Genomic DNA, 56,209 nt, shown 5'->3' with positions numbered 1-56,209 from the left:
TCCGTGGTGACGACGGTCAGTTCCGGGGTGTCGGCGGTCGCCTGCCGCCGCCGGGTGGCCGCGCGCAGCCTGGCCAGCAGTTCGTCCATGCTGAAGGGCTTGGTCACGTAGTCGTCGGCTCCGGCGTCCAGGGCCCGCACCTTGTCCTCGGACATGTGGCGTGCGGACAGGACGAGGATCGGCACCCGGCTCCAGCCCCGGATCATCCTGATCAGCTCGACGCCGTCCATGTCCGGCAGGCCGAGGTCCAGCACGATGACGTCCGGCTTGCAGGTCGCGGCGAGCCGGAGGGCGGATCCGGCGTCGGAAGCCTCCTCGACTTCGTAGCTGCGGGCCTGGAGGTTGATCTTGAGGGCGCGGACCAGCTGCACATCGTCTTCCACCACGAGCACCCGGGGCATGGGCTGTGCACTCTCTCCTTGGTTGTGGGCCAACCGGACACCGGTGGGGTGCGGAGGTTCCGTACCCCACCGGTGTCCGGTGTCCTGCAGCAGTTCCATCAGCCCTGGGTCAGGTTCCTGAGCGCCGTGTTCAGCTCGAGGACGTTCACCCTGGGCTCGCCCATGAAGCCGAGCAGCCGGCCGGTGGTGTGATCGGCGACGAGGTCCTCGACCTCCTTGACGTCGAGGTTGTTCTTCTCGGCGACCCGGTGGACCTGGAGTTCGGCGTACGCGGGTGAGATGTCGGGGTCCAGGCCGGAGCCGGACGAGGTGACGGCGTCGGCCGGCACGTCCGCGGGCTTCACCTTGTACGTGGGGGTGGAGTTGTCCTTGACCACGGCCGCCTTGGCATCGGTCACCCACTGGACCAGTTCCTTGTTGTCGCCGGAGCGGTTGGTGGCCCCGGAGAGGATCAGGGAGTACTGCGTGTTGACGCTGTTGCTGCCGAGGCCGTTGGAGGGCCGCGGCTGGAACCACTTCAGGTCCGGGGCGGGTGACTCCTCGCCGTCCTTCAGCGGGAGGTCGTACCGCTGGCCGATGAGGGAGGAGCCGACGACCCGGCCGCCGCTGTCCTTGATCTCGGAACCGTTGGCCTTGTCGTTGAACAGAGCCTGGGCGACACCGGTGACGGCGAGCGGGTAGAGGACCCCGCACACCAGGGTGAGGACGAGCAGGGCTCGCAGTCCGGCCCCGAGCACGCGTGCGGTGCTGCTGACGGAGTTGTTGGTCATGGCGGATCAGCCGATTCCGGGAAGGAGGGAGAGGAGCAGGTCGATGATCTTGATGCCGATGAACGGGGCGACGATGCCGCCGAGTCCGTAGATGCCCAGGTTGCGCCGCAGCATCCGGTCGGCACTGGCCGGCCGGTAGCGCACGCCCTTGAGGGCGAGGGGCACCAGCGCGACGATGATCAGTGCGTTGAAGATGACCGCGGAGAGGATCGCGGACTCGGGCGAGGTGAGGCCCATGACGTTGAGCTTGTCCAGCGACGGGTACGCCACGGCGAACATGGCGGGGATGATCGCGAAGTACTTCGCGACGTCGTTGGCGATGGAGAAGGTGGTCAGGGCTCCTCGGGTGATGAGGAGTTGTTTGCCGATCTCGACGATCTCGATGAGTTTGGTGGGGTTGGAGTCGAGGTCGACCATGTTCCCGGCCTCTTTGGCGGCCGAGGTTCCGGTGTTCATCGCGACGCCGACGTCGGCCTGGGCCAGGGCGGGTGCGTCGTTGGTGCCGTCGCCGGTCATCGCGACGAGCTTGCCCCCGGCCTGTTCCCGCTTGATGAGGGCCATCTTGTCCTCGGGCGTCGCCTCGGCCAGGAAGTCGTCGACCCCCGCCTCCTCGGCGATCGCCTTCGCGGTCAGCGGGTTGTCACCCGTGATCATGACCGTACGGATGCCCATGCGGCGCAGCTCGTCGAACCGCTCCCGCATGCCCTCCTTCACCACGTCCTTGAGGTGGACGACCCCGAGGACCCGAGCGCCGTCAGCGTCTTCCACAGCCACCAGCAGCGGCGTGCCACCAGCCTGGGAAATCCGGTCCGTGAGCGCTTGCGCGTCCTCGGAGACACTGCCGTTCCGCTCCTTCACCCAGGCGATGACGGAGCCGGTGGCGCCCTTGCGGACCTTCCGTCCGTCCAGGTCGACGCCCGACATCCGGGTCTGCGCGGTGAACTCCACCCACGCGGCGCCCGTCAGTTCCCCCTGGGTCCGCTCCCGCAGCCCGTACTTCTCCTTGGCGAGCACGACGATCGACCGGCCTTCCGGTGTCTCGTCGGCGAGCGAGGAGAGCTGCGCGGCGTCCGCGAGCGTGCCCTCGGTGACGCCCCTGACCGCGAGGAACTCGGCCGCCTGCCGGTTGCCCAGGGTGATGGTTCCGGTCTTGTCGAGCAGCAGGGTGGACACATCGCCCGCCGCCTCGACCGCGCGCCCCGACATGGCCAGGACGTTGCGCTGCACCAGGCGGTCCATGCCCGCGATGCCGATCGCGGACAGCAGGGCCCCGATCGTGGTGGGGATCAGGCACACCAGCAGTGCGGCGAGCACGATCAGCGACGTCTGGTCGTCAGCGCCCGCGTAGATCGCGAAGGGCTTCAGGGTGACGACGGCCAGCAGGAAGACGATCGTGAGGGACGCCAGCAGGATGTTCAGGGCGATCTCGTTGGGCGTCTTCTGCCGGGAGGCGCCCTCCACCAGGTTGATCATGCGGTCGATGAAGGTCTCGCCGGGCTTCGTCGTGATCTTGATGACGACGCGGTCGGACAGCACCTTCGTCCCGCCGGTGACGGCCGAGCGGTCGCCGCCGGACTCCCGGATGACCGGGGCGGACTCGCCGGTGATCGCGGACTCGTCGACGGAGGCGACGCCTTCCACGACGTCTCCGTCGCCGGGAATGGTGTCGCCCGCCTCGCAGACCACCAGGTCCCCGATGCGCAGGTCCGTCCCCGCGACCCGCTCCTCGTCTCCGCCGATGACCCGGCGGGCGACGGTGCCGGTCTTGGCCTTGCGCAGGGTGTCGGCCTGGGCCTTGCCCCGGCCTTCGGCGACCGCCTCGGCGAGGTTGGCGAAGACGGTGGTCAGCCAGAGCCAGGCGGTGATCGCCCAGCCGAACCAGTCGGTCGGGTCGGTGAGCGCCAGCACGGTGGTGACCACCGAGCCGACCAGGACGACGAACATCACCGGCGACTTGACCATCACGCGCGGATCGAGCTTGCGCAGCGCGTCCGGGAACGACTTCAGCAGTTGCCGGGGGTCGAACAGCCCGCTGCCGACCCGGTTGGCGGCCCCGTGGCCATCGGCCGGCGGTATGTCTCCGTGCGGAGCGCGAGTGGGGGTGACGGTGCTCATGAGGCGAGCCCTTCGGCAAGCGGACCCAGCGCCAGGGCCGGGAAGTAGGTGAGTCCGGTGATGATGAGGATCGTGCCGACGAGCAGCCCCGCGTAGAGGGGCTTGTCGGTGCGCAGAGTGCCCGCGGTCTCGGGCACCGGCTTCTGCTCGGCGAGCGAGCCGGCCAGGGCCAGGACGAACACCATCGGCAGGAACCGGCCGAGCAGCATCGCGATGCCGATGGTCGTGTTGAACCACTGGGTGTCGGCGTTGAGCCCGGCGAAGGCGGAGCCGTTGTTGTTGGCGCCGGAGGTGTAGGCGTACAGGATCTCGGAGAAGCCGTGCGCGCCCGAGTTGGTCATCGAGTCGGCAGGGGTCGGCAGGGCCATGGCGACGGCGGTGAAGCCGAGCACGAGGGCCGGGGTGACGAGGATGTAGCAGGCCGCGAGCTTGATCTGGCGGGTGCCGATCTTCTTGCCGAGGTACTCCGGGGTGCGTCCGACCATCAGCCCGGCGATGAACACCGCGATGATCGCCATGATCAGCATGCCGTAGAGGCCGGAGCCGACACCGCCGGGAGCGATCTCGCCGAGCTGCATGCCGAGCATGGTGATGCCGCCGCCGAAGCCGGTGTACGAGGAGTGGAAGGAGTTCACCGCGCCGGTCGAAGTCAGCGTCGTGGCGACCGCGAAGATCGACGAGCCGGCGATCCCGAAGCGGGTCTCCTTGCCCTCCATGGCCCCGCCGGCGATCTCGAAGGCCGGTCCGCGGTGGGCGAACTCGGTCCACATCATCAGCGCCGTGAAGCCGATCCAGATGACGGCCATCGCGCCGAGGATCGCGTACCCCTGCTTCAGCGATCCGACCATCCGGCCGAAGGTCCGCGTCAGCGCGAACGGGATCAGCAGGATGAGAAAGATCTCGAACAGGTTCGACAGGGGGTTGGGGTTCTCGAAGGGGTGGGCGGAGTTGGCGTTGAAGTAACCGCCGCCGTTGGTGCCCAGCTCCTTGATGACCTCCTGGGAGGCGACCCCGCCGCCGTTCCACTCCTGCGTACCGCCCATGAACTGTCCGACCTGGTGGATGCCGGAGAAGTTCTGGATCGCCCCGCAGGCGACCAGGATGATCGCGCCGATCACCGAGATCGGGATCAGGATGCGGACGGTCCCGCGCACCAGGTCGGCCCAGAAGTTGCCGAGCTCACCCGTACGCGACCGGGCGAAGCCCCGTACGAGTGCCACCGCCACGGCCATGCCGACCGCCGCGGACAGAAAGTTCTGCACCGCGAGGCCGCCGGTCTGCACGACGTGGCCCATGGCCTGTTCGCCGTAGTAGGACTGCCAGTTGGTGTTGGCGACGAAGGACGCGGCGGTATTGAACGCCTGGTCCGGGTCGATCGAGGAGAAGCCCAGCGAACCGGGCAGCGAGCCCTGCACCCGTTGCATCAGATACAGGAAGAGAACGCTCACCGCCGAGAAGGCGAGCACTCCACGCAGATAGGCGGGCCAGCGCATCTCGGCGGTCGGATTGGCGCCGATGGCCTTGTATATCCACTTCTCCGGGCGGTAGTTCTTCTCGGAGGAGTAGACCCTGGCCATGTAATCGCCCAGCGGGCGGTAGGCCAGGGCGAGGGCGGCGATCAGGGCTGTGAGCTGGAGCAGACCAGCGACCTGGGGACTCATTTCCGTACTCAGAACCTCTCCGGGTAAAGGAGAGCCAGAATGAGATATCCGAGCAGGGACACGGCCACGACGAGGCCGACGACGTTTTCGACGGTCACAGCTTGGTCACCCCCCGGGCGATGAGAGCCACCAGCGCGAATACCGCGATCGTGGTGGCGACGAAGGCCAGGTCGGCCATCGCGAGCTCCTGATTGACGTGAGGAATGGAATCGGCCGTTTGGCCAATACGAGCAAACCTCGACTTCATCCCGGCGATAAGCCACCTTGACGGGGTCCATACGAATACGGGGAGACCCTTGACGCCCGTCTTACGCGGCCGACCGGCCTGCGGCATGGCCGTTCGGCACGCGGCCCGGTCCGTTCTGGCGGCCGCGTGCCGAACGGGACAGCCCTCAGGCGCCGACGTCGCGCCGCCGGAGGTCCTCCTGTGTCTCGCGCCGTATCAGCAGGCGTGCCGTGCCGTCGTGCACCGCGACGACCGGCGGCCGGCCGACGAGGTTGTAGGCGGAGGCCATGGACACCTGGTACGCGCCCGCCACCGGCACCGCGAGCAGGTCGCCGGAGCGGACGTCACCGGGCAGGAAGACATCGTCCGCGAGGATGTCGCCGGCCTCGCAGTGCCGGCCCACCACCGTGGCCGCGACCGGCCCGGCGGTGGCCGCGCGGCCGATCAGGCGCGGCGCGTAGCGGGCCCCGTACAGGGCCGGTCGCGGGTTGTCGCTCATGCCCCCGTCGACGGCCACGAACATGTTCGGGCCGGTGTGCTTGACGGAGAGGACGCGGTAGAGCGCCACCCCGGCCGGGGCCGCGATCGCCCGCCCGGGTTCGATGGCCAGCCTCGGCACGGGCAGGCCCGCCGCCGCGCAACCGGTGGCGAGTTCCGCGCCCAGCCGGCGTGCGAGGGCCGTCAGGTCGAGGGCGGCCTCCCCGGGCCGGTAGGCGACTCCGTGCCCGCCCCCCATGTCGAGCTCGGAGAACGTGACGCCGTGGCTGTCCTTGACCCGGGCCATCAGTCCGACCATGCGCCGCACGGCCACCAGATACGGCTTGGCGTCAGTGATCTGGGAGCCGATGTGGCAGTGCAGGCCGGTCAGTTCGAGCTGCGGCTGGCCGAGCACCCGGGCGATGGCGTGCTGGGCGGATCCGTCGGTGAGGGACAGGCCGAACTTCTGGCCGTCGGTACCGGTACGGATCTTCTCGTGGCCGCCCGCCGACACACCGGGCACCACCCGCACCATGACCTTCTGCCGCCCGGCGGGTCCGGTCAGCGCGGCGATCCGGGCGACCTCCGACGGGCTGTCGATGACGATCCGCCCGACCCCGAGCCGTAGCGCCGTCTCGATGTCACGCGGTGTCTTCGCGTTGCCGTGCAGCACCATCCGCTCCGGTGGGAACCCGGCGGCGTGGGCGAGTTCGAGTTCGCCGACGGAGCAGACGTCCAGCCCCAGGCCCTCCTCGTCGATCCACCGTGCCATCGCCCGGGACAGGAACGCCTTGGCCGCGTACAGCACGTGGGCTTCGGGAAAGGCGGCCCGGTAGGTCCGGCAGCGTGACCGCACCTCGTCCTCGTCCAGGACGTACACCGGAGTGCCGAACCGGTCGGCGAGGTCGCCGAGCGGGACCCCTCCGATGCTCAGGTGGCCGTGCGGGAGCCGGGCGGTGGAGGCGGGGAAGACGGACAGATCGTCCAGTCCCGTCGGGGGCTCGGTGAGAAGCGGAGCTGACATGGCGGCGTCTCCTCGGGAGGCGTGGGACGAAGCGCGGTTCACAGGGCGCGGACGGGCTCTTCGGCCGTGCTTGCCCGCACGGCGGTGACGGCCGGGGCCGAGAGGACCGGGTCGACGACGAGCCGGTCGACGCCGAGCGGCTCCGTGAGGGAGCGCAGGGCGGACTCGGCGAGCCTGATCGCGGGCTGGCCGGCGCCGAGGGTCGCGGTCAGCAGGGCGAGGCCGGTGAAGCCGACGGCGGTGCGCTCGCCCAGCGGAGTGCGGAACATCCGCAGCGCGGGGCCGGCGGCTTCCGGCCGGACGGGCACGTACAGGAGCCCGGTCCGGGCCTGTTCATCGGGGTCGGGGTCGTCGTCGTACGAGAAGAGGCACATGGGGTTCCCTCCGGATGAAGCCGTGATACGGCCGTTGTCCGGCCGCATGACGCCGAAGCTATGCCCGCCCCGGTACGGGGAGCCCTCTCGCCTGACGCGATATTGACGGGCATCGACCGGTTCATACGGATCGCTGACGCTCAAGGCCCCTCGCCCGCCCTTCAATGGAACTCCGGAACAGGACGAGTCGGGAGGCCGGACGGTGCGGCAGAGAATCGTGGTCGGCGTGAGCGGCTCCCCGGGGAGCCTGGCAGCCCTGCACCGGGCCGCCGCCGAGGCCCGGGAACGCAACGCGGAGCTGTACGCCGTGCTGGCCTGGCAGCTGCCCGGCGGCGGGCTGGGCGGCCGTGCCACCTATGGCGCCGCGCTGCTCCGGGAGTGCCGGGAAGCCGCTGTCGAGGACCTGCGCACCCTTCTTGACGGTGCGTTCGCCGTCAGGAGGCCGGGCGTCGCCCTGTCCGGGCTCGCCGTGCGCGGCGAGCCCGGGGCGGTTCTCGTCGAGGCGGCCGGGTCGGCCGACGGCCTCCTGGTCGTGGGCACGGGCTCACGTCGCAGATGGCTGTCCGCCCTGCGTCCGTCGGTGGCCCGCTACTGCCTGGCGCACGCGGTCTGCCCCGTTCTCGCGGTCCCCCCGAACCCGCTCGAAGCCGAACTCGCCGCCGTGCAGAGCCATTCCTGGACCCTGCCGCCCATGACCGGGGAGCGGAAGCTCTGAGCGGTGCACGCCTCGACCGCCTCCCCGTGAGGTGCCGCTGGTCAGCCCCGGCCGCGGGCCCGTCGTGACATCACCGCGCGCAGGACCCGGCGGCCCTCCGTGGACAGGTCCAGTGCCTTGCGGAGTCCGGCGCCGCTGCCCGCCGTGCCGGTGGTCTCCGCCAGGATCTCCAGGATGCGGACCTGCCGTTCCAGCTCTCCGGCGACCAGCGGCCCCACGGCGGCCGGTTCACCGCTGCGGGCCGCCTTGAGCAGGTGCTCCTCGTCCGGCGGCGTGTCCCCGTCCGGGGCGTCGAGCCGCCCGTGGATCCGGAGCGCGACCAGCGAACAGGCGTCCGCCCACTCCCGCAGCGGTACGGCGGCGAAGTCGGAGGGGGCGGCGCCGAGCATCGTCCGCACGAGCGCGGCCGGGCCGTCGGTGACGGACGCGTGCTCCATCCCCGTCCGCACCGCCGCCAGCCGGATGGCCCAATCCTGTCCGTTCTCGCAGCTCGCCCAGAGCGGGCGCAGGGGCTCCGCCCCGGGCCCCGCGAGCAGCGGCAGGCACCGGTCCAGGCAGGCCAGCGCCCCGGCGGCCAGTGCGCGCTCATCAGCTCGTTCGATCAGTTCCAGCAGACTCATCGACGTCTCCCTCGGTCTACCGGATACTGCGCCGAATGGCCGAAAATCGTCACTATGGGGTGGTGGACCCCGGGGCCGCCCGCTCGGGGCCGGTCGCCGTCTGCCGGGTACCGGCCCGTTCCACCTGCATCCGGGTCACCGCGCGTACGAAGACGATGGCGAGCACCGCGGCCACGGCGTCCAGCGCGTCGGCGGCCGCGACGAGGGCCGCCGCGTCGGAGACCTGCTCCGGCTCCCGGGCCCGGTCCCACTGGCTCACGGCGATCCGGGAGACGAGGACGGAGACGACCCAGCCGCCCCACCACAGGTTCAGCACCGTCTTGGGAACCGTGCGCCAACCGCCGTCGGGGTGCAGCCCGACGCTCGCCTCCCAGATGCCGCTCGCGACGCGGTAGGGGAACCAGAGATTGGCGACCGGGACGAACCAGCCGCCCACCGCCCAGCCCGGCCCCATCCGCTGCACGCCGGACTCGAAGACCTCGGCGTTCCGGCGGGTCCGGTGGAACCAGATGATGAAGAGGACGCCGGTGGCCAGGAACGCCGCCGTCTGGGCCGCCCCGGCACGGTCGTACAGCTCCTGCGCCCGCAGGCCGGGCCCGGTGTAGATGTTGAGGGACTCGTCCGCCGCCAGCCCCTCCCACAGGCTGCGCAGGTGCAGACCGGCGCCGATGACGAACAGGTCGCTCGCGATGACGCAGCCCAGCAGGGCGATCACCGCGCGGGACAGGCCGACGGGCGAGCGCGGCCAGGTGCCGACGCCCCAGCCGCCGGGGCCGGGGCCGGAGCCGGGGCCTGGCCCGAGCCCGGTCCCGGGGACCGGGGCCGTCGCGCCGTCGGGCAGCGGGGGCCGGGTGCCCGAGCAGAAGGTGCACAGCCCGTCGTCGGTCACGGCCGTTCTGATACGGCAACGGGTGCAGAGCATGGACATGGAGAAGTCCCCCCAAGGACGGGCCGGCGGTATGCGACCTCACGTCCCTCCCCAGGAGCGCGCGGTCGGCGGACCGTAGCCCGTGGACAGCGGCGCTGTCCACGGGCTCACGCACCGCCGGGGGGCTCCCCCGGCCTCACCCCGCGCTGCCGGTCCGCTTCGCCAGTTCCTGGAACTGCGCCCAGCTCAGCGCGGGTTTCCGCGGGTCCCACAGTTTCTGCGAGGTCGCCACCAGCGGCATCCGGATGCCGTCCGCCACCTGCTGGGTGGTCTGCGCGTTCGGCAGGTCGCCCCAGACGGCGAACCGGCCGCCGAGGATCTGCGGCGAGTAGCGCTCCGCCACGGGTTCGGTGCCGCGCATGACCAGCGGGGTCCACTGCTCGTAGATCCGCTCACCGGTCGGGTAGACGAACTCGTTGGGCTCGCCGAGCACGTAGTAGAGGAACTCGTCGTTGAGGTTCAGCATCTTGAAGCCCGCGGCGAGGTACTCCTGCGGCGGGCGGGCGCCGATCTCCTTGCCGGTCCAGTACTCGATCTCGATGTTCTCGTCGGCCTTGACCTTCGTGTCCCGGAAGAGCCCGTCGTTCCAGGCCTTGGCGGTCCGGCCCTTCGGGACGACGACGGCCGCGCGGTCGTTCAGCCAGCCGGTGGCCAGGTCCTCGATCGTGGCTCCGGCGCCGTGCTTCTCCTCCGCCGCGCGCTGGAGCTGCGGATAGGAGGCGGCCGGGTTCTGGACCGTCAGCGCCTGGTACTCGTCGGCGCCCAGGTGCCAGAAGCGCCCGGGGAACAGCTCGGTGTACTCGTCGAGGAGTTCGTCGATCAGCTTGGCCGCGCCCGGCTTCGAGATGTCGATGGAGCCCTTCGACTCCACACCCGCGGTGTTGCGCAGCTGGAGGTCGGGGTGGGCGGCCAGCACCGCGCCGAGGTGTCCGGGCGAGTCGATCTCGGGGACGACCTCGATGTGCCGGCTGTTGGCGAGGGCGACGATGCGGCGGACCTCGTCCTGGGTGAGGGCCTCGTCGGAGACCACCTCGGGGTGGGTCTTCGACTCGATCCGGAAGGCCTGGTCGTCGGAGAAGTGCAGGCCGAGCTGGTTGAGCTTGAGGTCGCCCATCTCGCGTATGCGGTCCTCTATCCACTCCGCGCTGTAGTGCTTGCGCGCGATGTCGAGGTTGAGCCCGCGCTGCGGCCGGTCCGGGCGGTCGTTGACGACGCCCTCGGGGACCGTGCTGTCCGCCTTGAGCGACTGCTTCAGGGTGCGGGTGCCGTAGAAGACGCCCGACTCGTCGGGTCCGGCGATCCGCACCTTCCGGTCGCGCACGGTGAGCGTGTACGACTCGGTGGGGCCCGCGTCCTTGTCGCCGAGCGCCAGCTCGACGTCTCCCGCCCGGGCCGGCTCGGCGCCCCGGTAGCGGACCTTCAGCTCCTTGGCGAGCAGCTCCGCCTCGTCGGCGAGCACCTGGCTGCCCTTGGCGATGACGACGGTGCTGTCCTCGCCCGGCTGCCAGCCGGGCCCCCGGGCCGGGGTGTGCTCGCGCACCGCGGGGATCGTGCTCGGTGTGCTGGACATCGGGTAGCTGCGGGAGGGCGACGGGGCGACGGCCTCGGCGGAGGTGCCGGAGGGCGACGCCGTGTCGCCGGACGATCCGCCGCCGGACCCGTCCGGCCAGACGACGACGGTGAGGGCGACGGCGGCTGCGGCCGTGACAGCCGCGCCGGTGACGAGGGCACCACGCGTGGGCGACATCGGGCAGATTCCTCCGTTGAGGGGGCGGGGGCGGGTGAAACGAGTGAATAGCGAATAGAACGTGTGAATAGGGTGCAAGGTTGGCATTTTTGCCACGGCCTCGCCCATCGAGGGATCCGGGGACCCGAACAGAACCCCGGTCGACGCAGGTCAGACGTCCATCACACGTTCCGAAACTCTCCCGTTCGGGTGATTCTTCTGCGGTCCGCCGGACGGCCGCCGACCGATCTCGCTAGCGTTGCGGCACATTCGTCTCTCCCTTCACTCCGGCCCCCACGGAAGTCACTCCCCCGCCGGGCAACCTCGGTGCACCCTGGCCTGTCTTCCAGGGACAGAGGGTTCCTGTTCGGGGCCCCGGAGTCATAGCTGTCGTTGACACGAGGAGTCCACGCTGTCCAGGTCCAGCGAGTCCCCCGCCGGCCTGCCGAAGCGATCCGCGCCCCCGGCCGGCCACCCGGCCGTGCCCGCGCAGCCGCGCCACCCGGTTCCGGCCGACGGCCCGGGAGCGCCGCCGGTCGATCACGCCGTCGGCCTCGCCCATTTCAACAGCCTGCCCTTCGCCGCCGCCGAGGCGGCCTTCCTGGAGTGCTGCGGCAGTCTCCGCTGGGCCCACCGGATGGCCGCCCACCGCCCCTACCCGGATCTCGGCGCTCTACTGGCCGCGTCCGACGAGGCGGGCTACGACCTCGCGCCCCGGGACATCGCGGAGGCCCTGGCCTCGGAGCCGGCCCCCTGCCTGCACCACGACGCTCCCCGCGCCGCCCATCTGGCGCTGCGGGCCGCGCACGCGGCGTACGAGAGCCGGTTCGGCCACGCCTTCGTGATCTGCCTGGACGCCTTTCACCCCTCCCAGCACGTGGACCAGGTGCTGGCCGGGATCCGGGTCCGGCTGGCGCACGACCCGGACGAGGAGCGGGCGGTGACCGCCGAGGAGCTGCGGCGACTCGCCCGGAGCCGGATCGTCGAGCTGGTGACGCCGGACCCCCTGCGGTAAGGGTCGCTCTAGCCCGTACGTGCCTGTTTGATTGCCACTTTGATCACACCAGAGGCCCCGGCGCGAACGAACCGACAATGCGTCGCTACGATGGCCGGGGCCGGTGGACCGTACCCGGCCGGGTCAGACCGACAGTCAAGCCGGCCGACCCCAATCCCCGCTCCCGGAGGGTTCTTCCGTGCCGGCTGGAACGCTGTACCGCGGCCGGGAAGGCATGTGGTCCTGGGTGGCTCATCGAGTCACCGGTGTCCTCATTTTCTTCTTCCTGTTCGTACATGTCCTGGACACCGCTCTCGTCCGCGTCTCCCCCGAGGCCTACGACGATGTCGTGGCCACGTACAAGACGCCGATCGTCGCGCTCCTCGAATACGGCCTCGTGGCCGCGATTCTCTTCCACGCGCTGAACGGTCTCCGGATCATCGCCGTGGACTTCTGGGCCAAGGGCCCGCGACTCCAGAAGCAGATGCTCTGGACCGTGGTGGGCATCTGGATCGTGCTGATGGTCGGGGCCCTGTACCCCGTCCTCGGTCACGCCGTACGCGACGTCTTCGGGAGCTGAGGCCCATGTCCAGTGAGACTTCTTCCGCAGCCGCGATCGGCGACGTCGAAGGCGTGAGCCTGTACGACGTCGACCACCCGGCCCCGGTGATCGAGCCCCCGCGCAAGCGCACGGGCAAGACCCCCAAGGGTTCGCGCACCAACTTCGAGATGTACGCCTGGCTCTTCATGCGCCTGTCGGGCATCGTCCTGGTCGTCCTCGTCCTCGGCCACCTGCTGATCCAGCTGGTGCTCGACGGCGGCGTCTCCAAGATCGGCTTCGCCTTCGTGGCGGGCCGCTGGGCCTCGCCGTTCTGGCAGGCCTGGGACCTGATCATGTTGTGGCTCGCCATGCTCCACGGCGGCAACGGCCTGCGCACGGTCATCAACGACTACGCCGAACGGGACAACACCCGCTTCTGGCTGAAGATGCTCCTGTACACCGCCACGGTGTTCACCGTCCTGCTGGGCACGCTGGTGATCTTCACCTTCGACCCGAACATCCGCTAGGCGCCGGGACAGAGGGACCAGAGGAAACCATGCAGATCCACAAGTACGACACCGTCATCGTCGGCGCCGGCGGCGCCGGCATGCGCGCGGCCATCGAGTCGACCAAGCGCAGCCGTACCGCCGTGCTGACGAAGCTCTACCCCACCCGCTCCCACACGGGCGCGGCGCAGGGCGGCATGGCCGCCGCGCTCGCCAACGTGGAGGAGGACAACTGGGAGTGGCACACCTTCGACACGATCAAGGGCGGCGACTACCTGGTCGACCAGGACGCCGCCGAGATCCTCGCGAAGGAGGCCATCGACGCCGTCCTCGACCTGGAGAAGATGGGCCTGCCGTTCGGCCGCACTCCCGAGGGCAAGATCGACCAGCGCCGCTTCGGTGGTCACACCCGCAGCCACGGTGAGGCCCCGGTCCGTCGCGCCTGCTACTCGGGCGACCGCACCGGCCACATGATCCTCCAGACGCTGTACCAGAACTGCGTCAAGGAGGGCGTGGAGTTCTTCAACGAGTTCTACGTCCTGGACCAGCTGATCACCGAGGTCGACGGGGTCAAGAAGTCCTCCGGCGTCGTCGCGTACGAGCTGGCGACCGGCGAGATCCACGTCTTCCAGGCGAAGTCGGTCATCTACGCCTCCGGCGGCACCGGCAAGTTCTTCAAGGTGACGTCGAACGCCCACACCCTGACCGGTGACGGCCAGGCCGCCTGCTACCGGCGCGGTCTGCCGCTGGAGGACATGGAGTTCTTCCAGTTCCACCCGACGGGCATCTGGCGCATGGGCATCCTGCTGACGGAGGGCGCCCGCGGTGAGGGCGGCATCCTCCGCAACAAGGACGGCGAGCGCTTCATGGAGAAGTACGCGCCGGTCATGAAGGACCTCGCGTCCCGTGACGTCGTCTCGCGCTCCATCTACACGGAGATCCGTGAGGGCCGCGGCTGCGGTCCGGCCGGTGACCACGTGTACCTGGACCTGACGCACCTGCCGCCGGAGCAGCTGGACGCCAAGCTCCCGGACATCACCGAGTTCGCGCGGACGTACCTCGGCATCGAGCCCTACACGGACCCGATCCCGATCCAGCCGACCGCGCACTACGCCATGGGCGGCATCCCGACCAACGTCGAGGGCGAGGTGCTGGCCGACAACACCACCGTCGTCCCGGGCCTGTACGCCGCCGGCGAGGTCGCCTGCGTGTCGGTGCACGGCGCCAACCGCCTGGGCACCAACTCGCTGCTCGACATCAACGTCTTCGGCAAGCGCTCGGGCATCGCCGCCGCCGAGTACGCGGCGAAGACCGACTTCGTCGAGCTGCCCGAGAACCCCGCCCAGCTGGTCGCCGACCAGGTCGAGCGGCTGCGGAGCTCCACCGGCACCGAGCGCGTCGCGACCCTGCGCCTGGAGCTCCAGGAGTGCATGGACGCCAACGTGATGGTGTTCCGCACCGAGCAGACGATCAAGACGGCGGTCGACAAGATCGCCGAGCTGCGCGAGCGGTACCTCAACGTGTCCATCCAGGACAAGGGCAAGCGGTTCAACACCGACCTGCTGGAGGCCATCGAGCTGGGCAACCTGCTCGACCTGGCCGAGGTCATGGCGGTCTCCGCGCTCGCCCGCAAGGAGTCCCGCGGCGGTCACTACCGCGAGGACTTCCCGAACCGCGACGACGTCAACTTCATGCGCCACACCATGGCGTACCGCGAGGTGGCCGCCGACGGCGCCGAGTCGATCCGGCTCGACTACAAGCCGGTCGTGACGACCCGCTACCAGCCGATGGAGCGTAAGTACTGATGGCTACCCCGACCCTGGACAAGACCGACAAGGCCGAGGCCGGCTTCGCCGACTCGCCGTTCATCACGGCCACGTTCCGGATCCGCCGCTTCAACCCCGAGGTGTCGGACGAGGTCCAGTGGCAGGACTTCCAGATCGAGATCGACCCGAAGGAGCGTGTCCTCGACGCCCTTCACAAGATCAAGTGGGAGCTCGACGGAACCCTGACGTTCCGCCGTTCCTGCGCCCACGGCATCTGTGGTTCCGACGCGATGCGGATCAACGGCAAGAACAGGCTCGCCTGCAAGACGCTGATCAAGGACATCAACCCGGACAAGCCGATCACGGTGGAGGCCATCAAGGGCCTCACGGTCCTCAAGGACCTCGTGGTCGACATGGACCCGTTCTTCCAGGCGTACCACGACGTCATGCCCTTCCTCATCACCAAGGGGAACGAGCCGACCCGCGAGCGTCTGCAGTCCGCCGAGGACCGCGAGCGGTTCGACGACACCACCAAGTGCATCCTGTGCGCCGCGTGCACGTCCTCGTGCCCGGTGTTCTGGAACGACGGCCAGTACTTCGGCCCGGCGGCGATCGTCAACGCGCACCGCTTCATCTTCGACTCGCGCGACGAGGGCGGCGAGCAGCGCCTGGAGATCCTCAACGACCGTGACGGCGTGTGGCGTTGCCGCACCACGTTCAACTGCACGGACGCCTGCCCGCGTGGCATCGAGGTCACCAAGGCGATCCAGGAGGTGAAGCGCGCGCTCATCACGCGTCGCTTCTGACCTTCCCGTAACACCTGTTACGTCGACGGGCCCCGCCCCCCGCAGCCTCACCGCTGCTGGGGGCGGGGCCTGTTGCTGCGCCGGGGCCGCACGGGCGGTACGGTTCAGCGGAGCTGAAGACCGAAAGAGAACGGGGATCGTCGTGAGCGAGCCGAATCCGTACGCGGACGACGCGTACAAGTGGGGCCCTCCCCAGCAGCCGGGCCACCAGCCCACCGTCGCCGACGGCCAGGGGTACGGCTACCCGGCGCCGGGCGCCCCGCCCGCGTACGGCTATCCGCAGCCGCTGCCGGATTCCGCGGCCCAGCCCGGTCCCGGTTACGGGTACCCCAACGCGGCGCAGCCGACGATGCCGGGCCAGTACCTCCCGGTGCCGCAGGGAGCGCCCGGCCAGGGCGGCGTCCCGGTGCTGTCGATCGGTGACATCACCGTGATGAGCGACGCGATCGTCACCCCGTCCGGGCCGATGCCGCTCAAGGGCGCGGTCTGGACGGCCACGGACATGTCGCGCACGGAGGAGAAGATCCCGACGCACGCGGTCGTGCTGGCGATCATCTTCGCCCTGTTCTGCCTGATCGGTCTGCTGTTCCTGCTGATGAAGGAGAAGCGGACCACCGGCTTCATCCAGGTCACGGTCACCAGCGGCGGCCGGCACCACTCGACGATGATCCCGGCCATGGGCCCGTACACCTTCCCGGCGGTCATGGGCCAGCTCAACCAGGCCCGCTCGATGAGCGCCTGACGCCCGGGACCCTCTGAGCCATCCCCTCCCCGGACCCCTTCTTGAACATGTTCAAGAAGGGGTCTATTGTCATGCCCGAAAGCATTTTTGAACGCGTTCAAGGGAGGGTGAGGCATGGACCTCACTGTTGTCGCGTACGTCATCTATCTGCTGATCACCGTGGCGCTCACCGTCTGGGTCGCCCGCACCCTCAGCCGTAACGGGCGGATCTTCCTCGCCGACGTGCTGCACGGGAACGAGAAGCTCGCCGAGGCCGTCAACCATCTGCTGGTGGTCGGCTTCTACCTGGTCAACCTCGGGTTCGTCACGCTCTACCTGAAGAACGCCGACGGGGTCGCCAACGCCCGCGAGCTCTTCGAGGCCCTCTCGGTGAAGGTGGGCGTGGTGCTGCTGGTGCTCGGTGTCATGCACCTGGGCAACGTCTGGGTCCTCAGCCGCATCCGCCGCCGCAGCGCCCTGGAGCGCGAGCAGACCCCGCCCCTGCCGCCGCAGGGCTGGACGCCCCCGGGTGCCCAGGGACCGTGGGCCGCGCCCGCACCGGGGCGGTGAGCCCGGTGACCGAGGCCGCGCCCGCGGCGGCGCCGGGACCCGCCCCGTACGCCGCCGGAGGGCCCGCGCCCGTACGCCGGATCACTGTGCTCTACGACGCGCAGTGCCCCCTCTGCGTCCACCTGCGGAACTGGCTCCAGCGGCAGCGGCAGCTCGTCCCGCTGGACCTCGTACCGGCCGGATCGGCCGAGGCGCGGCGGCGGTTCCCGGAGCTGGACCATGCGGCGACGCTGGCGGAGATCACCGTCGTCGGCGACCTGGGGCAGGTCTACCGGGAGGCCTCGGCCTGGATCGTCTGCCTGTGGGCGCTGGCCAAGTACCGCTCCAGGGCACACTGGCTGACCACCCCGGCGGGGCGGCCCTTCGCCCGGGGCACCGTCCTGGCCGCCGCCCGCTACCGCTCCCTGGCCCTCCCGCCCTGCGCCCCCGGGGTCCGGGAGTGCGCCGCCCCGCCCGGAGGACCGTGGGGGCCCCGTTAACCTTGGGCCCGTGGTGAAGGAAGAGAAGAACGTGCAGGAGAAGAAACCGGCCAAGGCCGCGAAGAGCGAGCAGACCCGCACGCTGATTCTCGAAACGGCGCTCCGGCTCTTCGCGGAGCGCGGCTACGACCGGACGACCATGCGGGCCATCGCCCAGGAGGCGGGCGTCTCGGTCGGGAACGCCTATTACTACTTCTCCTCGAAGGAGCACCTGGTCCAGGGCTTCTACGACCGGATCGCCGGCGAACACGCGGCGGCCGTCCGGCCCGTGCTGGAGGGCGACGGGGATCTGACCGTACGCGTCAGGGGCGTGCTGCTCGGCTGGCTGGACGTGGCGGAGCCGTACCACCGTTTCGCCGCCCAGTTCTTCAAGAACGCCGCCGATCCGGACAGCCCGCTCTCCCCGTTCTCCGAGGACTCGGCGGCCGCCCGCGACGCGGCGATCTCCATCCACGAGCGCTGCATCGCCGGGGCGGACGTCAAGAGCGACCCCGAACTGGCTCCGCTACTGCCGCAGTTGATGTGGCTGATGCAGATGGGGCTGGTGCTGTTCTGGGTGTACGACCGCAGCGAGGGCGCCGAGCGCAGCCGCCGACTGGTCGAGCGCACCGCGCCGATCGCCGCACGCGCCATCTCGCTCTCCCGGTTCCGGGTGCTGCGACCGCTCGTGCGGCAGATCCACGCGCTGCTGGTGGAGTTCCTGCCGGGTCCGCCGCAGGCGGCGGCAGAACGCCCCTGAGGCCCCTGCCGCCCCTGCCGGACGCGCCGGTCAGATCCGGCTGAGTTCCCACAGGCGCCAGGTACCGGTGCCTTCGGAGAGGTACTGGGAGCCCGCGACCTCGGACTTGGCGACGACGTAGTCCTTCTTCTGCCACAGCGGCAGCAGGGGGACGTCCTCGCCGACCAGCGACTGCATCTCCTTGAAGTCTCCGGAGGTGCGGCTGCGGTCGCTGAACTGCTGCGTGGCGGCGATCAGCTGGTCCATCTTCTTGCTGGAGTAGCCGCTGTGCAGGACGTTGCCGGTGCCGACGAGCGGCTGGCTGAAGGTGTCGGGGTCCGGGAAGTCGGGGAACCAGCCGACGGTGTACATGTCGTACTTACCGGCCGCGTACTCCTTCTGGTACTTCGTCCACTCCACGGCCTCGACCGAGACCTTGAACAGCCCGTCCTTCTCCAGCTGACGCCGGAGTTCGGCGGTCTCCTTGGTGTACATGTCGCCCTCGCGGTAGGCGAAGTTCACCGGGACCGGCGTCTTCGCTCCGGCCTGCTGGAGCAGCTGGGCGGCGCGCTTGGGGTCGGAGGAGGGGTAGGTGTCGAAGAAGGGGGTGCTGTGCCCGATGAAGCCGGTGGGGATCAGCGAGTACAGCGGGTCGACCGTGCCCTGGTAGACCTTCCGGACCAGGGGGCCCCGGTCGAGGAGCGCGGCGACGGCCTGGCGGACCTTCTTGTCCGCGAACGGCGTGCCCTCGCGGACGTTGAAGATGATGTTGCGGATCTCCGCGCTGGTCGCCTCGGTCACCCGCACGTCCGGGTCGTTCATGTTCAGTTCGGCGAGCGTCTCGGAGGGCAGCTGGCGGTGGGCGACGTCCACGTCACCGGCGTCCCAGGACGTCTGCAGGTCCTCGGAGGTCTTGAAGTAGCGGATGGTGACGGCCTGGCCGGTCTTCTTGAGCGCACCCTTGTACTTCAGGTTCGGCACCAGCTCGGCGCGGGTCCCGTGCTCGTACGACTTGAGGACGTACGGACCGGAGCCGTCGACCTGATTGCCCGAACGGATCTTGTCCTCGGGGTACTTGGTGGTGTCGACGATCGCCGCGGCGCCGGTGGCGATCTTCTGCGGGAAGGTCGCGTCCTTGCCGGACAGGTTGAACGTGATCGTGCGGCCCTCGGTCGTCACCGAGTCGAGCGTGGGGAAGAGCCCCGCGGGGCCGACGTCCGACTTGATCGTGAAGATCCGGTCGAAGGAGTGCTTGACGTCCTCGGCGGTGATCTTGCGGCCGTTGGTGAAGGTCAGGTCGTCACGGAGCTTGCACTGGTACGTCTGGAGCTTCTGCCCGACGAACCCGCAGCTCTCGGCGGCGTCCGGCTCCGGCGTGACCGCACCCGGCTTGAAGGTCATCAGCGACTGGTAGATGTTGCTGTAGATCGCCCAGGAACCCGCGTCGTACGCGCCGGCCGGGTCGAGGGAAGTGACGACGTCCGATGTCCCGACAGTGATCGCATCGGTCTTCGCCTCCCCCGACGGGAGCAGTTGCCAGGCACCGACGCCCGCTATCACCAATACCGCGAGAATCGCGAGAATCCGTACCCGGACCGACCGCATTGCCGTGCTCTCCCTTACCAGCCCCACCTCGGCGGTCGCGTTTGTGACGCGCACATCGCCGCATGTTCGCGCTTACCCAATCACACGATTTTCACATCTGGAAGAGTAAATGGGGCACTCACAGCCTTTTATTGGACACATGCCCGAACCTCTGTCCGAAAAGGCTGTTTCGCGTCTCCTACCTGCGAGTTTATGTAGCTGACGGTGACCCTTCGGTGTGGATTCCATGACGACGGAACCGAAGCTTCCGGGCCGTCGCAGCCGCAACGGAGGCCGCCGCGCTCTAGGCCTGACGGGAGGCCAGCTCCACGACGGTGATGTCGGAGGGGGCGCCCACCCGGACCGGCGGGCCCCAGGCGCCCGCACCGCGCGAGACGAAGAGCTGGGTGTCGCCGTAGCGTTCGAGCCCGGCGACGGTGGGGTTGGCCAGCTCGGCGAGGAAGTTGCCGGGCCAGAGCTGTCCGCCGTGGGTGTGGCCGGAGAGCTGGAGGTCGACGCCGTGCTCGACGGCGTCGTGGATGACGACGGGCTGGTGGGCGAGGAGGACGGCGGCCCGGCCGCGGTCCCGGTCGCCCAGCGCGCGGCCGAAGTCCGGCCCCTGCCCCTCGGTCTCACCCGCGATGTCGTTGACGCCGGCGAGGTCGAAGCCCTCGATCTCGACCCGGGCGTTCTCCAGCGGGTGCAGGCCCAGTTCGCGTACGTGATCGACCCATTGCCCGGCGCCGGAGAAGTACTCGTGGTTGCCGGTGACGAAGAAGCTGCCGTGCCGGGCGCGCAGGGCGGACAGCGGTTCGGCGGCGGAGCCCAGGTCCGCGACGGACCCGTCGACGAGATCCCCGACGACGGCGACCAGGTCGGGCGAGGTCGCGTTGATCGTGTCGACGATCCGGCGGGTGTGGGCGCGGCCGAGGATCGGGCCGATGTGGATGTCGCTGACCACGGCGATCCGGAAGCCGTGGGCGGCGCGGGGCAGTTTGGCCAGCGGGACGGTGATCCGCCTGACGCTGGGCCCGCGCAGCACGCCGTAGGTGCCGTACCCGACGGTGGCGAGGCCGGCGGCGGCCGCCGCGCCGCCGACGACCCGGGAGACGAAGAGCCGCCGGGAGGGGCCGGGGGCGAGGGTGGTGGCGGGGGCGGTGGCAGAGGTGGCCAGGGGTCCGGCGGCCGGTTCCGTTTCCCGTTCCCTCGCGGGTTCCGTCGCGGGCTCCGCCACGGGATCCGTCACGGATTCCGTGGCCGTACGCCCCGCCGCTTCCGAGCGGGCGGAGGTACCGGCCGAGTGGGACGGCACCAGCTCCTCGGTACGGGGGCGGGTCCCGTCCGGGACGTCGGCGGGGGTTCCGGTTCCCGTTCCGCTTTCCCCTGCCGGGCCCGCGGCGGCCGGCTCGCGAACGGTCCGGGCGCCGGCCCCCGGGGTCACCCCGTCGCGGCGGGCGAGGACCCGCAGGAGAACCGGGCGTACGACCTCGCCCACGAGGAGCGCCAGCGTCAGGTAGAGCAGGCACGCCAGCCACAGGAACCCCGGCCAGGCCAGCACCTGCTGGAGCCAGAAGGGCGCTCCCACCCGGCCGGACGTCATGGCGCCGATGCTCAGCAGGGGCAGGACGAAGGCCGCGACGGTGCCCGCCCTGCGCAGCGGGCTGCCCGGCGCCGTCGTGTCACCGACGAAGCGGCGCCACAGATACCGGTGCACGGCGCCGAGCAGCGCCAGCACCACGAGCCCCACCAGAGCGAAGACCACTGCTGCCATCCGAGCTTCCCCATGTTCCCGTCGTCATGCGCGGTCGTCGCGCAAAGCCCGGACTCCGCGCAACCCGATCACGCCGACCGCCGTCCCCAGAAGAAAGGACGTGATGGCGAGCAGCAGGTGCACCCAGAAGTACCCGGTCGGTTCGCCCGCGTCGTCGAAGGCGAGTCCGCTGCCGTCCTGCCACAGGTTCTTGACGAAAGTGATCCAGATGAACCAGCTCCACACCCCGAACGCGAGCAGGAACCAGGACACGCGGCGGCTGAGCTTCATGGGTCCAGTATCGCCGCCGCCCCCCGGCCCCCTCCTCCGGGGTGGCGTCCGAACGGGGCCGTCCCGGCGTTCCCTGCGGCGGGTCAGCCGGTCCGGGTCCGCATCCACACCTTCGCCCTGTACGTTTCCGACCGTGCCTGCTCTGAAAAAGATCGCCCTCACGGTCACCTCCGCCGCCTTGTTGTCCGGTTTCGTCCTCAGTCCCGCCTCGGCGGCCGACAAGGACAAGAGCGACGACAAACAGCCCAAGCCGCCGAGCATGATGTCCACCCTCGGCGGGGAGCAGCTCGGCAAGGCCGGCACCCAGGTCAATCTGGGCCCGGGTGCGCCGGTGCTGCCCAAGGAGCTGACCGGCCGGTCCTGGATCGTCGCGGACGCGGAGAACGGCGACGTCCTGGCGGCGCACAACTCGCACTGGCGGCTGCCGCCCGCCTCCACGATGAAGATGCTCTTCGCGGACACCGTCCTGCCCGCGCTCCAGCCCACCACCCTGACCCACAAGGTGACGGAGAGCGAGCTGGCCGGGGTCGGCGAGGGCAGCAGCCTGGTCGGGATCAAGGAGGACCACACCTACACGGTCCACGACCTGTGGCTCGGGGTGTTCCTGCGGTCGGGCAACGACGCGGTGCACGTCCTGTCGGAGATGTACGGCGGTGTCCCGAAGACGGTGGCCGCGATGCAGAAGCACGCCGAGGAGCTCCAGGCCCTGGACACCCGGGTGGTCTCGCCGGACGGGTACGACGCCCCGCGCCAGGTCTCCAGCGCCTACGACCTGACCCTGATCGCCCGCAGCGGACTCCAGAAGAAGGACTTCCGCGAGTACGCGGCGACCGCGTCGGCCGACTTCCCCGGCGAGGAGAAGAAGGGGAAGAAGCGCGACTCCTTCGAGATCCAGAACACCAACCGGCTGATCACCGGAGACATCGGCGTGGACCCGTACCAGGGCATCGCGGGCGTCAAGAACGGCTACACCACCCACGCGGGCAACACCTTCACCGGCGTCGCCGAGCGCAACGGCAAGGTCCTGCTGGTCACGGTCATGAACCCGTCGGCGGAGGAGAGCCACGCCGTCTACAAGGAGGCCGCGCACCTGCTCGACTGGGGCTTCGCCGCGAGCGGCAAGGTGACCCCGGTCGGCGAGCTGGTGCCGCCGAAGTCCGTGGACACCGGGACCGCGACCGGCGGCAAGGGCGCGGCGCCCGCCGCCGGAGCCGACCAGGGCTCGGGGGGCCAGGCGGAGGCCACGCACGCGTCGGCGGCCTCGGACGGCTCCAGCGGGGTCGGTATCGCCCTGGCGATCATCGGCGGTCTGCTGGTGTTCCTGGCCGGCGGGGTGTTCCTCGTCAACCGTCGCTGGCCGCTGACCGGCCTGGCCCGCCGCACCCCGCCGACGGCGGACCCGGCCGAGCCCGTCGACCCGGCCGCCTCGGCCGCACCGAGCGCACCGAGCGCACCGAGCGACAAGTCCTAGACGCGGGTGGAGCCGCCACGCTCCGTGGCGGCTCCGTCCGGGCCGGTCCCGTCCGCGCCGGGGTCCTGTTCGCCGCCCTCGCGGACCTCCTCGTCCTTGCTGCCGGTCGCCGTCCAGGCGGCGCAGAACAGCAGCAGCTTCGCGGTGAAGTTGATCCACAGGAGCAGCGCGATCGGCACGCCGAACGCGCCGTACATGCTCTTGCCCGCGACCTCCCGCATATAGCTGCCGAGCAGCAGCTTGAGCAGTTCGAAGCCGACCGCCCCGAGCAGGGCCGCGACCACCAGCCGCCGCCGGGGCGGCTCCACGCCGGGCAGCAGTGTCAGCAGATAGAGGAGCAGCAGGAAGTCGGCGACGACCGCGACCGCCAGGGCGGCCACCCGCAGCAGGATGCCGCCGGCCCCGTCCTCGGGGATGCCGATCAGGTCGGCGGTCCGGCCGACCGCCGTCGAGCCGATGGTGGAGACCGCCAGGGTGGCGAGCGCCGCGCCGCCGAGGCCGACCAGCAGCACGGCGTCCTTCACCTTGGCGACGACGGGATTGGCCTGCTGGACGTCGTCCAGTTCCCAGACGGCGCGCAGACACTCCCGCATCGAGCCGACCCAGCCGACACCCGTGAACAGCAGCAGCGCACCGGCCACCAGGCCGACCGTGCCCGCGTTGGCGATCAGCCCGTCGATGCCCAGCTGGTCGGAGATGCCCGGCACCTGGTCGGCGAGCTTGTCCTTGATGGTGTCGACCTGCTCGTCGCTCAGCAGGGCGGCGGCGACGGCGGCGCCGACCGCGATCAGCGGGAAGAGGGCCAGGAAGCTGATGAAGGTGATCGCCGCCGCGAGCCTGGCCCAGTGGACCCGGTCCAGCCGCTCGTAGGAACGCCACGCGTGCGTCTCCATCAGCCGGGCGACCAGGGGCCCGATCACCGGGAGTTTCTTCAGCCAGTCCATGACGTCACGCGTACCCTCCTGGGCCCGGAACATCGACGGCCCGCCCCGGACTCTCCCGGACACGTCCGGCGGAACTCCGCCACGCTCCGCTGACACTCGCTCCATCACCCGTTCCGGTGAGCGAATTCACCAATGCCGCGAAGGGGATTTCCCGGACGATACGGTCACCCTCATGTCCGTCGACACGGTGTCCTTGAGCGGCTGGGGCCGCACCGCCCCGACGACCGCCGTGCGGTTCCGCCCCCGCACCCACGAGGAGGCTGCCGCCGCCGTCCGGGGGCGCGGGCCCCGGGGCGTCATCGCGCGCGGGCTGGGGCGGTCGCCCGGGGACGCGGCGCAGAACGCCGGCGGCTCGGTGCTCGACCTGACCGGCCTGGCCCGGATCGGCGGTGTCGACGCCAGCGGCGCGCTGCACTGCGACGCGGGGGTGAGCCTGGAGCGGCTGCTGCGGGTCCTGCTGCCGCTCGGCTGGCTCCCGCCGGTCGTGCCCGGGACCGGCAGGGTGACGGTCGGCGGGGCGATCGCCTCCGATCTGCCCGGCCTCGACCACCGCCGCTCGGGCTCGTTCGCCCGGCATGTGAGCGCCCTGGAACTGCTCACCGCCGACGGCGAGGTGCGTACGGTGCTGCCGGGTACCGCCCTCTTCGACGCCACCGCCGGGGGCCTGGGGCTGACCGGGGTGATCCTGGGCGCCACCCTGCGCCTCCGGCGCGTGCCGACGGCACTGATGTCCGTCTCCACCGAGCGCGCCGAGGACCTGGACGATCTGCTGGCCCGCTTCACCGCGGGCGGCGACCGGCTGCCGTACGCCTCCGCCTGGATCGACCTGACGGCCCGGGGCCGGGCGACCGGACGCGGGATCCTCACCCGGGGGGAGCACGCGACCCCTGACATGCGCCCGGCGCACGCGGGGCGCACTCTGCTCTCCCCGCGTTCCGGAGGGGCCCGGGGACGGTTCCGGCTCCCCGGCTGCCCACCGGTGCCCGGCGGGCTGTTCGGCCCGGCACCGGCCGCCCTGTACAACGAGGTCCGCTACCGCGGCGCACCCCGCGCGCGGACCGGTGAGCTCCGGCCGGTCGGCGCCTTCTTCCACGCCGCGGACGCCTACCCGGACGCGAACCTGCTGTACGGCCGGGGCGGTCTGGTGCGGTACCGGTTCACCGTCGGATACGGCCAGGAGGAGACCCTGCACCGGGTCGTGCGGCGGATCGCGGGACGCCGGGGCCCCGCCGTGCGGGCCGTGCTCCAACGGTTCGGGGCGGCGGACCCCGGAGGGCTGTCGTTCGCCGCGCCCGGCTGGTCGCTGGCCCTGGATCTGCCCGCCGCGCTGCCCGGGCTGGCCCGCTTCCTTGACGACGTGGACGAGGAGGTGGCCGCCGCCGGGGGCCGGGTCTGCCTGGCGAAGGACTCCCGGATGCGGCCGGAGGCGGCGGCCGCGATGTACCCGGGTCTTGCGGGCTTCCAGGAGCTGCGGGCGCGGCTGGACCCGACGGAGGCGTTCCGCTCCGACCTGTCGCGCCGGCTCGGGCTGTAGACCTCCCCCTCTCCCTCCTCCACCCTCCACCCCCACTCCATCTGACCAGGAGATTTACGTGAAGGATGCCTTCGGCGCCCCGCAGTCCCTGCTCGTCCTCGGCGGCACCTCCGAGATCGCCCTGGCCACCGCCCGCCGGCTGATCGCCCTGCGCACCCGCCGGGTCTGGCTGGCCGGGCGCCCCTCCCCCGCCCTGGAGTCGGCCGCCGCCGAGCTGCGCGGCCGGGGGGCGGACGTGCGGACCGTCGACTTCGACGCGCTGGACTCCGCCTCCCACGAGGTCGTCCTCGGCAAGGTCTTCGCGGAGGGCGACATCGACGTGGTGCTGATGGCGTTCGGGGTCCTCGGCGATCAGGCGCGGGACGAGGAGGAGCCGATGGCCGCCGTCCGGGTCGCCCAGACCAACTACACGGGGGCGGTCTCCGCCGGGCTGGTGTGCGCCGGCGCACTTCAGGCGCAGGGGCACGGTTCGCTGGTGGTGCTGTCCTCGGTGGCCGGGGAGCGCGCCCGGCGCGCGGACTTCATCTACGGCTCCAGCAAGGCGGGCCTCGACGCGTTCGCGCAGGGGCTCGGCGACGCGCTCCAGGGGACCGGGGTGCAGGTGATGGTCGTCCGCCCCGGCTTCGTCCGGACCCGGGCCACGGCGGGGCGGCCGGAGCAGCCGCTCGCGACCGGCCCGGAGGAGGTCGCGGCGGCGATCGTCACGGGGCTGCGGCGGCGCTCGGAGACGGTGTGGGTGCCCGGTTCGCTCCGGGTGGTGATGGCGGCGCTGCGGCACGTCCCGCGCCCGCTGTTCCGCCGGCTGCCGGTCTAGGGCCTGCGGCCCCGGGTGCTCAGGGCCGTAGCGACGGGGCCGACGGCTCGTCGATCGTGTAGCCGCCCTGGGCGGGGACCGCGGGCGCCCCGCCGCCCCCGCCGAACGGGAAGTCCCTGATCTTGCGCCAGACGGCGTCCGGGCCCTGCTCGTACAGCGAGAAGGATCCGCAGGTCCAGGCGGCCTCGTAGTCGGCGAGCTCCTCGTAGGCCCGGTCCATGGCCTCCTCGGCGATGCCGTGGGCCACGGTGACGTGCGGGTGGTACGGGAACTGGAGCTCGCGCACCAGGGGGCCGGAGGCGTCCCGTACCCGCTTCTGGAGCCAGGCACAGGCCGAGGCGCCCGCGGCGACCTGGACGAAGACGACCGGCGACAGCGGGCGGAAGGTGCCGGTGCCGGACAGCCGCATCGGGAACGGCCGGCCGGCCGTGGCGATCCTGTCGAGGTGCGCCTCGATCGCCGGCAGGTCGGCCGACTCCGCCTCGGTCGGCGGGAGCAGGGTGACGTGGGTGGGAATGCCGAAGGCGGCAGGGTCCCCGAAGCTCGCGCGGCGATCCTGGAGCAGGCTGCCGTAGGGCTCCGGGACCGCGATCGAAACGCCGAGCGTTACGGTCCCCACGTCGTTCTCCTCCACCGTCGATAGTCGATTTCCGGTCATGCCGCGTGGGCCAGGTTTCCGGCCCACACGTTCCGTCGCCGCAAGTGTGACCCCTCCGGCCATGATCTCGCCAGGGTCCTTGGACTCAGTGCTTGGCGGGCAGGAGTCCCATCCGGTCGTACGTCTGCGCCAGGGTCTCCGCGGCGACGGCCCTGGCCTTCTCCGCTCCCTTGGCCAGGATGGCATCCAGCGTCTCCGGGTCGTCCAGATACTGCTGGGTGCGAGCCCGGAAAGGAGTGACGAATTCCACCATGGCCTCGGCCAGATCGGTCTTCAGCGCACCGTAGCCCTTGCCCTCGTAACTACGTTCCAGGTCCTCGACGGAGCTGCCGGAGAGGGTGGAGAGGATCGTGAGGAGGTTGCTGACGCCCGGCTTCTTCTCGGCGTCGAACCGGATCACCGTGTCGGTGTCGGTGACCGCGCTCTTCACCTTCTTCGCCGTGACCTTCGGGTCGTCGAGCAGGTTGATGAGGCCCTTCGGCGTGGAGGCCGACTTGCTCATCTTGACCGCCGGGTCCTGGAGGTCGAAGATCTTCGCCGTCTCCTTGAGGATGTACGGCGCGGGGACGGTGAACGTCTGGCCGTACCGGCCGTTGAACCGCTCGGCGAGGTCGCGGGTCAGCTCGATGTGCTGGCGCTGGTCCTCGCCCACCGGGACCTGGTTCGCCTGGTAGAGCAGGATGTCCGCGACCTGGAGCACCGGGTAGGTGAAGAGGCCGACGGTGGCCCGGTCGGCGCCCTGCTTGGCGGACTTGTCCTTGAACTGCGTCATCCGGGAGGCCTCGCCGAAGCCGGTGAGGCAGTTCATCACCCAGCCGAGCTGGGCGTGCTCGGGCACATGGCTCTGGACGAAGAGCGTGCAGCGCTCCGGGTCCACACCGGCCGCCAGCAGCTGCGCCACGGCGAGCCGGGTGTTGGCCCGCAGCTCGGCGGGGTCCTGCGGGATCGTGATCGCGTGCAGGTCCACGACCATGTAGAAGGCGTCGTGGGCCTCCTGCAGCGCCACCCACTGGCGCACCGCGCCCAGGTAGTTGCCGAGGTGGAACGAGCCTGCGGTGGGCTGGATCCCGGAGAGCACGCGCGGACGGACGGCCGCACCGGTGCGGCCCGTCTGCGGCTGGTCGGTGGGGAGCGAGGGGCGATCAGAGGCCATGGCCCCATTGTCTCAGGTACGGGGGCGATCTCCGGCAGCCGGTGCGGGGCGGAGAGGGCGCGTACCCGCAGGAGCCCGGAGCACGGGAGCGCACGCCTGAGACGAACCGCACATTTCGGCCGCCCGGCGTGCGACGGCGGGCGCGCCGGGCGATGGAGGTTTCCCGGCGCGGGTTCCGACCGACGATACAAAGTGGGCACCACCCCCGCCCACGCCGCACGACGAACGGAGATCCCGTGTCGACCACGGAAACTGCCATCGCCTCCGCCGAGGCGCACAGCGCGCACAACTACCACCCGTTGCCGGTCGTCGTGGCCTCGGCCGAGGGCGCCTGGATGACCGATGTCGAGGGCCGCCGGTACCTCGATCTGCTCGCCGGGTATTCGGCGCTCAATTTCGGCCACGGCAACCGTCGGCTCATCGACGCGGCCAAGGCCCAGCTGGACCGGGTGACGCTGACGTCCCGGGCCTTCCACCACGACCGGTTCGCCGACTTCTGTACGGACCTGGCGGCGCTGTGCGGCATGGAGACGGTGCTGCCGATGAACACCGGCGCGGAGGCCGTGGAGACCGCGGTGAAGACCGCCCGCAAGTGGGGCTACCGGGTCAAGGGCGTGCCGGACGGCATGGCGAAGATCATCGTGGCCTCGGACAACTTCCACGGCCGTACGACCACGATCGTCAGCTTCTCCACCGACCCGGAGGCGCGGGCCGACTTCGGCCCGTACACCCCCGGCTTCGAGATCGTGCCGTACGGGGATCTCACCGCGATGCGGGAGGCGATGACCGAGAACACCGTGGCGGTGCTGATCGAGCCGATCCAGGGCGAGGCCGGGGTGCTGGTGCCGCCGGCCGGCTATCTCCCCGGCGTACGGGAGCTGACCCGCGAGCGGAACGTCCTGTTCATCGCCGACGAGATCCAGTCGGGCCTCGGCCGGACCGGGAAGACGTTCGCGCTGGACCACGAGGGCGTGGTGCCGGACATGTACGTGCTCGGCAAGGCGCTGGGCGGCGGGGTGGTGCCGGTCTCCGCGGTGGTGTCGTCGGCGGACGTGCTCGGCGTGTTCCGGCCCGGCGAGCACGGCTCCACGTTCGGCGGGAACCCGCTGGCCTGCGCGGTGGCGCTGGAGGTGATCGCGATGCTGCGGACCGGCGAGTACCAGCAGCGGGCGGCCGAGCTGGGCGACCATCTGCACCGGGAGCTGGGCCTGTTGACGGGCGGCGGTGCGGTGGAGTCGGTGCGCGGCCGGGGGCTGTGGGCGGGCGTCGACATCGCTCCGGCGCTGGGCACCGGCCGGGAGATCTCCGAGAAGCTCATGGAGCTGGGGGTGCTGGTGAAGGACACCCACGGGTCCACGATCCGGATCGCCCCGCCGCTGGTGATCAGCAAGGAGGACCTGGACTGGGGCCTGGACCGGCTGCGGGCGGTGCTGAGCGCCTGAGCCGGTCCCGTACCCGTAGAGCCGGAGGGTTCAGAGGATGACGTGGGGCAGGAAGCGGGCGTACTCGTCCGTGACCGGCCCCGCCGACTCCCGGATGCCGAGCCCCGCCGCCTCGTCCTCGACGACCCACGCGCCGAGCACCACCCGGTTGCCGTCGAAGTCGGGCAGCGGGGCCATCTCCTGGTAGCAGCACGGCTCGTCGCGCTCCACGGGCGGCGAGCCGGGGCCGTGCAGCTCGACGCCCGCGCCCTCGCGGCCCAGCAGCGGCTTGGACACGTATCCGGCCCCGCCGGGTCCGGCCAGCTCGCGCGGTCCGTCGAGATGGGCGGGGAGCAGGTTGGGGTGGCCGGGGTACAGCTCCCAGAGGATCGCGAGCAGCGCCTTGTTGGAGAGGAGCATCTTCCAGGCGGGCTCGATCCAGCACGTGGTGCCGCTGCCGCCGCCGTTGTCGAGGGTGTCCAGTACCTGCGGGCCGAAGCGGTCCGTGGCCAGCCACTCCCAGGGGTAGAGCTTGAAGCAGCTGCGGATGAACCGCAGCCGGTCGTCGACGAACCGGCCCGACAGCCGGTCCCAGCCGATCTCCTCGACGGACAGCGCCTCGGTGGCGAGTCCGGCCTGCTGGGCGGTCTCGCGCAGATACGCGACCGTCATCAGGTCCTCGCCCAGCTCGTCGCCGTCGGAGTGGACGAAGTGCAGCGGCCCGGGCGGCAGCAGGGGCGCCTGCCGCTTCCAGGCGCCGACCAGCCGCTCGTGCAGGGAGTTCCACTGGTCGGCCCCGGGGAACCGGTCCTCCATCCAGAACCACTGCGCGCTCGCGGCCTCCACCAGCGAGGTCGGGGTGTCGGCGTTGTACTCCAGCATCTTCGCCGGGCCGCTCCCGTCGTAGCGCAGGTCGAACCGCCCGTACACGGAGGGCAGTTCGGAACGGCGGCGCCAGGACTCGGCGACCAGTGCGGCGAGGCGGGGGTCGGTGATGCCGAGGTCGGCGAAGCGGTCGCGCTCGACAATGTGCGCGGCGGCGGCCAGGCACATCGTGTGCAGTTCCTCGACGACCTCCTCCAGCGCCTCGACCTCGGGCAGCGAGAAGACGTAGTAGGCGCTCTCGTCCCAGTACGGACGCAGCGAGTCGTCCGGGTAGCGGGTGAGCGGGTAGACGACGCCCTGTGCCTCGACGGTCTCCTGCCAGCCGGGGCGCGGTTCGATCGTGCGGCGTTCCACGGCGGTCAGCCGCCGCCGGAGCCGGAGCAGCCGAAGCCGCCCCGGTCGACGGCCGACTTGTCGAAGCTGCCGCCCTGCACCTTGCCGCTGTCGCTCTTGCCGCCGTAGTAGTACGACCCGTTCCCGCCGCTGCGGCACTCGGAACTCGGCAGGGTCTTCTGCGTCGTGCGGTCGGCGCAGCGCCTGTCCGGCTCCGAACCGCAGGACGTGATCGTCAGGGCGAGCAGCCCCATACCGCCGAGCACGACCGTGCTCGACCTCAGCCTTCGTGTGGCCATGTTCGGTTCTCCCCCGTGGTACGCGATCGAATCCGGCGTCCCTTTTTCGCCACCGGACCGCTTGTCAGATTAGTGGGAGGGGTGGCCGGTTCGGAACCTGGCCCTCACGGCAGCACCCGGCACAGGGCGTCGAGCGCGCCCGCCCAGGCGCTCTCCGACGGCGATCCGTAACCGATCACCAGGGCGTCGCGGGCGGCCGGGGCGTCCGGGTGGCGGTAGCGCGCGAGGCCGTCCAGCGCCAGGCCCTGGAACGCCGCCGCCTGGATCACCGAGCGCTCGGCGCCCGCCGGGAGTTCGAGGACCGCGTGCAGTCCGGCCGCGATCCCGCTGACCTCGATGCCCGGCGCGCGCTCCGCGAGCGCCGCGACCAGCTGGTCGCGGCGCCGGCGGTAGCGCAGCCGCATGGAGCGCACATGCCGGTCGTACGCCCCCGAGGCGATGAACTCCGCGAGCGTCAGCTGGTCGGGCGAACCGGACGTCCAGTCGGACACGCCCTTCGCCGCCACCACCTCCCCCACCAGGCTCCGGGGCAGCACCATCCAGCCGAGGCGCAGCCCCGGGGCCAGCGACTTGCTGGCGGTGCCGAGATGGACGACCCGCTCCGGATCGAGCCCCTGGAGCGCGCCCACCGGCTGCCGGTCGTACCGGAACTCGCCGTCGTAGTCGTCCTCCAGGATCAGCCCGCCGGTGGACCGGGCCCAGTCGACGGCGGCGGCCCGCCGGTCCGGGTGCAGCGGTACGCCGGTGGGGAACTGATGCGCCGGGGTCAGCAGCACGGCCCCCGCGCCGCGCAGCGCGGCCGGCTCGCCGGTCCGGGACCCGCGCTCGTCCAGGGGCAGGCACGGGGTGCGCAGCCCGGCGTCGGTGAGGAGGTCTCTGTGGACGTCGAGGCCGTACGACTCGACGGCGACGTCCCGGACCCCGCGCCGCAGCAGCACCCGGCCCAGCAGCGTCAGCCCGTGTGCGAAGCCGGAGCAGATCACGATGCGCTCCGGGTCGGCGTAGACCCCGCGCGCCCGCGCCAGGTATTCGGCCAGCACGGTGCGCAGTTCGACCCGGCCGTGCGGATCGCCGTAGCCGAAGGCCTCGTCGGGCGCGGCGGTGAGCGCCTTGCGGGCGGCCTTGAGCCAGGCGGTGCGCGGAAAGGCGGACAGGTCGGGCGAGCCGGGCTTCAGGTTGTACCCGGCCCCGGACCGCGCCGGCCGGGAGGGGGCCGCGGCGGGGTCCGTCCGGCGCGGCGCCGACCGCCGGGCGACCCGGGTCCCCGAGCCCTGCCGGGCGGTGAGCCAGCCCTCGGCGACCAGTTCGGCGTAGGCGTCGGCGACCGTGTTGCGGGCGACGCCCAGGTCGGCGGCGAGGACCCGGGAGGACGGCAGCCGGGTGCCGGGGGCCAGGCGGCCGGAGCGCACCGCCTCCCGCAGCGCCTCCATCAGCCCGCTGCGGAGCCCCTGGCCGACCGGTTCCAGATGCAGGTCCGCGCCGAAAGTGGCCCAGGAATCCGTCATGCCAATGGACCATACCGGGGTGCCACCGGGGCCGTAGCGTCGTCCTCATGACCTCGACGCACGAGCACCACCACGCCCCGGCCGACCTCGCCCCCGAGCACCCGCCCCGGATCTCCGTCTCCCAGCTCCTCCCCGACGTCTACAAGGCGATGGTCCGGCTCGACATCGCCGCCAGGAAGGGCCTGGACCCCGTCCTGGTCGAGCTGGTGAAGATCCGGGCCTCGCAGCTCAACCAGTGCGCGTTCTGCCTCGACATGCACAGCAAGGACGCGCTCGCGGCGGGCGAGTCCGTCGAGCGGATCGTCCAGCTCAGCGCCTGGCGGGAGTCGCAGCACTTCTACACCCCGAAGGAGCTGGCGGCGCTCGCCCTGACCGAGGCGGTCACCGTCCTGACCGACGGCTTCGTCCCGGACGAGGTGTACGCGGAGGCCGCCAAGCACTTCGAGGAGACCGAGCTGGCCCAGCTGATCGCGGCCATCACCGTGATCAACGCCTGGAACCGCTTCGGTGTCACCGGCCGCCTGGCCCCCGGCCACTACACGCCCGGCGACTTCAAGAGCTGACCGCCCGCTCCGGGCGGGAACGCGGAAGCGCCCCCGGCGGCTGGTGCCGCCGGGGGCGCTCGACGTGTCGCGGGAGCGGGTCTCAGATGAGGCCGAGCTCGCGGACCGCGTCGCGCTCCTCGGTGAGCTCCTTGACCGACGCGTCGATGCGCTTACGGGAGAACTCGTTGATGTCCAGGCCCTGGACGATCTCGTAGACACCGTTCTTCGTGGTGACCGGGAACGAGGAGATGATGCCCTCGGGGACGCCGTAGGAGCCGTCCGACGGAATGCCCATCGAGGTCCAGTCGCCCTCGGCGGTGCCGTTGACCCAGGTGTGCACGTGGTCGATGGCGGCGTTGGCGGCCGAGGCGGCCGAGGACGCGCCACGGGCCTCGATGATCGCGGCGCCGCGCTTGGCGACGGTCGGGATGAAGGTGTCGGCCAGCCACACCTCGTCGTTGACGACCTCGGCCGCGTTCTTGCCGGCGATCTCCGCGTGGAAGATGTCCGGGTACTGGGTGGCCGAGTGGTTGCCCCAGATCGTCAGCTTCTTGATGTCGGAGACGGCGGCGCCGGTCTTGGCGGCCAGCTGCGAGATCGCGCGGTTGTGGTCCAGACGGGTCATCGCGGTGAAGCGCTCCGCCGGTACGTCCGGGGCGGCGGCCTGCGCGATGAGCGCGTTGGTGTTGGCCGGGTTGCCGACGACGAGGACCTTGATGTCGTCCGCGGCGTTGTCGTTGATGGCCTTGCCCTGCGGCTTGAAGATGCCGCCGTTGGCGGCGAGCAGGTCGCCGCGCTCCATGCCCTTGGTGCGCGGGCGGGCGCCGACGAGCAGGGCGACGTTCGCACCGGCGAAGCCGACGTTCGGGTCGTCGGTGATCTCGATGTTGCGCAGCAGCGGGAAGGCGCAGTCGTCGAGCTCCATCGCGGTGCCCTCGGCGGCCTTGAGGCCCTGCGGGATCTCCAGGAGGCGCAGGTTGACCGGCACGTCCGGGCCGAGCAGGTGGCCGGAGGCGATGCGGAAGAGCAGCGCGTAGCCGATCTGGCCGGCTGCGCCGGTCACGGTGACATTCACGGGAGTGCGGGTCATGGCGGTCTCCGTTTAGACAGCTGGCGGTGGGGGTCCCGGCCCCTGGTGCCGGACCCTGGTGCTGGACACCCTTCGCGCCCCGACGAATCTTGACGTGAAGAGATATCCAGCGGTCAGGCTATCGGACCCGGCCCGGCCGGGCCGCCCGCCCCCCTGTGGCACCGCACACAACCGGTCACGCACCGCACGCACGGGCGACGGACGAGCGCCCCGGGCGGGGGCGCCCGCCCGGGCCGTCACTCGCCCGGTTCGGTGCACCCCTTCGTGCCGGAGGTCAGCGTGGCGCAGGCCTTCGCGTCGGACGCCTTCTTCACCGCGACCATCGGGGTGTACGCGTCGGTGTCCCCCATGACCTCACCGTCCTGCACTCCCTCGCCGGCGGTGATCCGCACGGTGTCGCCGATGGCCGCCTCGGTGAGCCGGGCCCAGGAGGCGGAGCAGACCTCGCTGTAGCGGACCTCGATCTTGCTGCCGCCCACCACGGCGCCGGCCACCGTACGGGCGAACTCGCCGCCGCAGCCCATCGCCTCGGGGTCCTGCCCGGCGCAGTCCGCGCCGCTGCACTCGACGCCCACGGGCAGCTCCGGGGCGGCCTTGGTGGGGGCCACCGACGGGGTGGGGGTGGCCTTGGCCGCGTCGTCGCCCGGCGCGAGCAGCAGCGCGCCGACCACGACGATCAGGGCGCCGACGGCCCCGACGGCGAGCATGGGGCCCTTCCTGCGGCCGCCGGGGGTCCTGCCCGGTCGGGTGCCGTGCGCATCCCGGCCGGGGCCGGAGCCGCGGCCGGTGCTCTCCGCCGTGTTCCTCTCCGGCCGCTGCCCGCCCTGGTGCGGCCCGCCGTCGTACGGCCCGCCGTCGTACGGCCGGTCCTGGTGGCGGGCGGGGTTCGGTGCGGTGCCGCGCTGGGTGGGGACGAGGAGTTGGCGCGTGTCGTCGTCGCCGGGCACATAGGCCCCGCCGCCGTACGGGTCCGTGCCGTGGACGTCGCGGGGCGGGGCGTCCGTACCGGCGGGGCTCGCGGCGGCGGGGACCCGCGCGCCGGAGGCGCTGTGCCTGCCGCCGGCGGATGACCGGCCGGACCGGCCGCCCGCAGGGGCGTCGGGAGCCGTCGTGCCGAGCTCACCGAGCGCGGCACGGGCCTGCGTGATGCGGATGGCCTCCATCGTCATGTCGTGACGCATCTCGGCCCGGCTCCAGGCCCGCTCCGCCAGCTCCCACATGGTCGTGAGGTGGTGCTGCGGGGTGCCCGTCACCTCGGCGAGGGCCACGACGGCCCCGCGCGGGGCGAGCAGCCGGCCGTTGAGATACCGCTCCCAGGACGTCTTGCTGTAACCCGTGCGGTCGGCCACCGCGTTGATGTTCAGCCCGCTGCGGTCGACGAGCCTGCGCAGCTGGCTGGCGAACTCCCTGATCTGCGGGTCGAGCTCTTCGGGCAGTGCCTTCCAACGAGGCATCGCGTTTTCCCCCCTCATGTCCCCCGGACGTACGTGCTGTGCCCCGCTGCGGCCGGCCCCCGGCCCGCGCATCTCCCGGTCCGTCCGCCGCCCGTCCGGTCCGGACCGTCAGCTGGACTACCCACGAGGATGCGCGGAGCCAGGGTGTCAGTTCCTGACGAGGAGGCGCACGGGAGCATTCGGGGCGGGTGCGTGTCCTCACGTGCCCCGGCACCGCGCCGGCCACTGCTCCGCCTGCTCCGTGCCGCTCTGTGCGCCGGACCAGTCTGCCATCGTTGCGCGGCGATCACACCGTGCCGGAATGGTCACTTCCGTGCCACAGGCCACAGTGAGCGCTTGTTCCGGTCTTTCATGTCCATGACGCTGGAGTCAGGACGGGGCAAGGCCGCCCATCCCGCCGTATACCGGGGCCCCTTGCCCGGTTGCCCCGTTCCGCCGTGGTGTCCGTCCCTCCTCGGGGGTAGGGACGGACACCACGGACCTGATCGGGACGGGACCGCCCGCTAGCGGATCGTGAAGCGGACCGCGTCCTCCAGGATCGGGACGTCGAGCCACGGCGCGGGCTGTGCGACCAGTGCGAGCAGCACGATCAACGTGCCCATCAGCCCGTACGTGACGAGGTCGGTGAAGCGGGAACGTACCGCCAGCATCCCGACGGACGGCACCACCCAGCGCAGCACGGCACCGGCGATCAGCGCGCCGCCGATCAGGATCGTGCCGATGCGGAACGCCTGGTCGAACGGGTCGAGCACCACGATCAGCAGTCCGAGGCCCGCCGCGCCGAGCACGGTGAGCAACGGCCACTGCCGGGCGGGGGCGGGCGCGTCGCCGGACGCCGCCCTGCCGCCGCCCTCGGGCCGGGCGGTGTCCCGGGTGAACCGGGGGAACCGCCGCGACCGACGGGGCCGCCCGCCGGTCGCGGCCCCGTCCGCGGCGGTGTCCGTGTCCGTGGCGGCCGTGGCCCCGTCCGTGGACGTGGCGGTGTCCGCGTCCGCGTCCGTGGCAGCCGTGGCGGCCGGGTCCGGCGAGGCGGACCCGGTGGTCCCGTCCCGCTCGTCCGGTTCGCGCGGCTCGTCCGCCGCCCGGCCGGCGGGGGCGGGGTCGACCGGACTCGTACCAGCACCCATGGGGTTCCCTCCGGATCCGGCCGTCAGCCCGTTGCGGCGGCGTCGGCGGCCTCGGCGGCGGCCCGCTCGGCGGCCTCGACCACGTTGACCAGCAACTGCGCGCGGGTCATCGGGCCCACGCCCCCGGGGTTCGGGGCGACCCAGGCGGCCACCTCGCGGACCCCCGGGTGCACATCGCCGACGATCTTGCCGTCGGCGTCCCGGCTGACGCCGACGTCGAGCACGGCCGCGCCCGGCTTCACGTCCTCCGGCTTGATCAGGTGCTGCACACCGGCGGCGGCGACGATGATGTCGGCCTGGCGCAGGTGGGAGGAGAGGTCCCGGGTGCCGGTGTGGCACTGGGTCACCGTGGCGTTCTCCGACTTGCGGGTCAGCAGCAGCGGGATCGACCGGCCGATGGTGACGCCGCGCCCGACGACCACGACGTGCGCCCCGTTGATCTCCACGCCGTGCGCGCGCAGCAGCTGGACAACGCCCTGCGGGGTGCAGGGCAGCGGGCCGGTCTCGTTGAGGACGAGGCGGCCGAGGCTCATCGGGTGCAGCCCGTCGGCGTCCTTCGCCGGATCCATCAGCTCCAGGATCCGGTTGGTGTCGATGCCCTTGGGCAGCGGCAGCTGGACGATGTAACCGGTGCACTCGGGGTCGGCGTTGAGCTCCCGGACGACGTCCTCGATCTCCTCCTGCGTGGCGGTGTCGGGAAGTTCGCGCTGGATGGAGCCGATGCCGACCTGGGCGCAGTCACGGTGCTTGCCGTTGACGTACCACCGGCTGCCCGGGTCGTCCCCGACGAGCAGGGTTCCGAGGCCGGGAGTGATCCCCTGGGCCTTGAGGGCCGCCACACGGACGGTCAGATCGGATTTGATCGCGGCAGCGGTGGCCTTGCCATCGAGAATCTGGGCAGTCATGGTCCCATCCTCGCGGATGACCCCGCCCGCATACCAATTGCCGGCGCCACCCCCGTACCGGACATTGCACTTGCACAACGTCGGGGCCCCCGGACTGGACAAACAAGGGTCCCGCTTATAACGATGAAGGCCGCGGTTGTACGGGGGGCGGGCCGCTGATCGATGTCCTTCCTCCGTGTGGCCATCTCGTCCCCACACGTCTGTTGAAGGAAACACCCCATATGAGCTTCGGCGACCCGAACAACCCGTACGGGCAGCAGCCCGGCCAGCCGCCGCAGGGCCCGCCGCAGGGACAGCCCGGTTACGGCTACCCGCAGCAGGCTCCGCAGGGTGTCCCGCCGCAGGGCTACGGCTACCCGCAGCAGCAGCCGGGGTACCCCCAGCAGCCCGGCTACCCGCAGCAGCCCGGCCAGCCCTACGGCGGCGGCTACCCGCAGCAGCCCGGCCAGGGCGGCATGCCGGAGCTGGCCCACTGGGGTCTGCGCTTCGGCGGACTGATCGTGGACGGCCTCGTCCTGATGGTCCCGTACATCCTGGTCGTCATCGGCGGTGGCATCGGCGACTCGTTCGGCGCGATCCTCGCCGTCATCGGCTTCCTCGGCCTCATCGCCATGGCCATCTGGCAGCTCTACCAGGAGGGCACCACCGGCCAGACGATCGGCAAGAAGGCCGTGGGCATCCGCCTGCTGCGCGAGGCCGACGGCCGTCCGCTGGGCTTCGGCATGGCCTTCGTGCGCCGCCTGGCCCACTTCCTGGACAGCATCGCCTGCTACATCGGCTGGCTGTGGCCGCTGTGGGACGCGAAGAAGCAGACGTTCGCGGACAAGGTCTGCTCGTCGGTGGTCGTCAAGGCCAACTGATCCACCGCACCACCTCGCACACGCGAAGGCCGCACCCGGTGAACGGGTGCGGCCTTCGCGCGTACGGGCCCGGGGCCGCGGTCAGTCGTCCCGGGCGCCCGGGATCTCCGCCGGCTCCGGTGTCGTGCGCTCCATCACCACGAAGCTGCCGCCCCGGTGCTTGAGCCGGTAGCGCGCCTCGGGGTGCAGCTGCTGGGCGTACGCCACCGGGTCCTGGATCGGGCGGGACCAGCCGAAGTCCAGGTTGATGGCGACGATGTCGGGTGCGGTGCCCGGGGCTCCGCCGACCCAGTAGACGGTGCGGTCGGAGGTGAGGTGGGCCATCAGCGTGATGTCCGTCTCGACGCGCGCCCCGGCCGGGATGGCGTCGAGCGCCGCCCGCGCGGCCTGGCTGCGGGCGTCGTCGGTGCGGTAGGTCTCCGGGCGCAGCAGGTCGCGCAGCGGCAGGTGCTGGGTCATCGCGACGGCGATCGCGGCGGCGACGGGCACGGCGACCTTCGCGTACGAGGCGAGCCAGGGCCGGTGCGAGTCGCGGCTGCGGCGGACGCCGTCGGCCAGCGCGAGGAAGAGCACCGGCATGAGGATCGCGCTGTAGTGCCAGACCATGCCCCAGTGGTTGCTGTCCTGCGAGAGCAGCCGCCAGCCGAGCGTGGGAACGATCAGCAGTGTCAGCGGTGAACGCAGCGCCATGAACGCGGTGATGCCGATCAGGAAGACCAGCATCTCGATCTTGACGGAGGAGTTGAGGACGCCCAGGACGGAGTCCAGCATCGAGACGTCCTGCTCGCCGTTCTTGTCGATCTTCGTCCAGTAGTCGTAGGTGCCCGCGCTGCTGGCCGCCGGGATGAGGACCATGAGCGTGACGACGAAGGCGGCGACCCCGAAGGCGGCGAGCAGCGCGCCCTGGAGGCGGCGGCCGTACACGAAGAGGAGGAAGCCGACGACCGCCACGGTGGCGCCCAGGTCCTCCTTGACCAGGACCAGGGGGAGCGACCACAGGAGCGCGGCCGTGTACCGCTTCAGGAGCAGGGCCCGGCAGACGAGGGCGAGCAGGGGCACCGCGAAGGCGATCTCGTGGAAGTCGGCCTTCACCGCTTCCTGGATCCCCCAGGAGAGTCCGTACGCGACGGTGACGCAGAGCCCGGAGCGACCGCCGAGGAGCTGCTGGGTGGTGCGGCCGACGATGACCGCTCCCAGCGCGAACAGCGCGGCCTGGGCGAACAGCAGGGCCTCGGCCGACGGCCAGATCCAGTACAGCGGGGCCAGCAGCGCCACGATCGGGGAGAAGTGGTCGCCGAGGATCAGATAGCCGGGGCCCTTGATGTCGACGACCGGGGCGTCGAACCCGGCGTACGCCCGGACCTCCTGCTCGAAGATGCCCAGGTCCCAGGAGGGCGAGCCGAAGCGGCTGTACTGGAAGTACCCGTAGAGGAAGTAGAGCGCGCACAGGATCGCGCCGGCGATGAGGTACGGGCGCAGGGGTACGCGTTCGGCGGCGGCGTCGCCCGTACGCGGCGCGTCGCCGGCCGAACGGGCGTCCGGCCCCGGGCCCTGGGCGGGCAGGCGTCCCGGTCCCGACCGGTCCGTTCCACTCTTGTTCAGCTCAAGCACGGTGACTGCCCCCGCTAGGGATTTCCACGGCCGTTCATTAGAACAGAGCGGCGAGCCGATTCCGTACGACGGACACGGCCGAGGCCGCACCCGTGTCGGGGTGCGGCCTCGGGTCCGGTCGCTGGAGGCCGGTGGAAGAGGTGCCGGTCAGTGGAAGAAGTGGCGCGTGCCCGTGAAGTACATGGTCACGCCTGCCTTCTTCGCGGCCTCGATCACCAGCTCGTCGCGGACGGACCCACCGGGCTGGACGACGGCCTTGACGCCGGCGGCCGTGAGGATCTCCAGGCCGTCGGGGAACGGGAAGAAGGCGTCGGAGGCGGCGTACGCCCCGCGCGCCCGCTCCTCGCCGGCCCGCTCGACGGCGAGCTTCGCGGAGTCGACCCGGTTGACCTGGCCCATGCCGACGCCGACCGACGCGCCGTCCTTGGCGAGGAGGATCGCGTTGGACTTGACGGCGCGGCTCGCCTTCCAGGCGAAGGCCAGCTCCTTCAGTTCGGCCTCGGAGAGCGCATCGCCGGTGGCGAGCGTCCAGTTGGCCGGGTCGTCGCCCTCGGCCTGGAGACGGTCGGCGACCTGGAGCAGCGCGCCGCCGTCGATCGGCTTGACCTCGAACGCGGAGGCCGGGGCCTCGGGGGCGCGCAGCACGCGGATGTTCTTCTTGCGGGCCAGCACCTCGACGGCGCCGTCCTCGTACGCCGGGGCGACGATGACCTCGGTGAAGATCTCCGCGACCTGCTCGGCCATCTCCACGGTCACCGGGCGGTTGACGGCGATGACGCCGCCGAACGCGGAGAGCGGGTCGCAGGCGTGCGCGTTGCGGTGCGCGGTCGCGACGTCGTCGGCGATGGCGATGCCGCACGGGTTGGCGTGCTTGATGATCGCGACGCAGGGCTCGGCGTGGTCGTAGGCGGCGCGGCGGGCGGCGTCGGTGTCCGTGTAGTTGTTGAAGGACATCTCCTTGCCGTGCAGCTGCTCGGCCTCGGCGAGACCGCCCTCGCCGGAGGTGTAGAGCGCGGCGGGCTGGTGCGGGTTCTCGCCGTAGCGCAGGACGTTCTTGCGCGTGAAGGTGTCGCCGAGGAACTCGGGGAGGCCCGAGTCGCCGTCGGCCGCGTAGTCGGCCGCGAACCAGGAGGCGACGGCGACGTCGTAGGCGGCGGTGTGCTGGAAGGCCTCGGCGGCGAGCCGCTTGCGGGCGGTGAGGTCGAAGCCGCCCGCCTTGACCGCGGCGAGGACGTCGGCGTACCGCTCGGGGCTGGTGACGACGGCGACCGACGGGTGGTTCTTGGCGGCGGCGCGGACCATCGAGGGGCCGCCGATGTCGATCTGCTCGACGCACTCGTCGTCGGAGGCGCCCGAGGCGACCGTCGCCTTGAACGGGTAGAGGTTCACCACGACCAGGTCGAAGGGCTCGACGCCGAGCTCGGCGAGCTGCTCGCGGTGGGCGTCGAGACGGAGGTCGGCGAGGATGCCGGCGTGGACGCGGGGGTGCAGCGTCTTGACGCGGCCGTCCAGGCACTCGGGGAAGCCGGTGAGCTCCTCGACCTTGGTGACCGGGACTCCGGCGGCGGCGATCTTCCCGGCGGTGGAGCCGGTGGAGACGAGTTCGACGCCCGCCTCGTGCAGACCGCGGGCGAGGTCTTCGAGCCCCGTCTTGTCGTAGACACTGACCAGGGCGCGGCGGATGGGCTTATTCACCGACATGACCGAGATGAACCTTTCGTCCCTCAATGCGATGACCGTCACGGGCGATCCGCCCCACGGCCTCGACGAGCAGCGAGCGCTCGACTTCCTTGATCCGTTCGTGGAGGGCGGCTTCACCCTCCGGGGTGTCCTCCTCGGTCACCTCGACCACGCCCTGCGCGATGATCGGACCGGTGTCGACGCCGTCGTCGACGAAGTGGACGGTGCAGCCGGTGACCTTCACGCCGTACGCGAGTGCGTCACGCACTCCGTGGGCACCGGGAAAGCTGGGCAGCAGGGCGGGGTGGGTGTTGACGGTCCGGCCGCCGAACGCGGCGAGGAACGCCGGGCCGACGATCTTCATGAAACCGGCGGAGACGACGAGGTCCGGGCGGTGCGCGGCGACCTGCGCGGCGAGCGCCTCGTCCCATGCGGCGCGGGTCGCGTGGTCCTTGAGCTTGCACACGAACGTGGGGATTCCGGCCCGCTCCGCGCGCTCCACGCCACCGGTCCCGTCGCGGTCCGCGCCGACGGCGACGATCCGCGCCCCGTACGCCGCCGGGTCGTCGCCGATGGCGTCGAGCAGCGCCTGGAGATTCGTACCGGATCCGGAGACCAGCACGACCAGCCGGGCAGGAGGGACGGAGGGGGGCGGGGAGGCCACGTCGGGGCCCTTTCTCACGTGATGACCGCATGATGACGCAGGTGCGGCATGCTCTTTGTAGGGTCGTACGAAAGTATCGCTTCGCCCGATACGGGGAACCCTACGAACGGGCCGACCGTCAGCAACGATACCGGCACACCCGACGGCCCCCACGGGACGGGGGCGTGACCGGGAGGTAGCGTCAGGGGACAGCGAGCCGTCCACCGGGCGGACGAACCGTCCTACGGGCGGACATGACGAGATGGGGAAGACGTTCACCACATGCCGGACCGACGCCGTCGCACCGACTTCCGCCTCCCCCTGCCCGAGCGGTCCGCTCCGCTGATGCGGGAACGCCAGTCCTCTTCGCCGGACTCCCCCTCGCCCGGCTCCTCGTCCCCGGGCCCCTCCTCCTCCGATTCCTCGCCCCAGGGTCCGTCCTCGCCGGATTCCCCCTCGGGATCCGCACCGGTCCCCGGCTCCGCCGGGAAGCCCCAGGAGGACAACCCGTTCGCCGCGCCGCCCGCGGACCGTCCGGATCAGCCGTGGCAGCCGCGCCGCCCCAATGGGTCGGAGGGGTCGGACGGGGACGGCGGGTCCGACGGGAACAACTCCTCAGGGGACCGCCCGTCGTGGGGCAGCCAGTGGAGCAGCAAACAGCCCGGCCGGGGCAACGGCGGCTTCGGCGGCCGTTCCGGCGGGAACGGCTCGGGCCCGGGAGGCAAGGGCGGAACCGAACGTCCGGGCGGCATGCGCTGGGACCCCACCGACCCCGCGCAGCGGCGTGCCCGCTACGCGGTGCTCGGCGGTATGTGGGCCTTCTTCTTCGCCCTCTTCGACCTCTCGGAGCTCGCCCTGCTGCTGGGCGCGCTCTCGACGTACTGGGCGATCAGCGCGCTCCGCACCCCGCTGAAGAGCGCCTCCGCGACGGACCGCCCGGCAGGGGACGGCACGGATGCGGCCGGGGCCACGACCGGGACCGGCACGGGAGCCACGGCGGCCGACGTCTCCGGGGCCCCTCCCGCCGCACCCACGCCCGCCGCGCCGCAGAACATCAGCAGCAGGCAGCAGACCACGGCGGCGGTGAGCGGCCTGGTGACCGCCCTGCTGGCGCTGCTCATCGTGGCGACCACGTTCACCGTGCAGCTCGTCTACCGCGACTACTACACCTGCGTGAACGACGCCCTGACCAAGACCGGCCAGCTCGCCTGCAACGACCAGCTGCCGAAGCCGCTGGAACCGTTCTTCGGCGTCAAGGAGTAGGTCCCGGGCGGTCCGGATCCGACGCGGGGCGGCCCGCGGCGAAATCGGCGGAATCAGCGAAACCGGTAGGACCAGCAGGACCGACGGGATCGGCGGGATCGGCAGGGAAGTCGGCCATCAGTCCGCCGGAACCCCGCTTCAGGGAGGCCCAACGGGCCTCCCTGAAGTCTTTCTCGTGCCACGGGTCGGTCGGCAGGAAGTCGTACGGCTCGAACCCCGCGTCGCCGCGTCCCGCCCCCGGGCCGACCGCGCCGACCGGAGCGCCGGGGGCCGCGTCGGGGGCCGTCCCGGGGGCCGGAACGGAGGAAGCCGCCGGTGCCGGGGTACCGCCCGGCGCCGCATCGCCGGCCGCCCCGCCCCGCCCACGCCACGGCGCCCACCAGCGGCGCCGACGTCCGATGACGGCCTCCGCCTCCGCCTTCTCCCCGGCCTCCGCCTCGACCGCCGCCGCCGTCGTCGCTGCCGCCCTCGCCCTCGCCCTCGCCGTCGCCGTCGCCGGGGGCTCATCGGCTTCCGGTACGTCCCTGCGCCAGGCCCAGCCCGGGGTACGCAGTCGCCACAGGCGCAGCAACAGCGCCGCCGGTACGCCGATCCCCGCGGTCCACGCCAGCGCCGCCGGACCGGCCAGCCACCACACCGGGCCGAACTCCCTCAGCGCCCCGGTGCCGAGCGGCCCACCGGCCACCGCCGTGAGCAGTGCCGTCCCGGCCGAGCACCCCAACGCGGCGAGCAGGGTCACCCGTACCGTCTCGCGCGTGCTCCACGCCTGAGCGCGGGGCGCGTCGGCGGGCGCGGCCCTGCGGGCGGTGAACCAGGCGACCGCCAGCGCGGCCGCCACCGGCACCGCCAGGGCCGCCCCGTTCAGCAGGGAGCCCGGACCCTGGTCCGGCACGGCCGCCAGCAGGGGGAAGTGGGGCACCGCCGGAGTCCCTTCGAGGCCCAACGGGGTGGCGGTGGCTCCCGTACCGAGCGAGAAGCCGGGCCCGAGCCCGTACGCCGCTCCCCACAGTGCGGCGTTGGGCACGAGCGAGGCGGCCAGCAGGAGCACGGCGAACCGCCCCGACCAGTCGCCCGCGAGCCCCAGGAACGCGTCCTGCGCCGCCTCCGCGTTCCGGCCGAGCGCCACCGCGACCAGCAGCGCACCGCCCCCGAGCAGCACCGTCACGCCCGCCGCGGCCGACCGGCACGCCGCCTCGGCCCGGTCGCGGAAGAGCGTCCGCGCGATCGCCTCCTGGAGTACCAGGGGCGACCAGGACGGCAGGGGTCCGAACGGCCGCCCGGCCGCCGTCCACACCCCGGCCGCCGCCGCACCGGCCACCACCAGCGCCACCGGGAACACCAGCGTGTCCGGGTCCGGGCGCAGCGAGCCGCCCCGCGCGCAGGCCGCCGCACCCGCCACGACCAGCAGGTATCCCGCGGTCACCGCGCAGAACGCGCCCGCCCGCGAAGGCCCGGGCCGCCCCTCCTCCGGCTCCGCCGCATCGCGCGCCGCGCGGTGCGCCAGCCAGACCGGACCCAGCACGAGCAGCAGCGGCACCAGGGAGACGGGGGCGGGAACACCACTCAGGGTGTCGGGCCGCACGAGCCCGGCGCCGTGCGCCAGCAGCCAGACCCCGGCCGCCGCGCGCAGCACCCCGCCCGGCCCGCTGTCGGGGTACGGGGAGCTGATCCACACCACCATGACCAGCACCGTCAACGCCCCGAGGCCGAGCCCGGCGGCGACGACTCCCCGCACCAGGGCGGAGGCCAGGTCGAGGGTACGGTTCCGCTCGGCCGTCGCCTTCGGGCTGCGTTGCGTCATTTGGGTCACGCGGCCCATGCTGCCAACGACACGCGCTTATTTCGCGTAACGCGCGAACAGCCGTTGTGTCGCCCAATATACGTTTATGTACTTTTCTACTCAGTGCGGCGCTGCCGGGGGTCGACCATGACCCGGAGCACGACCGACGAGGCCGCCGCGCCGCAGCTGCCCTCCCCCAAGGAGCGCCGCAGACTGCGCGAGGCGAAATCGCTGAGCGAGGAGCAGGTGGCGGCGGCCGTCGGCGTCACGCGCGCCACGGTGCGCTCCTGGGAGACGGGGCGCACGAGCCCGCGCGGACGCAAGCGCGCGCTGTACGCGAAGCTCATCGCCCCCGAACCGGAGGCTCTCGCCACGACGGCACCGGCGGCGGCGATGACGGGTCCGACTCCGGTGCCGACGGCTCCGGAAGCCGTCCCGGGATCCGCTGCGGAAGCCGCTGCGGAAGCCGCTGCGGAACCCACCCCGGTACCCTCCGCCGAGCCCACCTCCGAGCCCGCTCCCGAGCCCGCTCCTGAAGCCTTTCCGGAAGCCGCTCCGGAGGTGAAGGCGATGATGGTGGTGCCGGAGGCGGCCACCGACGCGGACAGGAACACCGGCACCGATACGGAGGCAGAGGCGGTCGGCGAGCGGCGCCTCTCACCCGCCGAGGCGTTCGACGAGCTGTACGCCCGCACCGCCCCCGGCCTCGTCCGGCAGGCCTATCTGCTGACCGGCCGCCGGGCCCTGGCCCGCGAGTCCGTCGAGCGCGCCTTCCAACTGGCCTGGCACCGCTGGCCCGAGGTGGCCGTCGACCGGGACCCGGCCGGCTGGGTGCGCGCCGCGGCGTACGAGTACGCGATGTCCCCCTGGCACCGGCTGCGCCGCGCGCACCGGCACCCCGACGCCCCGCCCACGGAGCCGGGGAAGCGGGCGCTGTTCGACGCGCTGCTGGACCTGCCCCCGGCCTACCGCCGCACGCTGCTCCTGTACGACGGGGTCGGCCTGGACCTCCCGGAGACCGCGGCCGAGACGGAGGCCAGCACCCCGGCGGCGGCGGGCCGTCTGATGACCGCCCGCGCCGCCGTCGCCGAACGGCTCCCCGAACTGGCGTCCGCCGCCACGCCCGCCGAGCAGTCGGCCCTGCTCCACGACCGGCTCGGCGGGCTCGCGCGCGCCGAGCACGTACCCGTACCGCAGCCGGCCCGTGCCGTGCGCACCGGCAGCGAGGACAGGGCCAGGCTGTGGACCCGGGCCGCCGTCGCGGGCGTCGCGCTCCTCATCGCCGTGACCGGACTGACCCTGCACACCGCGCCCACCCACTACGAGCCGCCGATCTCCCCCGCCGAGCGGGTCGGGGGCGTACCGCCCCGCGGTGGTCCGCAAAAGCTCACCGCGCAGGACCTGAAGCTCCAGAAGACGCTGCGCGAGCAGTTGGCGCACGGGCCGGAACGGCTGATTCCGCAGCTCCGGTGAACCGTCGCCCGGACGGCGGGCACCTACGCGAACGGCGCGGGCCCGCACCCCCTGTGATGGAGGGGTGCGGGCCCGCGCCGTTCGCAGCGTGTCTCTGCTGCCCGACTGCCTGCGTCAGGCGCCGAGGATCTCGCGCGCCAGCTTGGCGGTCTCGGTCGGCGTCTTGCCGACCTTGACGCCGGCGGCCTCGAGGGCCTCCTTCTTCGCCTGGGCGGTGCCCGAGGAGCCGGAGACGATGGCGCCGGCGTGGCCCATGGTCTTGCCCTCCGGGGCGGTGAAGCCCGCGACGTAACCGACGACCGGCTTGGTGACGTTCTTCGCGATGAAGTCGGCGGCACGCTCCTCGGCGTCGCCGCCGATCTCGCCGATCATCACGATGAGGTCGGTCTCCGGGTCCGCCTCGAACGCCGCGAGGGCGTCGATGTGCGTGGTGCCGATGACCGGGTCGCCACCGATGCCGACGGCGGAGGAGAAGCCGATGTCACGCAGCTCGTACATCATCTGGTAGGTCAGCGTGCCGGACTTGGACACGAGACCGATGCGGCCGGGCTTGGTGATGTCGCCCGGGATGATGCCGGCGTTGGACTGGCCGGGGGTGATGAGACCCGGGCAGTTCGGGCCGATGATCCGGGTCTTGTTGCCCTTCGCGCCGGCGTACGCCCAGAAGGCGGCCGAGTCGTGAACGGCGATGCCCTCGGTGATCACGACGGCGAGCGGGATCTCGGCGTCGATCGCCTCGACGACGGCGGCCTTCGAGAAGGCCGGCGGCACGAAGAGGACGGACACGTTCGCGCCGGTCTTCTCCATCGCCTCGGCGACGGAGCCGAAGACCGGTACCTCGGTGCCGTCGAAGTCGACGGTCGTGCCGGCCTTGCGCGGGTTCACGCCGCCGACGATGTTGGTGCCGTCGGCGAGCATGAGCTTGGTGTGCTTCATGCCCGTCGCGCCGGTCATCCCCTGGACGATGACCTTGCTGTCCTTGGTGAGGAAGATAGCCATGGTGGTCTGAGTCCCTCTTCCTTACTTCGCAGCCGCGGCGAGCTCGGCGGCCTTGTCGGCCGCGCCGTCCATGGTGTCCACGCGCTGCACGAGCGGGTGGTTGGCGTCGGAAAGGATCTTGCGACCCAGCTCCGCGTTGTTGCCGTCGAGACGCACGACCAGCGGCTTCTCGACCTTCTCGCCCTTGGACTCGAGCAGCGCGAGCGCCTGCACGATGCCGTTGGCGACCTCGTCACAGGCGGTGATGCCACCGAAGACGTTGACGAACACGGACTTGACGTCCGGGTCGCCGAGGATGATCTCCAGGCCGTTCGCCATGACCTCTGCGGAGGCGCCGCCACCGATGTCGAGGAAGTTGGCGGGCTTCACGTTGCCGTGGTTCTCACCGGCGTACGCGACGACGTCCAGGGTCGACATGACCAGCCCGGCACCGTTACCGATGATGCCGACCTCGCCGTCGAGCTTGACGTAGTTGAGGTTCTTGGCCTTGGCGGCAGCCTCGAGCGGGTTGGCTGCGGCCTTGTCCTCGAGCGCCTCGTGACCCGGCTGACGGAAGTCGGCGTTCTCGTCGAGAGACACCTTGCCGTCCAGGGCCAGGATCCGGCCGTCCTTGGTCTTCACCAGCGGGTTGACCTCGACGAGGAGCGCGTCCTCGGCGACGAAGGTGTCCCACAGGGTCACCAGGGCCTCGGCGACACCCTCGGCCACGTCGGCCGGGAACTTCGCCTGGGCCACGATCTCGCGGGCCTTGACGATGTCGACCCCGTCGACAGCGTTGACCGGGACCTTCGCGAGGGCCTCGGGGGTCTTCTCCGCGACCTCCTCGATGTCCATGCCGCCCTGCACCGAGGCCATGGCCAGGAAGGTGCGGTTGGTGCGGTCGAGGAGGTACGAGACGTAGTACTCCGCCTCGATCTCCGGGGACAGCTCGGCAATCATCACCTTGTGGACCGTGTGGCCCTTGATGTCCATGCCGAGGATGTCGGTCGCCCGGGCGACCGCCTCGTCGGGGTCGGCCGCCAGCTTGACGCCGCCGGCCTTGCCGCGGCCGCCGACCTTCACCTGCGCCTTGACGACAGACTTGCCGCCCAGCTTCTCGGTCGCCTCGCGGGCTGCCTCAGGCGTGTCGATGACTTCACCGGCCAGCACCGGTACACCGTGCTTGGCGAAGAGGTCCCTCGCCTGGTACTCGAACAGGTCCACGCGCGTCCGTCCCTTTTAGTGGTATCGCGGTTCGTTCTTCTGCGTGGGCGTGCCGCGAAGGGCAACGTGACTGCGCTGTCACTAGGGAGGCGTACACGGTGTCCGAGTACGCGGCATGTCCATCCGGCAGGTTATCCCCGCGCTCCGTGTGACCCTAAATCGCAGATCACACCTGAGCGGTGATAACGGTCACAGAGGGTGGCCCCTCCGGCTCCCGGGCGGGGCTCGCCGGGAGCCGGAAGAGGCTGTTCGGACCCGGAGTACCCGGCCCGGGTCCCCTTGGGCCGGGTACTCCGATGCGGTGAACCGCGCTGCTCATCGGCGCGCGGCCAGCACCTCCGTTTCAGGGCGCGGGCACCCCGTCCGCTTCAGGGCGCGGGCACCCCGTCCGTCTCAGGGCGCGGGCACGTCGCCCCTCTCGGTGCGCGGGCGCGTCGCCCCACTCAGAGCGCGCGCACCGCGTCCGTCGCGAAGGACGGGGCGACCGAGGTGACGTCCTGGACACCGGTGCCCGCGTGGCCGACGACGGGACGGGCGTCCTCGCGGACCGTGTCCACCAGACCGCCCGCGAACGGCCGGGCCTGCGCCCCGACGCCCTCGGCCAGCGGCTGCACCCGGGTGGTGACCCCCTGCGCGAACGGTGCGACCGCGTCGCCGGTCAGCCCCTCCGCGAACGGCCCCGCCTCGGACGCGACGCCCCCGGCGAACGGCACGGCCGCGCCCGTGACGCCGGACGCCAGCGGCTGCACCTCGGTCGTGACGCCCTGCACGAAGGGTGCGGCGGCGTCGCCGACGACTCCCCGGGCGAACGGCGTGACCTCGTCGACGGCTCCCCGGGCGAGCGTGCCGACGTCGCCGACCGCCTGGCCGACCACCGGGACCGCCACGCCGACCGCGCCCGCGGCGAGCGGCGGCAGCACGGAGTCGGACGCCTGCCCGACCACGGGCCCGGCCTCGGCCGCCACCCCCTGGACGGCGGCCGGCGCCTGGTTCTGCGCGTAGCCGGGGATCTGCTCGATCGGCCCGAAGAGGTAGTCGATCCCGTCGGCCGGCGCAGCGGGAAGCTCCACGGCTCCGGGCGCCTGCTGTACGTCGCCGAGGTCCGGAACCTCCGGAGTCTGCGCCGTGCGCACCTCTCCCGGGAGGCGGTCCGACGGAAGGCGGTCCCGTACGTCGGCCGCGTCGACGGCCTTGCCGCCGGCCTCCGTCAGCGTGTCCTTGACGCCCTCGATGCCGTCGATGCCGTCGATGCCGTCGATGCCGTCGACGCTCTTGGCCTCCTTGAGGACCTTGGTGTCGGTGACGGCCTCGACGGCCTTGGCTGTCTCCGTCGTGTCGGGGGCCTCGGCCGCCAGGTCCGGGGTGGAGAGCGGTACGGACACGGGCAGCTCGTCCGCGCTCGCCGCGGCGGTGCCGAGCGCCCACATTCCGGTGGCGGTGGCGGCTACGGCTATGGATCGGCGCATGTTCTTGTGCATGGGTGTGTCAGATCCTTCGAAGATGTTCGGCAGTCCGGAGAGCTCCGGACGCGGGCAGACCTGTTCCGCCCCCGCGCGGCAGGTCGAGGCGGGGGAACGGCCTGCCCTAGCCGGGGAATTCGAGGATCTCGCCGGATCTGTCGGATATCGGGGCGGCGGTCGCCGGGAGGCCCGCTCCCCGGACGAGCGCGGTGTACGGACCGCCCGGGGTCCGGACCGCGTGCAGGTCGCCGCCGCGCGGCCCCTGGACATCGGCCACCGCCGTACGCCCGAGGTCGCCGTAAGGGCCGAACGGAGCACGGCCCGGCGCCGGCGCGGGCTCGGAGCCCTGTGCGTGCCCGGCGTCCGGCGCTCCGGATGCGCCCGGCAGGGCCGGGGCGGAGCCCGGGTCCGCGCTGCCCCGGTCGCGGTCGGCCGCGCGCTCGGCCGAGGCGTCCGCCCCGGCGTCGCCCGGCGCCGCCGCGCCTCCCCCGGGCCCACGGCCGGTGTCCGGCACGGAAGGTGACGGAGCGCCGGGTGCGTCCGGTTCACCGCCGGGCGCGGGGAGCACGGGGAGCACGGAGAAGAGCGGGGGAAGCACCGGCAGGGACGGCACCAGCGGCCGCACCTCTCCGGCGACCCGGTCCACGGTGGCTCCCGCGCCCACGAGCACGGCGTCGCGGGCAAGAGCGTCGGCGGGGGCCGCGGGTTCAGCGGCGAGTTCAGCAGCGGACTCCACAACAGCTTCCGCAGGGGCCTTCTGTGCAGGGGCCCTCGGTACGGTCCGCGGCTGCGCGGACCGTTGTTGGGCGGCCTGTTGTTGTGCGGCCTGCTGGTGTCCGGTCTGTTGGTGTCCGGCCTGCTGGTGTCCGGTCTGTTGCCGTGTGGACTGCTGCCGTGCGGCCCGGTCGACCTGCTCGAACACTGGCTCGGCCACCGGCCGGGCGGGTGGCCTGACGATCGGATCGGCCATCCGCCGGGCCGAAGGCTCAACTGCCGTGCGGGCGACGGCCCCGGAGGTCGCTCTCTCCGGCGCGGCGTCCGCCACGGAGGCGGTGAGCAGGCCCGGTCCGGGACGCTCCTGCGCTTCCGCACGGCCACCCGCGAGGAGGCCCAGGGCCAGCAGCCCACCGAGGAACAGCACCACCTGTGCCGCGCGACGCCCCGCCGTACCCCGCGCCGGGCGCGGGTCGACGGCTGCGCGGGCAGCGGCGGTTGCGGTCACCTCGGTGGCTCCTCCCTGGTACACGCAGGCGGCGGAATGCGCCCCTCCGCTAACGACGGGTCGATGCTTGCACAAGCCCGTGGGGGTCACGCAAGTCCCTGGTTACTGTTGGGGCTCCTTGTCCGGTATGGGCAGTGGCCTCTTCTCGATCGCCGCCGCCATGACGTCCGGGAAGAGATCCGGCGTACAGGCGAACGCGGGTGCGCCCAACGCCCCGAGCGCCGCCGCGTGCTCGTGGTCGTACGCGGGCGCCCCCTCGTCGGAGAGCGCGAGCAGCGTCACGAACTGCACGCCGGAGGCCTTCATCGCGGCGACCCGCTTGAGCATCTCGTCACGTATGCCGCCCTCGTAGAGGTCGCTGATGAGGACGACGACGGTGTCCGCGGGGCGGGTGATCTTGGACTGGCAGTAGGCGAGCGCCCGGTTGATGTCGGTGCCGCCGCCGAGCTGGGTGCCGAAGAGGACGTCGACCGGGTCGTCGAGCTGGTCCGTGAGGTCGGCGACCGCCGTGTCGAAGACGACGAGCCGGGTCGAGAGGGTGCGCATGGAGGCGAGCACCGCCCCGAAGACCGAGGCGTAGACGACCGACGCGGCCATCGAGCCCGACTGGTCGATGCACAGGACGACGTCCTTCTTGGCGGACCGGGAGGCGCGCCCGTAGCCGATGAGGCGCTCGGGAACGATCGTGCCCCTCCCCTCGGTGCCTCCCGCTCCTCCCGCACCGGCCGGTCCCGGGACGGGAAGGTAGTTCTTGAGGTTGGCCCGGATGGTGCGGTTCCAGTCGATGTCCCGGTGGCGCGGCCGGCTGATGCGCGCCGAACGGTCCAGGGCGCCGGTCAGTGTGGCCCTGGTGCGGCTCTCCAGACGCTTCTCCAGGTCCTCGACGACCTTGCGGACGACGGCGCGTGCGGTCTCCTTCGTCGTCTCGGGCATCGCCTTGTTGAGGGAGAGCAGGGTGCCGACGAGATGGACGTCCGCCTCGACCGCCTCCAGCATCTCCGGTTCGAGGAGCAGGGCCGCCAGGCCGAGCCGGTCGATCGCGTCGCGCTGCATGACCTGGACCACGGAGCTGGGGAAGTACGTCCGGATGTCGCCGAGCCAGCGGGCGACGGAGGGCGCCGACGCGCCGAGACCCGCCGAACGGCCACCGGCGCCCCGGCCGCCACCGGGCTTCTTCCCGGCGCCCCCGCCGTACAGCGCGTTCAACGCACCGTCCATCGCCGCGTCCTGGCCCGTGAGGGTGCATCCGGTGCTGTCGGCGCTGTCCGCGCCGAGCACCATCCGCCAGCGCCGCAGCCGTTCGGCGTCGGGCGCCTGCGGGGCGGCCGGCCGGGCGGTCCCCGGGGCCTGTGCCGTTGTCCGTTCCATCGTCTCCCCCGTCGGGTCCGTCGCGCCCGGGTCCGTCGTCGTGGTCGTCGTCATCCGGCTGCCCCCTCCGGCTCGGAGCGGCGGCCGATCAGCAGGCGCAGCACCGGCTCCACCGCGTCGGCCCTGGCCCGGTCGAGACCGGGCCCGAAGCCCCCGGGCACCCGGCCGACGTCGTCCCGGCGGGCCCCCTCGGGGACGGGCCCGCGCCGGACCAGCTCGCCCAGAGTGCGCCGTACGCCCGGTTCGTACGCGGAGAACGTACGGCGCAGGAGCGGCAGCACATCGGTGAACATCTCGGCGGGGACAGCGGTCAGCCAGGCGTCGACGAGGCCGAGCAGCCGCTCGTCGTGGACCAGCAGCATGCCGCCGCCCGACGCTCCGCCGACGAACCCCTCGATCCAGGCGGCGGCGTCGGCCGGCGGGGTGCCGGGCGAGAGCGCCAGGCCCATCAGCCGGGCCGCCTCGTCCTCCGCCAGCCGCCCCTCGTCCAGGAGGAGCCGGGTGGCCCGGCCGCGGATGATCCCGGCGACCGTGTCGCGGGCCGCCAGCTTGTGCAGGACGGCGTCCCAGCGTTCCCGCAGCCCTTCGGCGGGGGCCGTTCCGGCGAGCAGGAGCCCGATCGCGCCGTGCACGGCCTCCACCTGACGGCGCAGCGCCTCGGCCCCGTCGGCGTCGAGGCCGGTGCAGGCGGGCGGCAGGCCGACGCAGATCCGCTCGGCGAGTCCGGCGGCGACCTCCGCGAGCGCCGCCGTGTCCGTGGAGCGCACGTTCCCGTACCGCAGGGAGCGGGCCAGGGCGGGCAGTGCGTCCGCGAGATGGCCGACGTCCGCGTCGAGTGCGGCCCGGTCGGCGAGGGCCTTCATCACGACGGGCAGCGCGTCGGGCAGTCCGGCCAGGAGGCAGTGCTCGGCGAGTGCGGTGACGTCGGCCAGGGCGGTCGCCGCCACGGCCCCCGACTCGGCCTTCGCGGTGGCGGCGGTGACGACGGTGGTGCCCCACACACCGGCCTCCGCGACCCGGACGTGCAGTTCCGGTTCCCAGCTCAGCCGCCAGCTCTCCCGGAAGGTGCCGGTGCTGCCCCGGCCCGCGACCGGGTCGCCCCAGCCGACGTCGAGGAGGCGCAGCCGGTGCAGGAGGCGGCTGCGGGCGGCGTCGGTCTCCTTGCGCAGGTCGAGGTCCAGCTCGCGTTCCGAGGCCTCCGGTTTGAGCCGGAGGGTGCGCTGGCTGCGGGTCAGGTCCCGTTGCAGCGGGACGGCCGGGGCGGTGTCCGGCACCTCGCCGAGGGTCTCGCCGACGATCAGCCGGTCCCGGACGAGGGCGAGCGGGACGTCGGACCCCTCGCACATGACGGCCCGCACCGCATCGGTCGTCTCGCCCAGACCGGCCAGCGGGCGGCCCCGGAGGGCGGCGAGGGTCTCGGCGAGCCGGACGGCCTCGATGACATGGGCGGTGGAGACGAACCTGTCCTCCTCGCGCAGCAGTCCGGCGACCTTGGTCATCCACCGCTCGATCGGCCGGTCGGCGACGTCGAAGAGATGCCCGTACCAGCCCGGCGAGTCGATGCCCGCCCCGTATCCGCTGTGCCGGGCGAGCCGGCGGTGGGTCCAGGGCACCCAGGTCAGGTCGGTCCTGACCTTCGGGAGCCCCTTGAGCAGGGCGCGGTCGGCGGCGAGGGTGGTCCGCGCGGCGAGGGCGGGGACATGCCAGGCGCCGCAGACCACGGCGACGTCGTTCCCGAACTCCTTTCGTGCGGTACGCAGTTGGATCCGCATGTACGCCTCGCGCACCGCGTCCCGGGGCTGTCCCCCGTCGCCGTACGCCTCGCGGAGAGCCCCCATGGCCTCCGCCAGCGCGACGAACGGCGCGAGCGCGTCGCCCGCGTCGCTCCCGCCACCCGCTCCGCCCGCGTCCGGTGCGGCTCCGGGCGGACCGCCGGCGTCGGAGCCTTGGCCGGCACCGGTGTTGCGGCCGGTCCCGGTGTTGCGGCCGGCAGCGGCGCCCCGGCCGGTTTCGACGGGGCCGCCCGGTGAACGGTGCTCGACGACGTCCTCCCACCAGCGTTCGGGATCGTCGTATCCGGCGGTCTCGGCGAGCACCCGGATCGGGTCGACGACCGGCGTGATCTCTTCCCCGGCCCGCGCCCCCGCCGTCTCCTCGCTCCCCGCGCCCGGCGCAGGTTCCTTGAGCGCGAGGGAGTGGGCGGCGGGCAGGTCGATGAAGCGGACCGGGACGTCGTGGTCGAGAGCCCAGCGGATGGCCACCCACTCGGGCGAGAACGCGGCCATGGGCCAGAAGGAGGCCCGCCCCGGATCGTCCACGGCGTGCGCGAGCAGCGCGACCGGGGGACGCATCCGCGGGTCGGCGGCGAGGGGCAGCAGCGCGTCGCCCTCGGGCGGCCCCTCGATGAGGACGGCGGCCGGGCGGGCCGCCGCGAGCGCGGCGAGGACCGCGCGGGCCGACCCGGGGCCGTGGTGCCGCACCCCCAGGAGCCAGGGCCCGGAGGCCGCTCGGCGCCCCGGTCCTGCTGTTCCGGTCCTCGCGGCCTCTCCGGTCGTCGCAGCCCCTCCGGTCGTGGCCGCAGTCCCGGCCGTCGATGCCGTCCCGGCCCCCGTTGCCGTCCCGGCGGGGCTCGTCATGCGGATACCTCGCGGCAGGCGCGGTAGAAGTCCTTCCAGCCGTCCCGCTCGCGCACCACGGTCTCCAGATACTCCTGCCAGACCACCCGGTCCGCCGCCGGGTCCCGGAC

Annotated in this window: 53 protein-coding genes (2 of these 53 only partly in view); 18 read left to right on the top strand and 35 right to left on the bottom strand. The window is 72.0% G+C overall.

All coding sequences use genetic code 11. The features are described 5' to 3' along the window. The 8 genes from IE272_RS34040 to IE272_RS34005 form a co-directional block, all read right to left on the bottom strand. A protein-coding gene (locus IE272_RS34040) for a response regulator (protein WP_050356991.1) crosses the window boundary here: on the bottom strand, positions 1-401 show its 5' portion. Its footprint begins 283 nt before the window's first position; 401 of the gene's 684 nt are visible here — the first part of the coding sequence; it begins with the start codon at positions 399-401; the stop codon falls past the left edge of the window. A gap of 98 nt (positions 402-499) precedes the next feature. Next, complete coding sequence (locus IE272_RS34035) at positions 500-1,171, bottom strand: potassium-transporting ATPase subunit C (RefSeq protein WP_050356990.1); 672 nt, start codon at positions 1,169-1,171, stop codon at positions 500-502. A 6-nt stretch (positions 1,172-1,177) separates the two neighbouring features. Further along, complete coding sequence (gene kdpB, locus IE272_RS34030) at positions 1,178-3,286, bottom strand: potassium-transporting ATPase subunit KdpB (RefSeq protein WP_190009501.1); 2,109 nt, start codon at positions 3,284-3,286, stop codon at positions 1,178-1,180. Further along, on the bottom strand, positions 3,283-4,947 hold the full coding sequence (gene kdpA / locus IE272_RS34025) for a potassium-transporting ATPase subunit KdpA (protein WP_190009499.1): 1,665 nt from the start codon (positions 4,945-4,947) through the stop codon (positions 3,283-3,285). Before kdpA ends, kdpB begins: the two co-directional genes overlap by 4 nt. A gap of 8 nt (positions 4,948-4,955) precedes the next feature. Then, positions 4,956-5,045: a K(+)-transporting ATPase subunit F gene (kdpF, locus tag IE272_RS34020; protein ID WP_018955984.1), complete on the bottom strand. Its 90-nt coding sequence runs from the start codon at positions 5,043-5,045 to the stop codon at positions 4,956-4,958. Continuing rightward, the gene (locus IE272_RS34015) at positions 5,042-5,194 is read right to left on the bottom strand and encodes a hypothetical protein (RefSeq protein WP_164221375.1); all 153 of its coding nucleotides are present in this window, start codon (positions 5,192-5,194) and stop codon (positions 5,042-5,044) included. Before IE272_RS34015 ends, kdpF begins: the two co-directional genes overlap by 4 nt. Positions 5,195-5,339: 145 nt before the next feature. Continuing rightward, positions 5,340-6,674, bottom strand: coding sequence for a diaminopimelate decarboxylase (gene lysA, locus IE272_RS34010; protein ID WP_190009497.1), 1,335 nt, complete (start codon positions 6,672-6,674; stop codon positions 5,340-5,342). Positions 6,675-6,712: 38 nt separating this feature from the next. After that, positions 6,713-7,048, bottom strand: a complete 336-nt coding sequence (locus IE272_RS34005) for an SAV_915 family protein (RefSeq protein WP_057665375.1) — start codon at positions 7,046-7,048, stop codon at positions 6,713-6,715. Positions 7,049-7,250: 202 nt separating this feature from the next. On the opposite strand from IE272_RS34005, the gene IE272_RS34000 reads away from it, so the two are divergent. After that, positions 7,251-7,763: a universal stress protein gene (locus IE272_RS34000; RefSeq protein ID WP_190009495.1), complete on the top strand. Its 513-nt coding sequence runs from the start codon at positions 7,251-7,253 to the stop codon at positions 7,761-7,763. A 41-nt stretch (positions 7,764-7,804) separates the two neighbouring features. Here the strand turns inward: IE272_RS34000 and IE272_RS33995 are convergent, their stop codons facing one another. From IE272_RS33995 to IE272_RS33985, 3 genes are all read right to left on the bottom strand, one after another. After that, positions 7,805-8,383: a hypothetical protein gene (locus IE272_RS33995; RefSeq protein ID WP_056701032.1), complete on the bottom strand. Its 579-nt coding sequence runs from the start codon at positions 8,381-8,383 to the stop codon at positions 7,805-7,807. 52 nt (positions 8,384-8,435) lie between these two features. After that, positions 8,436-9,305, bottom strand: coding sequence for a DUF4328 domain-containing protein (locus tag IE272_RS33990; protein ID WP_098892723.1), 870 nt, complete (start codon positions 9,303-9,305; stop codon positions 8,436-8,438). Between the two features lie 142 nt (positions 9,306-9,447). After that, positions 9,448-11,058 (bottom strand): beta-N-acetylhexosaminidase, encoded by a 1,611-nt coding sequence (locus IE272_RS33985; RefSeq protein ID WP_190009493.1) that lies wholly within the window; start codon positions 11,056-11,058, stop codon positions 9,448-9,450. A gap of 460 nt (positions 11,059-11,518) precedes the next feature. On the opposite strand from IE272_RS33985, the gene IE272_RS33980 reads away from it, so the two are divergent. The 9 genes from IE272_RS33980 (at position 11,519) to IE272_RS33940 (ending at position 18,159) form a co-directional block, all read left to right on the top strand. Next, positions 11,519-12,052, top strand: coding sequence for a 2-oxo-4-hydroxy-4-carboxy-5-ureidoimidazoline decarboxylase (locus IE272_RS33980; protein WP_190009491.1), 534 nt, complete (start codon positions 11,519-11,521; stop codon positions 12,050-12,052). A 178-nt stretch (positions 12,053-12,230) separates the two neighbouring features. After that, positions 12,231-12,611 (top strand): succinate dehydrogenase, cytochrome b556 subunit, encoded by a 381-nt coding sequence (gene sdhC, locus IE272_RS33975; protein WP_073740310.1) that lies wholly within the window; start codon positions 12,231-12,233, stop codon positions 12,609-12,611. A gap of 5 nt (positions 12,612-12,616) precedes the next feature. Then, positions 12,617-13,099 (top strand): succinate dehydrogenase hydrophobic membrane anchor subunit, encoded by a 483-nt coding sequence (locus IE272_RS33970; RefSeq protein WP_050356981.1) that lies wholly within the window; start codon positions 12,617-12,619, stop codon positions 13,097-13,099. 29 nt (positions 13,100-13,128) lie between these two features. After that, positions 13,129-14,883 (top strand): succinate dehydrogenase flavoprotein subunit, encoded by a 1,755-nt coding sequence (gene sdhA / locus IE272_RS33965; RefSeq protein ID WP_050356980.1) that lies wholly within the window; start codon positions 13,129-13,131, stop codon positions 14,881-14,883. Next, positions 14,883-15,650 carry a succinate dehydrogenase iron-sulfur subunit gene (locus IE272_RS33960; RefSeq protein ID WP_050356979.1) on the top strand — a complete coding sequence of 256 codons (768 nt, stop codon included), beginning with the start codon at positions 14,883-14,885 and terminating at the stop codon, positions 15,648-15,650. The genes sdhA and IE272_RS33960 overlap by 1 nt, the downstream gene beginning before the upstream one ends. Positions 15,651-15,792: 142 nt before the next feature. After that, positions 15,793-16,392 carry a hypothetical protein gene (locus IE272_RS33955; protein ID WP_190009489.1) on the top strand — a complete coding sequence of 200 codons (600 nt, stop codon included), beginning with the start codon at positions 15,793-15,795 and terminating at the stop codon, positions 16,390-16,392. Positions 16,393-16,506: 114 nt separating this feature from the next. Next, positions 16,507-16,941, top strand: coding sequence for a hypothetical protein (locus IE272_RS33950; RefSeq protein WP_050356977.1), 435 nt, complete (start codon positions 16,507-16,509; stop codon positions 16,939-16,941). Further along, positions 16,914-17,420 carry a thiol-disulfide oxidoreductase DCC family protein gene (locus IE272_RS33945; protein ID WP_190009487.1) on the top strand — a complete coding sequence of 169 codons (507 nt, stop codon included), beginning with the start codon at positions 16,914-16,916 and terminating at the stop codon, positions 17,418-17,420. Before IE272_RS33950 ends, IE272_RS33945 begins: the two co-directional genes overlap by 28 nt. A 10-nt stretch (positions 17,421-17,430) precedes the next feature. Further along, a complete protein-coding gene (locus IE272_RS33940; protein WP_050356976.1) occupies positions 17,431-18,159 on the top strand; it encodes a TetR/AcrR family transcriptional regulator in 729 nt (242 codons plus the stop codon). A 30-nt stretch (positions 18,160-18,189) separates the two neighbouring features. On the opposite strand, the gene IE272_RS33935 is transcribed toward IE272_RS33940, so the two are convergent. From IE272_RS33935 to IE272_RS38935, 3 genes are all read right to left on the bottom strand, one after another. Further along, positions 18,190-19,743: an ABC transporter substrate-binding protein gene (locus IE272_RS33935; RefSeq protein ID WP_050356975.1), complete on the bottom strand. Its 1,554-nt coding sequence runs from the start codon at positions 19,741-19,743 to the stop codon at positions 18,190-18,192. Between the two features lie 283 nt (positions 19,744-20,026). Continuing rightward, positions 20,027-21,484, bottom strand: coding sequence for a metallophosphoesterase (locus IE272_RS33930; protein WP_190009523.1), 1,458 nt, complete (start codon positions 21,482-21,484; stop codon positions 20,027-20,029). A 33-nt stretch (positions 21,485-21,517) separates the two neighbouring features. Further along, positions 21,518-21,763, bottom strand: a complete 246-nt coding sequence (locus tag IE272_RS38935; protein ID WP_032794318.1) for an SCO4848 family membrane protein — start codon at positions 21,761-21,763, stop codon at positions 21,518-21,520. A gap of 133 nt (positions 21,764-21,896) precedes the next feature. Between IE272_RS38935 and IE272_RS33925 the strand changes: the two genes are divergently transcribed. Further along, positions 21,897-23,234, top strand: a complete 1,338-nt coding sequence (locus IE272_RS33925) for a D-alanyl-D-alanine carboxypeptidase family protein (protein WP_229897913.1) — start codon at positions 21,897-21,899, stop codon at positions 23,232-23,234. Here the strand turns inward: IE272_RS33925 and IE272_RS33920 are convergent. Further along, positions 23,231-24,178, bottom strand: coding sequence for a YihY/virulence factor BrkB family protein (locus IE272_RS33920; RefSeq protein WP_229897911.1), 948 nt, complete (start codon positions 24,176-24,178; stop codon positions 23,231-23,233). The genes IE272_RS33925 and IE272_RS33920 overlap by 4 nt on opposite strands. Positions 24,179-24,350: 172 nt before the next feature. Here IE272_RS33920 and IE272_RS33915 point away from each other — a divergent pair, with 172 nt between their 5' ends. Both IE272_RS33915 and dprE2 read left to right on the top strand, forming a co-directional pair. Further along, positions 24,351-25,712, top strand: a complete 1,362-nt coding sequence (locus IE272_RS33915; protein WP_190009484.1) for an FAD-binding protein — start codon at positions 24,351-24,353, stop codon at positions 25,710-25,712. 58 nt (positions 25,713-25,770) lie between these two features. Then, positions 25,771-26,526 (top strand): decaprenylphospho-beta-D-erythro-pentofuranosid-2-ulose 2-reductase, encoded by a 756-nt coding sequence (gene dprE2 / locus IE272_RS33910; RefSeq protein ID WP_050356971.1) that lies wholly within the window; start codon positions 25,771-25,773, stop codon positions 26,524-26,526. 19 nt (positions 26,527-26,545) lie between these two features. On the opposite strand, the gene IE272_RS33905 is transcribed toward dprE2, so the two are convergent. Together IE272_RS33905 and trpS are read right to left on the bottom strand one after the other, a co-directional pair. Then, positions 26,546-27,145, bottom strand: coding sequence for a 2'-5' RNA ligase family protein (locus IE272_RS33905; protein ID WP_050357780.1), 600 nt, complete (start codon positions 27,143-27,145; stop codon positions 26,546-26,548). Between the two features lie 124 nt (positions 27,146-27,269). Then, a complete protein-coding gene (gene trpS / locus IE272_RS33900; RefSeq protein ID WP_050357779.1) occupies positions 27,270-28,262 on the bottom strand; it encodes a tryptophan--tRNA ligase in 993 nt (330 codons plus the stop codon). 311 nt (positions 28,263-28,573) lie between these two features. Between trpS and rocD the strand changes: the two genes are divergently transcribed. Beyond that, complete coding sequence (rocD, locus tag IE272_RS33895; RefSeq protein ID WP_190009481.1) at positions 28,574-29,779, top strand: ornithine--oxo-acid transaminase; 1,206 nt, start codon at positions 28,574-28,576, stop codon at positions 29,777-29,779. 30 nt (positions 29,780-29,809) lie between these two features. On the opposite strand, the gene IE272_RS33890 is transcribed toward rocD, so the two are convergent. From IE272_RS33890 to pdxR, 3 genes are all read right to left on the bottom strand, one after another. Further along, positions 29,810-30,997: a glutathionylspermidine synthase family protein gene (locus IE272_RS33890; RefSeq protein WP_050356969.1), complete on the bottom strand. Its 1,188-nt coding sequence runs from the start codon at positions 30,995-30,997 to the stop codon at positions 29,810-29,812. A 5-nt stretch (positions 30,998-31,002) separates the two neighbouring features. Next, positions 31,003-31,275, bottom strand: coding sequence for a hypothetical protein (locus tag IE272_RS33885; protein WP_032791656.1), 273 nt, complete (start codon positions 31,273-31,275; stop codon positions 31,003-31,005). A 104-nt stretch (positions 31,276-31,379) separates the two neighbouring features. Beyond that, on the bottom strand, positions 31,380-32,780 hold the full coding sequence (gene pdxR, locus IE272_RS33880; protein WP_050356968.1) for a MocR-like pyridoxine biosynthesis transcription factor PdxR: 1,401 nt from the start codon (positions 32,778-32,780) through the stop codon (positions 31,380-31,382). Between the two features lie 47 nt (positions 32,781-32,827). On the opposite strand from pdxR, the gene IE272_RS33875 reads away from it, so the two are divergent. After that, complete coding sequence (locus IE272_RS33875; RefSeq protein WP_050356967.1) at positions 32,828-33,343, top strand: carboxymuconolactone decarboxylase family protein; 516 nt, start codon at positions 32,828-32,830, stop codon at positions 33,341-33,343. 82 nt (positions 33,344-33,425) lie between these two features. Here the strand turns inward: IE272_RS33875 and IE272_RS33870 are convergent, their stop codons facing one another. From IE272_RS33870 to IE272_RS33855, 4 genes are all read right to left on the bottom strand, one after another. Then, positions 33,426-34,415, bottom strand: coding sequence for a malate dehydrogenase (locus IE272_RS33870; RefSeq protein ID WP_050356966.1), 990 nt, complete (start codon positions 34,413-34,415; stop codon positions 33,426-33,428). Between the two features lie 236 nt (positions 34,416-34,651). Beyond that, a complete protein-coding gene (locus IE272_RS33865; protein ID WP_050356965.1) occupies positions 34,652-35,869 on the bottom strand; it encodes an XRE family transcriptional regulator in 1,218 nt (405 codons plus the stop codon). A 503-nt stretch (positions 35,870-36,372) separates the two neighbouring features. After that, on the bottom strand, positions 36,373-36,996 hold the full coding sequence (locus tag IE272_RS33860) for a DUF3017 domain-containing protein (RefSeq protein WP_190009479.1): 624 nt from the start codon (positions 36,994-36,996) through the stop codon (positions 36,373-36,375). A 23-nt stretch (positions 36,997-37,019) separates the two neighbouring features. Beyond that, the gene (locus IE272_RS33855; protein ID WP_050356963.1) at positions 37,020-37,901 is read right to left on the bottom strand and encodes a bifunctional methylenetetrahydrofolate dehydrogenase/methenyltetrahydrofolate cyclohydrolase; all 882 of its coding nucleotides are present in this window, start codon (positions 37,899-37,901) and stop codon (positions 37,020-37,022) included. Between the two features lie 221 nt (positions 37,902-38,122). On the opposite strand from IE272_RS33855, the gene IE272_RS33850 reads away from it, so the two are divergent. Next, a complete protein-coding gene (locus IE272_RS33850) occupies positions 38,123-38,761 on the top strand; it encodes an RDD family protein (RefSeq protein ID WP_047178372.1) in 639 nt (212 codons plus the stop codon). An 81-nt stretch (positions 38,762-38,842) separates the two neighbouring features. Here IE272_RS33850 and IE272_RS33845 read toward each other — a convergent pair whose 3' ends face one another. The 3 genes from IE272_RS33845 to purN form a co-directional block, all read right to left on the bottom strand. Beyond that, on the bottom strand, positions 38,843-40,372 hold the full coding sequence (locus tag IE272_RS33845) for a DUF2079 domain-containing protein (protein ID WP_050356962.1): 1,530 nt from the start codon (positions 40,370-40,372) through the stop codon (positions 38,843-38,845). Positions 40,373-40,519: 147 nt separating this feature from the next. Next, a complete protein-coding gene (gene purH / locus IE272_RS33840; RefSeq protein ID WP_057665353.1) occupies positions 40,520-42,073 on the bottom strand; it encodes a bifunctional phosphoribosylaminoimidazolecarboxamide formyltransferase/IMP cyclohydrolase in 1,554 nt (517 codons plus the stop codon). After that, positions 42,060-42,716, bottom strand: coding sequence for a phosphoribosylglycinamide formyltransferase (gene purN / locus IE272_RS33835; RefSeq protein WP_190009477.1), 657 nt, complete (start codon positions 42,714-42,716; stop codon positions 42,060-42,062). Before purN ends, purH begins: the two co-directional genes overlap by 14 nt. Positions 42,717-42,977: 261 nt before the next feature. Here purN and IE272_RS33830 point away from each other — a divergent pair, with 261 nt between their 5' ends. After that, a complete protein-coding gene (locus IE272_RS33830) occupies positions 42,978-43,958 on the top strand; it encodes a hypothetical protein (protein WP_057665352.1) in 981 nt (326 codons plus the stop codon). Here IE272_RS33830 and IE272_RS33825 read toward each other — a convergent pair. Next, positions 43,948-45,759: a cell division protein PerM gene (locus IE272_RS33825; protein WP_190009519.1), complete on the bottom strand. Its 1,812-nt coding sequence runs from the start codon at positions 45,757-45,759 to the stop codon at positions 43,948-43,950. The two genes, IE272_RS33830 and IE272_RS33825, sit on opposite strands and share 11 nt — an antisense overlap. Positions 45,760-45,885: 126 nt before the next feature. On the opposite strand from IE272_RS33825, the gene IE272_RS33820 reads away from it, so the two are divergent. Continuing rightward, positions 45,886-47,211, top strand: coding sequence for a helix-turn-helix domain-containing protein (locus IE272_RS33820; RefSeq protein ID WP_190009475.1), 1,326 nt, complete (start codon positions 45,886-45,888; stop codon positions 47,209-47,211). Positions 47,212-47,325: 114 nt separating this feature from the next. Here the strand turns inward: IE272_RS33820 and sucD are convergent, their stop codons facing one another. From sucD to IE272_RS33785, 7 genes are all read right to left on the bottom strand, one after another. Beyond that, positions 47,326-48,210, bottom strand: coding sequence for a succinate--CoA ligase subunit alpha (gene sucD, locus IE272_RS33815; RefSeq protein WP_007450902.1), 885 nt, complete (start codon positions 48,208-48,210; stop codon positions 47,326-47,328). 21 nt (positions 48,211-48,231) lie between these two features. Continuing rightward, on the bottom strand, positions 48,232-49,413 hold the full coding sequence (gene sucC / locus IE272_RS33810; RefSeq protein WP_007450903.1) for an ADP-forming succinate--CoA ligase subunit beta: 1,182 nt from the start codon (positions 49,411-49,413) through the stop codon (positions 48,232-48,234). A gap of 443 nt (positions 49,414-49,856) precedes the next feature. Continuing rightward, the gene (locus IE272_RS33805) at positions 49,857-50,891 is read right to left on the bottom strand and encodes a hypothetical protein (protein ID WP_190009473.1); all 1,035 of its coding nucleotides are present in this window, start codon (positions 50,889-50,891) and stop codon (positions 49,857-49,859) included. Positions 50,892-50,997: 106 nt separating this feature from the next. After that, on the bottom strand, positions 50,998-52,095 hold the full coding sequence (locus IE272_RS33800) for a hypothetical protein (protein WP_190009471.1): 1,098 nt from the start codon (positions 52,093-52,095) through the stop codon (positions 50,998-51,000). Positions 52,096-52,197: 102 nt separating this feature from the next. Then, positions 52,198-53,517, bottom strand: coding sequence for a VWA domain-containing protein (locus IE272_RS33795; protein WP_050356955.1), 1,320 nt, complete (start codon positions 53,515-53,517; stop codon positions 52,198-52,200). Next, positions 53,514-56,099 (bottom strand): DUF5682 family protein, encoded by a 2,586-nt coding sequence (locus tag IE272_RS33790; protein WP_229897909.1) that lies wholly within the window; start codon positions 56,097-56,099, stop codon positions 53,514-53,516. The genes IE272_RS33795 and IE272_RS33790 overlap by 4 nt, the downstream gene beginning before the upstream one ends. Further along, on the bottom strand, positions 56,096-56,209 hold the final stretch of the coding sequence (locus IE272_RS33785) for an ATP-binding protein (RefSeq protein ID WP_050356953.1). The gene runs 1,011 nt beyond the window's last position; the window shows 114 of its 1,125 coding nt (coding positions 1,012-1,125); its start codon lies beyond the right edge, outside the window — the gene reads right to left on this strand; its stop codon occupies positions 56,096-56,098. Before IE272_RS33785 ends, IE272_RS33790 begins: the two co-directional genes overlap by 4 nt.

Source organism: Streptomyces anulatus (genome assembly GCF_014650675.1).
GTDB lineage: Bacteria > Actinomycetota > Actinomycetes > Streptomycetales > Streptomycetaceae > Streptomyces > Streptomyces anulatus.
This window is presented reverse-complemented; position numbering and strand designations above follow the sequence as displayed.

Excerpts from the sequence above, each read along its gene's own strand:
- IE272_RS34035 (WP_050356990.1), bottom strand. The coding sequence starts at position 1,171 with ATGACCAACAACTCCGTCAGCAGCACCGCACGCGTGCTCGGGGCCGGA.
- kdpB (WP_190009501.1), bottom strand. The coding sequence starts at position 3,286 with ATGAGCACCGTCACCCCCACTCGCGCTCCGCACGGAGACATACCGCCG.
- kdpA (WP_190009499.1), bottom strand. The coding sequence starts at position 4,947 with ATGAGTCCCCAGGTCGCTGGTCTGCTCCAGCTCACAGCCCTGATCGCC.
- IE272_RS34015 (WP_164221375.1), bottom strand. The coding sequence starts at position 5,194 with ATGAAGTCGAGGTTTGCTCGTATTGGCCAAACGGCCGATTCCATTCCT.
- lysA (WP_190009497.1), bottom strand. The coding sequence starts at position 6,674 with ATGTCAGCTCCGCTTCTCACCGAGCCCCCGACGGGACTGGACGATCTG.
- IE272_RS34005 (WP_057665375.1), bottom strand. The coding sequence starts at position 7,048 with ATGTGCCTCTTCTCGTACGACGACGACCCCGACCCCGATGAACAGGCC.
- IE272_RS33995 (WP_056701032.1), bottom strand. The coding sequence starts at position 8,383 with ATGAGTCTGCTGGAACTGATCGAACGAGCTGATGAGCGCGCACTGGCC.
- IE272_RS33990 (WP_098892723.1), bottom strand. The coding sequence starts at position 9,305 with ATGCTCTGCACCCGTTGCCGTATCAGAACGGCCGTGACCGACGACGGG.
- IE272_RS33985 (WP_190009493.1), bottom strand. The coding sequence starts at position 11,058 with ATGTCGCCCACGCGTGGTGCCCTCGTCACCGGCGCGGCTGTCACGGCC.
- IE272_RS33970 (WP_050356981.1), top strand. The coding sequence starts at position 12,617 with ATGTCCAGTGAGACTTCTTCCGCAGCCGCGATCGGCGACGTCGAAGGC.
- sdhA (WP_050356980.1), top strand. The coding sequence starts at position 13,129 with ATGCAGATCCACAAGTACGACACCGTCATCGTCGGCGCCGGCGGCGCC.
- IE272_RS33960 (WP_050356979.1), top strand. The coding sequence starts at position 14,883 with ATGGCTACCCCGACCCTGGACAAGACCGACAAGGCCGAGGCCGGCTTC.
- IE272_RS33950 (WP_050356977.1), top strand. The coding sequence starts at position 16,507 with ATGGACCTCACTGTTGTCGCGTACGTCATCTATCTGCTGATCACCGTG.
- IE272_RS33935 (WP_050356975.1), bottom strand. The coding sequence starts at position 19,743 with ATGCGGTCGGTCCGGGTACGGATTCTCGCGATTCTCGCGGTATTGGTG.
- IE272_RS38935 (WP_032794318.1), bottom strand. The coding sequence starts at position 21,763 with ATGAAGCTCAGCCGCCGCGTGTCCTGGTTCCTGCTCGCGTTCGGGGTG.
- IE272_RS33920 (WP_229897911.1), bottom strand. The coding sequence starts at position 24,178 with ATGGACTGGCTGAAGAAACTCCCGGTGATCGGGCCCCTGGTCGCCCGG.
- IE272_RS33915 (WP_190009484.1), top strand. The coding sequence starts at position 24,351 with ATGTCCGTCGACACGGTGTCCTTGAGCGGCTGGGGCCGCACCGCCCCG.
- IE272_RS33885 (WP_032791656.1), bottom strand. The coding sequence starts at position 31,275 with ATGGCCACACGAAGGCTGAGGTCGAGCACGGTCGTGCTCGGCGGTATG.
- pdxR (WP_050356968.1), bottom strand. The coding sequence starts at position 32,780 with ATGACGGATTCCTGGGCCACTTTCGGCGCGGACCTGCATCTGGAACCG.
- IE272_RS33875 (WP_050356967.1), top strand. The coding sequence starts at position 32,828 with ATGACCTCGACGCACGAGCACCACCACGCCCCGGCCGACCTCGCCCCC.
- IE272_RS33870 (WP_050356966.1), bottom strand. The coding sequence starts at position 34,415 with ATGACCCGCACTCCCGTGAATGTCACCGTGACCGGCGCAGCCGGCCAG.
- IE272_RS33865 (WP_050356965.1), bottom strand. The coding sequence starts at position 35,869 with ATGCCTCGTTGGAAGGCACTGCCCGAAGAGCTCGACCCGCAGATCAGG.
- IE272_RS33860 (WP_190009479.1), bottom strand. The coding sequence starts at position 36,996 with ATGGGTGCTGGTACGAGTCCGGTCGACCCCGCCCCCGCCGGCCGGGCG.
- IE272_RS33855 (WP_050356963.1), bottom strand. The coding sequence starts at position 37,901 with ATGACTGCCCAGATTCTCGATGGCAAGGCCACCGCTGCCGCGATCAAA.
- IE272_RS33850 (WP_047178372.1), top strand. The coding sequence starts at position 38,123 with ATGAGCTTCGGCGACCCGAACAACCCGTACGGGCAGCAGCCCGGCCAG.
- purH (WP_057665353.1), bottom strand. The coding sequence starts at position 42,073 with ATGTCGGTGAATAAGCCCATCCGCCGCGCCCTGGTCAGTGTCTACGAC.
- IE272_RS33830 (WP_057665352.1), top strand. The coding sequence starts at position 42,978 with ATGCCGGACCGACGCCGTCGCACCGACTTCCGCCTCCCCCTGCCCGAG.
- IE272_RS33825 (WP_190009519.1), bottom strand. The coding sequence starts at position 45,759 with ATGACGCAACGCAGCCCGAAGGCGACGGCCGAGCGGAACCGTACCCTC.
- IE272_RS33820 (WP_190009475.1), top strand. The coding sequence starts at position 45,886 with ATGACCCGGAGCACGACCGACGAGGCCGCCGCGCCGCAGCTGCCCTCC.
- sucD (WP_007450902.1), bottom strand. The coding sequence starts at position 48,210 with ATGGCTATCTTCCTCACCAAGGACAGCAAGGTCATCGTCCAGGGGATG.
- IE272_RS33805 (WP_190009473.1), bottom strand. The coding sequence starts at position 50,891 with ATGCACAAGAACATGCGCCGATCCATAGCCGTAGCCGCCACCGCCACC.
- IE272_RS33795 (WP_050356955.1), bottom strand. The coding sequence starts at position 53,517 with ATGACGACGACCACGACGACGGACCCGGGCGCGACGGACCCGACGGGG.
- IE272_RS33790 (WP_229897909.1), bottom strand. The coding sequence starts at position 56,099 with ATGACGAGCCCCGCCGGGACGGCAACGGGGGCCGGGACGGCATCGACG.